General features: G+C 61.6%; 55 protein-coding genes (2 of these 55 cut by a window edge). 30 read left to right on the forward strand and 25 right to left on the reverse strand.

Going from position 1 to position 56233, the window contains the following annotated elements; genetic code table 11:
• Both VWY34_RS06155 and VWY34_RS06160 read right to left on the reverse strand, forming a co-directional pair.
• Positions 1-254 carry the 5' portion of a Dps family protein gene (locus VWY34_RS06155; RefSeq protein WP_340547377.1) on the reverse strand. 244 nt of this gene lie to the left of the window's left edge, so only the first 254 of its 498 coding nucleotides appear in the window; it begins with the start codon at positions 252-254; the stop codon falls past the left edge of the window.
• Between the two features lie 192 nt (positions 255-446).
• Complete coding sequence (locus VWY34_RS06160; protein ID WP_340547378.1) at positions 447-611, reverse strand: DUF1328 domain-containing protein; 165 nt, start codon at positions 609-611, stop codon at positions 447-449.
• A 119-nt stretch (positions 612-730) separates the two neighbouring features.
• On the opposite strand from VWY34_RS06160, the gene VWY34_RS06165 reads away from it, so the two are divergent.
• On the forward strand, positions 731-1045 hold the full coding sequence (locus VWY34_RS06165) for a hypothetical protein (protein ID WP_416536643.1): 315 nt from the start codon (positions 731-733) through the stop codon (positions 1043-1045).
• Between the two features lie 105 nt (positions 1046-1150).
• Here VWY34_RS06165 and VWY34_RS06170 read toward each other — a convergent pair whose 3' ends face one another.
• Positions 1151-2023, reverse strand: coding sequence for a MurR/RpiR family transcriptional regulator (locus VWY34_RS06170; protein ID WP_340547380.1), 873 nt, complete (start codon positions 2021-2023; stop codon positions 1151-1153).
• A 150-nt stretch (positions 2024-2173) separates the two neighbouring features.
• Here VWY34_RS06170 and VWY34_RS06175 point away from each other — a divergent pair, with 150 nt between their 5' ends.
• From VWY34_RS06175 to VWY34_RS06205, 7 genes are all read left to right on the forward strand, one after another.
• Positions 2174-2983: an N-formylglutamate amidohydrolase gene (locus VWY34_RS06175; protein ID WP_340547381.1), complete on the forward strand. Its 810-nt coding sequence runs from the start codon at positions 2174-2176 to the stop codon at positions 2981-2983.
• Positions 2976-3572: a TRAP transporter small permease subunit gene (locus VWY34_RS06180; protein WP_340547382.1), complete on the forward strand. Its 597-nt coding sequence runs from the start codon at positions 2976-2978 to the stop codon at positions 3570-3572. The genes VWY34_RS06175 and VWY34_RS06180 overlap by 8 nt, the downstream gene beginning before the upstream one ends.
• A complete protein-coding gene (locus VWY34_RS06185) occupies positions 3572-5074 on the forward strand; it encodes a TRAP transporter large permease (RefSeq protein ID WP_340547383.1) in 1503 nt (500 codons plus the stop codon). Before VWY34_RS06180 ends, VWY34_RS06185 begins: the two co-directional genes overlap by 1 nt.
• Before the next feature lie 51 nt (positions 5075-5125).
• The gene (locus tag VWY34_RS06190; RefSeq protein ID WP_340547384.1) at positions 5126-6160 is read left to right on the forward strand and encodes a TRAP transporter substrate-binding protein; all 1035 of its coding nucleotides are present in this window, start codon (positions 5126-5128) and stop codon (positions 6158-6160) included.
• A 117-nt stretch (positions 6161-6277) separates the two neighbouring features.
• A complete protein-coding gene (locus VWY34_RS06195) occupies positions 6278-7630 on the forward strand; it encodes a glutamine synthetase family protein (RefSeq protein ID WP_416544640.1) in 1353 nt (450 codons plus the stop codon).
• Positions 7631-7710: 80 nt separating this feature from the next.
• Positions 7711-9093 (forward strand): aldehyde dehydrogenase family protein, encoded by a 1383-nt coding sequence (locus VWY34_RS06200; protein ID WP_416544641.1) that lies wholly within the window; start codon positions 7711-7713, stop codon positions 9091-9093.
• Between the two features lie 93 nt (positions 9094-9186).
• Positions 9187-10332: an iron-containing alcohol dehydrogenase gene (locus VWY34_RS06205; protein WP_416544642.1), complete on the forward strand. Its 1146-nt coding sequence runs from the start codon at positions 9187-9189 to the stop codon at positions 10330-10332.
• Between the two features lie 131 nt (positions 10333-10463).
• Here VWY34_RS06205 and VWY34_RS06210 read toward each other — a convergent pair whose 3' ends face one another.
• Entirely contained in the window at positions 10464-11084 is a 621-nt protein-coding gene (locus tag VWY34_RS06210; RefSeq protein ID WP_416544643.1) for an HD domain-containing protein, read from the reverse strand.
• The gene (locus VWY34_RS06215) at positions 11081-12226 is read right to left on the reverse strand and encodes a TauD/TfdA family dioxygenase (RefSeq protein ID WP_416539984.1); all 1146 of its coding nucleotides are present in this window, start codon (positions 12224-12226) and stop codon (positions 11081-11083) included. The genes VWY34_RS06210 and VWY34_RS06215 overlap by 4 nt, the downstream gene beginning before the upstream one ends.
• A gap of 112 nt (positions 12227-12338) precedes the next feature.
• Here VWY34_RS06215 and VWY34_RS06220 point away from each other — a divergent pair, with 112 nt between their 5' ends.
• The 3 genes from VWY34_RS06220 (at position 12339) to VWY34_RS06230 (ending at position 14709) form a co-directional block, all read left to right on the forward strand.
• Positions 12339-13193 carry a LysR family transcriptional regulator gene (locus VWY34_RS06220; RefSeq protein ID WP_340547390.1) on the forward strand — a complete coding sequence of 285 codons (855 nt, stop codon included), beginning with the start codon at positions 12339-12341 and terminating at the stop codon, positions 13191-13193.
• 122 nt (positions 13194-13315) lie between these two features.
• Complete coding sequence (locus VWY34_RS06225; protein WP_416544644.1) at positions 13316-13687, forward strand: hypothetical protein; 372 nt, start codon at positions 13316-13318, stop codon at positions 13685-13687.
• A 329-nt stretch (positions 13688-14016) separates the two neighbouring features.
• On the forward strand, positions 14017-14709 hold the full coding sequence (locus tag VWY34_RS06230) for a response regulator (RefSeq protein ID WP_416536634.1): 693 nt from the start codon (positions 14017-14019) through the stop codon (positions 14707-14709).
• 20 nt (positions 14710-14729) lie between these two features.
• On the opposite strand, the gene VWY34_RS06235 is transcribed toward VWY34_RS06230, so the two are convergent.
• Positions 14730-15449 carry a sensor histidine kinase gene (locus VWY34_RS06235; protein WP_416544645.1) on the reverse strand — a complete coding sequence of 240 codons (720 nt, stop codon included), beginning with the start codon at positions 15447-15449 and terminating at the stop codon, positions 14730-14732.
• Positions 15439-16839 (reverse strand): sugar ABC transporter substrate-binding protein, encoded by a 1401-nt coding sequence (locus tag VWY34_RS06240; RefSeq protein WP_416544646.1) that lies wholly within the window; start codon positions 16837-16839, stop codon positions 15439-15441. Before VWY34_RS06240 ends, VWY34_RS06235 begins: the two co-directional genes overlap by 11 nt.
• 110 nt (positions 16840-16949) lie before the next feature.
• Here VWY34_RS06240 and VWY34_RS06245 point away from each other — a divergent pair, with 110 nt between their 5' ends.
• Together VWY34_RS06245 and VWY34_RS06250 are read left to right on the forward strand one after the other, a co-directional pair.
• The gene (locus VWY34_RS06245; protein WP_416548924.1) at positions 16950-18821 is read left to right on the forward strand and encodes a sensor histidine kinase; all 1872 of its coding nucleotides are present in this window, start codon (positions 16950-16952) and stop codon (positions 18819-18821) included.
• On the forward strand, positions 18818-19255 hold the full coding sequence (locus VWY34_RS06250; RefSeq protein ID WP_416536630.1) for a response regulator: 438 nt from the start codon (positions 18818-18820) through the stop codon (positions 19253-19255). Before VWY34_RS06245 ends, VWY34_RS06250 begins: the two co-directional genes overlap by 4 nt.
• A gap of 1044 nt (positions 19256-20299) precedes the next feature.
• Here the strand turns inward: VWY34_RS06250 and VWY34_RS06255 are convergent.
• On the reverse strand, positions 20300-21466 hold the full coding sequence (locus VWY34_RS06255; protein ID WP_416544649.1) for a nitrate- and nitrite sensing domain-containing protein: 1167 nt from the start codon (positions 21464-21466) through the stop codon (positions 20300-20302).
• Between the two features lie 223 nt (positions 21467-21689).
• Here VWY34_RS06255 and gap point away from each other — a divergent pair, with 223 nt between their 5' ends.
• Positions 21690-22697: a type I glyceraldehyde-3-phosphate dehydrogenase gene (gene gap / locus VWY34_RS06260; protein ID WP_416544650.1), complete on the forward strand. Its 1008-nt coding sequence runs from the start codon at positions 21690-21692 to the stop codon at positions 22695-22697.
• 107 nt (positions 22698-22804) lie between these two features.
• On the opposite strand, the gene VWY34_RS06265 is transcribed toward gap, so the two are convergent.
• Complete coding sequence (locus tag VWY34_RS06265; protein WP_340547399.1) at positions 22805-23440, reverse strand: ChrR family anti-sigma-E factor; 636 nt, start codon at positions 23438-23440, stop codon at positions 22805-22807.
• Complete coding sequence (locus tag VWY34_RS06270) at positions 23437-24087, reverse strand: sigma-70 family RNA polymerase sigma factor (RefSeq protein WP_416544709.1); 651 nt, start codon at positions 24085-24087, stop codon at positions 23437-23439. The genes VWY34_RS06265 and VWY34_RS06270 overlap by 4 nt, the downstream gene beginning before the upstream one ends.
• A gap of 159 nt (positions 24088-24246) precedes the next feature.
• Between VWY34_RS06270 and VWY34_RS06275 the strand changes: the two genes are divergently transcribed.
• From VWY34_RS06275 to VWY34_RS06315, 9 genes are all read left to right on the forward strand, one after another.
• The gene (locus tag VWY34_RS06275) at positions 24247-25536 is read left to right on the forward strand and encodes an NAD(P)/FAD-dependent oxidoreductase (RefSeq protein ID WP_416544651.1); all 1290 of its coding nucleotides are present in this window, start codon (positions 24247-24249) and stop codon (positions 25534-25536) included.
• Positions 25533-26285 (forward strand): DUF1365 domain-containing protein, encoded by a 753-nt coding sequence (locus VWY34_RS06280; RefSeq protein ID WP_416539994.1) that lies wholly within the window; start codon positions 25533-25535, stop codon positions 26283-26285. The genes VWY34_RS06275 and VWY34_RS06280 overlap by 4 nt, the downstream gene beginning before the upstream one ends.
• Positions 26285-27442: a class I SAM-dependent methyltransferase gene (locus VWY34_RS06285; RefSeq protein WP_416544652.1), complete on the forward strand. Its 1158-nt coding sequence runs from the start codon at positions 26285-26287 to the stop codon at positions 27440-27442. The genes VWY34_RS06280 and VWY34_RS06285 overlap by 1 nt, the downstream gene beginning before the upstream one ends.
• Complete coding sequence (locus VWY34_RS06290) at positions 27435-27965, forward strand: chalcone isomerase family protein (RefSeq protein ID WP_416544653.1); 531 nt, start codon at positions 27435-27437, stop codon at positions 27963-27965. Before VWY34_RS06285 ends, VWY34_RS06290 begins: the two co-directional genes overlap by 8 nt.
• Complete coding sequence (locus VWY34_RS06295; protein WP_416544654.1) at positions 27965-29188, forward strand: MFS transporter; 1224 nt, start codon at positions 27965-27967, stop codon at positions 29186-29188. Before VWY34_RS06290 ends, VWY34_RS06295 begins: the two co-directional genes overlap by 1 nt.
• Positions 29185-29733 (forward strand): DUF3833 domain-containing protein, encoded by a 549-nt coding sequence (locus tag VWY34_RS06300; RefSeq protein ID WP_416544655.1) that lies wholly within the window; start codon positions 29185-29187, stop codon positions 29731-29733. The genes VWY34_RS06295 and VWY34_RS06300 overlap by 4 nt, the downstream gene beginning before the upstream one ends.
• Before the next feature lies 1 nt (position 29734).
• Positions 29735-30466: an SDR family NAD(P)-dependent oxidoreductase gene (locus VWY34_RS06305; RefSeq protein ID WP_416544656.1), complete on the forward strand. Its 732-nt coding sequence runs from the start codon at positions 29735-29737 to the stop codon at positions 30464-30466.
• The gene (locus VWY34_RS06310) at positions 30463-31194 is read left to right on the forward strand and encodes an SDR family NAD(P)-dependent oxidoreductase (protein ID WP_416540000.1); all 732 of its coding nucleotides are present in this window, start codon (positions 30463-30465) and stop codon (positions 31192-31194) included. The genes VWY34_RS06305 and VWY34_RS06310 overlap by 4 nt, the downstream gene beginning before the upstream one ends.
• A gap of 161 nt (positions 31195-31355) precedes the next feature.
• Positions 31356-33326 (forward strand): cache domain-containing protein, encoded by a 1971-nt coding sequence (locus tag VWY34_RS06315; protein ID WP_416544710.1) that lies wholly within the window; start codon positions 31356-31358, stop codon positions 33324-33326.
• Positions 33327-33377: 51 nt separating this feature from the next.
• Here VWY34_RS06315 and VWY34_RS06320 read toward each other — a convergent pair whose 3' ends face one another.
• From VWY34_RS06320 to VWY34_RS06365, 10 genes are all read right to left on the reverse strand, one after another.
• Positions 33378-34739: a sigma-54 dependent transcriptional regulator gene (locus VWY34_RS06320; RefSeq protein ID WP_340547408.1), complete on the reverse strand. Its 1362-nt coding sequence runs from the start codon at positions 34737-34739 to the stop codon at positions 33378-33380.
• The gene (locus VWY34_RS06325) at positions 34736-34861 is read right to left on the reverse strand and encodes a hypothetical protein (protein WP_416540001.1); all 126 of its coding nucleotides are present in this window, start codon (positions 34859-34861) and stop codon (positions 34736-34738) included. The genes VWY34_RS06320 and VWY34_RS06325 overlap by 4 nt, the downstream gene beginning before the upstream one ends.
• Positions 34862-34865: 4 nt before the next feature.
• A complete protein-coding gene (locus tag VWY34_RS06330) occupies positions 34866-36200 on the reverse strand; it encodes a c-type cytochrome (RefSeq protein ID WP_416544657.1) in 1335 nt (444 codons plus the stop codon).
• Between the two features lie 6 nt (positions 36201-36206).
• Positions 36207-37448, reverse strand: a complete 1242-nt coding sequence (locus VWY34_RS06335) for a formate dehydrogenase subunit gamma (RefSeq protein ID WP_416540003.1) — start codon at positions 37446-37448, stop codon at positions 36207-36209.
• Positions 37449-37542: 94 nt separating this feature from the next.
• Positions 37543-38136 carry a formate dehydrogenase FDH3 subunit beta gene (gene fdh3B / locus VWY34_RS06340; RefSeq protein WP_014875661.1) on the reverse strand — a complete coding sequence of 198 codons (594 nt, stop codon included), beginning with the start codon at positions 38134-38136 and terminating at the stop codon, positions 37543-37545.
• Positions 38137-38148: 12 nt separating this feature from the next.
• Positions 38149-41124, reverse strand: coding sequence for a formate dehydrogenase subunit alpha (locus VWY34_RS06345; protein ID WP_340547412.1), 2976 nt, complete (start codon positions 41122-41124; stop codon positions 38149-38151).
• 107 nt (positions 41125-41231) lie between these two features.
• Positions 41232-41423, reverse strand: a complete 192-nt coding sequence (locus VWY34_RS06350; protein WP_340547413.1) for a twin-arginine translocation pathway signal protein — start codon at positions 41421-41423, stop codon at positions 41232-41234.
• Positions 41424-41482: 59 nt separating this feature from the next.
• Complete coding sequence (locus VWY34_RS06355; protein ID WP_416544658.1) at positions 41483-42130, reverse strand: TorD/DmsD family molecular chaperone; 648 nt, start codon at positions 42128-42130, stop codon at positions 41483-41485.
• A 42-nt stretch (positions 42131-42172) separates the two neighbouring features.
• Complete coding sequence (locus tag VWY34_RS06360) at positions 42173-42937, reverse strand: DUF3306 domain-containing protein (RefSeq protein WP_416544659.1); 765 nt, start codon at positions 42935-42937, stop codon at positions 42173-42175.
• Complete coding sequence (locus VWY34_RS06365; RefSeq protein WP_340547534.1) at positions 42934-43470, reverse strand: DUF3305 domain-containing protein; 537 nt, start codon at positions 43468-43470, stop codon at positions 42934-42936. The genes VWY34_RS06360 and VWY34_RS06365 overlap by 4 nt, the downstream gene beginning before the upstream one ends.
• Before the next feature lie 394 nt (positions 43471-43864).
• Between VWY34_RS06365 and VWY34_RS06370 the strand changes: the two genes are divergently transcribed.
• The gene (locus VWY34_RS06370) at positions 43865-45814 is read left to right on the forward strand and encodes a 4Fe-4S binding protein (RefSeq protein WP_416544660.1); all 1950 of its coding nucleotides are present in this window, start codon (positions 43865-43867) and stop codon (positions 45812-45814) included.
• A 29-nt stretch (positions 45815-45843) separates the two neighbouring features.
• Here the strand turns inward: VWY34_RS06370 and VWY34_RS06375 are convergent, their stop codons facing one another.
• Positions 45844-46626, reverse strand: coding sequence for a hypothetical protein (locus VWY34_RS06375; protein WP_416537512.1), 783 nt, complete (start codon positions 46624-46626; stop codon positions 45844-45846).
• Between the two features lie 129 nt (positions 46627-46755).
• Between VWY34_RS06375 and apbC the strand changes: the two genes are divergently transcribed.
• Genes apbC through VWY34_RS06390 form a run of 3 tightly spaced genes read left to right on the forward strand, consistent with a single transcriptional unit; the run spans position 46756 to position 49017 of the window.
• Positions 46756-47820 (forward strand): iron-sulfur cluster carrier protein ApbC, encoded by a 1065-nt coding sequence (gene apbC, locus VWY34_RS06380; RefSeq protein ID WP_340547418.1) that lies wholly within the window; start codon positions 46756-46758, stop codon positions 47818-47820.
• A gap of 13 nt (positions 47821-47833) precedes the next feature.
• On the forward strand, positions 47834-48541 hold the full coding sequence (locus VWY34_RS06385) for a DUF4444 domain-containing protein (RefSeq protein ID WP_340547535.1): 708 nt from the start codon (positions 47834-47836) through the stop codon (positions 48539-48541).
• Positions 48541-49017: a DUF6505 family protein gene (locus VWY34_RS06390; protein ID WP_340547419.1), complete on the forward strand. Its 477-nt coding sequence runs from the start codon at positions 48541-48543 to the stop codon at positions 49015-49017. Before VWY34_RS06385 ends, VWY34_RS06390 begins: the two co-directional genes overlap by 1 nt.
• 142 nt (positions 49018-49159) lie before the next feature.
• Here the strand turns inward: VWY34_RS06390 and VWY34_RS06395 are convergent, their stop codons facing one another.
• Genes VWY34_RS06395 through VWY34_RS06405 form a run of 3 tightly spaced genes read right to left on the reverse strand, consistent with a single transcriptional unit; the run spans position 49160 to position 51386 of the window.
• Positions 49160-49963 carry a substrate-binding domain-containing protein gene (locus VWY34_RS06395; protein WP_416544661.1) on the reverse strand — a complete coding sequence of 268 codons (804 nt, stop codon included), beginning with the start codon at positions 49961-49963 and terminating at the stop codon, positions 49160-49162.
• Positions 49960-50676: an ATP-binding cassette domain-containing protein gene (locus tag VWY34_RS06400; protein WP_416544662.1), complete on the reverse strand. Its 717-nt coding sequence runs from the start codon at positions 50674-50676 to the stop codon at positions 49960-49962. The genes VWY34_RS06395 and VWY34_RS06400 overlap by 4 nt, the downstream gene beginning before the upstream one ends.
• Before the next feature lie 5 nt (positions 50677-50681).
• Positions 50682-51386, reverse strand: a complete 705-nt coding sequence (locus VWY34_RS06405) for an ABC transporter permease (protein ID WP_340547422.1) — start codon at positions 51384-51386, stop codon at positions 50682-50684.
• 346 nt (positions 51387-51732) lie between these two features.
• On the opposite strand from VWY34_RS06405, the gene nadA reads away from it, so the two are divergent.
• Genes nadA through nadC form a run of 3 tightly spaced genes read left to right on the forward strand, consistent with a single transcriptional unit; the run spans position 51733 to position 55310 of the window.
• Complete coding sequence (gene nadA, locus VWY34_RS06410; RefSeq protein ID WP_416544663.1) at positions 51733-52785, forward strand: quinolinate synthase NadA; 1053 nt, start codon at positions 51733-51735, stop codon at positions 52783-52785.
• A 3-nt stretch (positions 52786-52788) separates the two neighbouring features.
• Positions 52789-54459, forward strand: a complete 1671-nt coding sequence (locus VWY34_RS06415; protein WP_416544664.1) for an L-aspartate oxidase — start codon at positions 52789-52791, stop codon at positions 54457-54459.
• Positions 54456-55310 (forward strand): carboxylating nicotinate-nucleotide diphosphorylase, encoded by an 855-nt coding sequence (gene nadC, locus VWY34_RS06420; RefSeq protein ID WP_416542968.1) that lies wholly within the window; start codon positions 54456-54458, stop codon positions 55308-55310. The genes VWY34_RS06415 and nadC overlap by 4 nt, the downstream gene beginning before the upstream one ends.
• A gap of 94 nt (positions 55311-55404) precedes the next feature.
• On the opposite strand, the gene VWY34_RS06425 is transcribed toward nadC, so the two are convergent.
• Positions 55405-56233 carry the 3' portion of a hypothetical protein gene (locus VWY34_RS06425; RefSeq protein ID WP_416544665.1) on the reverse strand. 632 nt of this gene lie beyond the right edge of the window, so only the last 829 of its 1461 coding nucleotides appear in the window; its start codon lies beyond the right edge, outside the window; the stop codon is at positions 55405-55407.

The following is a 56233-nucleotide window of genomic DNA, read 5'->3' on the forward strand; positions in this document are numbered from 1 at the left end:
AGATGCCCCAGCGCGCGGATCCGTTCCGCCAGCTCGTCGGTCGCTGCAAACATATTCTCATACTGCTCTTCGGTCAGCTTATGGACCGAGTAAAAGGCCGGCCCTTCGACGTTCCAGTGATAGGCATGGGTCTTGAACACGAGGCGATAGGTATCGGCCAGCACATCGGCCAGCCCGCTGGCGATCACCGAGGTGTCACGGACACCGGTGCTAACGTCATCACGGCTGGGCACAACTGAAAGCGCTTCGCTCATCTCATCATCTCCTTTGTCTGTGTCGGTCTCGCCACCCCAACGTGTGCTCCTGACAGAGGTTCCCATATTTCTCGCCGGTGTCAGACCTTCTCACCGATGTCAGACGCGCAGGCGCCGGGGACAGATGAACAACGAAAATGGGCGGACGCCACAGCATCCGCCCCTTATCGCTTTCGCATTGTCGTCTCCACGCTATCTGCCCTTTACCACCCGAACCACCATGGCGATGGCAAAGAGTACAAGGAACACGAAGAACAAAATCTGCGCGATCCCGGCAGAGGCAGACGCCACACCGCCAAAGCCGAAGAGGCCAGCGATGACTGCGACAACAAAGAATAGCAAAGCCCAGTAGAGCATGGTCCTCTCCTTCATATCATGTCGTGCTGTGATACCGTCCCAACTCAGACCGCGCGGCGATGGTTCCATGGAACTTTCGCGGCTCGGCGCACGTTGAGTGGTGGAAAGGAGACTTCATCATGGCTGCAACTCAGACACAGACTGAACCGAAGAAATCGACCGCTGCGCGACGCAAGCAGGACACCCTCACAGAGGCTTCCCAGCCGATTGCGGCAAAAGCCAAAGAAGTTGGCGAACAGCTGGAGGATATGGCGGTACGCAATGCTCAGGCGGTCCGTGAGATGGCGGCCGAGGGTGCAAAAACCGCGTCCCAGACCGTCAATGAGCTTGCCTCCCAGAGTGAGGAATTCGTGAAGAAGAATCCGGCGCTTGCCGTAGCTGGCGCGCTGGGGCTGGGCGTGCTGATCGGCCTTGCGGTCCGCAACCGCTACTGAAACACTTAAATTCCGAGATACAAAAAAGGGAGGCCAGCGGCCTCCCTTTTTTGTATCTGTTGGACACGTTTCTCTGACTATGAACAACCACGGCTGCGAGGGGATTCAGGTGAATTTGCGAAACAGCCGCGTGGTGTCGAAGATTGTATCGAGTTTCTCGTATCGCGCGCGCGTCTCGTCCCAGCGCTCCTCCTGTGCGGCCGAGATCATCGCCTCCAGCAGCATCATGGTTGAGATGTTTGAGTCCCAGGCCGAGGGGATTTCCACCCAGCAATTGAAGGTATGCGCCGCCACAGATCCGATGGGGCTGGACCATTGGTCGGTGATCAAGATCACCCGCACCCCCCGTTCCGAGGCCAGTTCGGCCAGCCGTTGCAGGTTGGTCTCATAGCGGCGTACGTCGAACATCAGCAGAGTGTCGCCTTCCACCATATCCAGCACGTAATGCGGCCAGGTCGCCGAGGAGGAGGTCATATGTGTGACCCGCTGGCGAATGGCCTGAAAATGCGTGAAGGCATAATCCGCAAGCGCACGGGTGATGCGCCCGCCAACCACATAGAGCCGACCCTCAGTATCGGCCAGCTGCCGGACCGCCGCATCGAACTGCTCTGAATCGACGTTGGAAAAGGTCTGACTGAGGTTGTCGGTCACCGCCTGTGCAAATCTGTTCAGAAGATGCCCCTCCGGCGCCTCCGACGCCCAGTTGGCCCGGCGCTGGGTCGGGCCGGATCCCTTTGCCTCCAGCTCTTTCAGCAGGGCCTGATGGAACTGCGGATATCCTTTGAAACCAAGCTTCTGCACCATTCGCGCCACGGTGGGTGTCGACACATCGGCATTGGCGGCAACAATGGTGATAGAGGCCAGACCAGCCGCCGGATAATTGGCCAGCAGGGCATTTGCGAATTTGCGCTCTGCTTGGGTCAGGGTTGCATATTGCTCCCGGATGAGTTCGCGCACGGTGGCGGGCGGTTTTGTCACTGTCCGGCTATCCCTCTGGTTTGCCTACAATTTATGCACTACCCCAAAGACAGGGCCATCCCCGACACGAGGGGATCAAACTGATGCTGAAAATATATTGACACAAAAAGTCGTACGTGAAAACATTTTTCCAAAATCAGGGAGTGCCCAATGTCACTGAGCGATTCCAACGCTCCATCTGCCGCCGCACCGGAACTGCCCAATGAGGCAGTAGAGATCTGGAATGCAGCGGGCACCGGCGATGTGCTGGTGCTGTGCGAACATGCCAGCAACCACATTCCGGCGCGGTATGAGGGGCTTGGCCTGTCGGAGGATGACCGCGCCAGCCATGCCGCCTGGGATCCCGGCGCATTGGCGGTGGCCAAGGGTCTATCGGTGGCTCTGGACGCGCCGCTGGTCGCAAGCCGGGTGTCGCGGCTGGTCTATGACTGCAACCGCCCGCCCGAAGCTGCCAGTGCCATGCCCGCGAAATCGGAACTGATCGAAGTCCCCGGCAACCGTGATCTGGATGCGGCGGCGCGGGCCGAACGGGTCGACAGCGTCTACACCCCCTTCTGCGCGGCCGTGGCGCAGGTGATCGCTGATCGCAGGGCCGCAGGCCGCGAGACGATGCTGGTGACGGTCCATAGCTTTACCCCGATCTTTTACGGCACCCCGCGCAGCGTCGAAATCGGCATCCTGCACGATGCGGACAGCCGCTTGGCCGATGCGATGCTGGAGGCCGCCCCGGCCCTGCCCGACCGCCAGATCGAGCGCAACGCGCCTTATGGCCCGCAGGACGGTGTCACACATTCGCTGGTGCTGCATGGTCAGAACAATGGTTTGGCCAATGTGATGATCGAAGTGCGTAACGATCTGTTGCAGACCCCGGAACAGGAAGCCGCCATGACAGACGAATTGCTGTGTCTGCTGCGCCCGGCCCTGAGCGCGCTGACCAGTAAGGAGGCAGCCAATGCCTAGTGCCATCAAGAGCTATGTACGCGCCATCGACGCGATGAACCGCGTGATTGGCCGTTTCGCCATGTATCTGATCTTTGTGCTGGTTGGGGTGCTTCTGTGGTCCTCGGTGTCAAAGACCTTTTTCAACCCGTCACTCTGGACGCTGGAGACCGCGCAGTTTGTCATGGTCGCCTACTATATTCTGGGTGGTCCCTACTCGATCCAGATGGGCAGCAATGTACGGATGGATCTGTTCTATGGCGCATGGTCGCTCAAGACCAAGGCCATGGTCGATGCCGTCACCGTGCTGTTCCTGATGTTCTACCTGGGGATCCTGTTTTATGGCGCCGTCAGCTCCACCGCCTATTCGCTGGGGTATTTCGGGCTGGAGCCGTTTCAGTTCTTCGGAGAGCTGCTGACAATCCTTGTGAGCGAAGGCGTCGATGCCGCCAGCGCCAAACTCGGCTATCTGGAACGCAGTTCCACCGCGTGGCGCCCCTTCATGTGGCCGATCAAAACCATCCTCTGTTTCGGCGTCTTTCTGATGCTGCTGCAATGCCTTGCTGAATTGTTCCGTGATCTCGGACGCCTTCGCGGAGACGACTTCTAATGTCCTATGAACTCATCGCCATTATGATGTTTGCCGGCATGATGCTGATGCTGATGACCGGTCAGCGTGTGTTTGGCGCAATCGGTTTCGTCGGCGCTGTGGCCGGTCTGCTGCTCTGGGGCACTGGCGGCAGTGAAATCCCCTTCTCCGCGGCCATGAAGCTGATGAAATGGTATCCTCTGCTCACGCTGCCAATGTTCATCTTCATGGGGTACGTGCTGTCGGAATCGAAGATCGCAGATGATCTCTACCGGATGTTTCACGTGTGGATGGGACCGGTCAAAGGCGGACTGGCGATTGGTACCATTGGTCTGATGGTCCTGATCTCGGCGATGAACGGTCTGTCCGTGGCTGGTATGGCCATCGGCGCCACCATCGCCCTGCCCGAGCTTTTGCGCCGTGGCTATGACAAGACGCTGGTCACCGGCACCATTCAGGCCGGTTCCTCCCTGGGCATTCTGGTGCCGCCCTCCGTCGTGCTGGTGCTCTATGCGATGATCGCGCGCCAGCCGGTTGGTCAGCTCTGGCTCGCCGGTGTTGTTCCGGGTCTGTTGATGGCGGCCATGTTCATCATCTACATCTATCTGCGCGCCCGGATGCAGCCCGAACTCGGCCCCGCCATGAGCCCCGAGGATCTCGCCGAATATGAGCGAATCAGCGATCATCCGCTGCGCCTGAACTACATCGTTCTGGCCCTTCTGGTGCTGGTGCCGCTGGTGGTCAAGATGGGCATCATCGAGGCAAAACCCGCAATGGGCGTGGCTCTTGCCGGTGCTGTTCTGGCCTTTGTCACCAGAGGCGTTCCGATCTTCTATCATGATGTCTTCATGAAGGAAAAATACCGCCTGCTGTTCTCCGGCGTGCTGCCCTTGGCGATCTTTGCCGCGATGATGGTTCCCTTTGTGAATGGCTGGACCTCGCTGGTGGAAAGCTCCGCCATTGGTGCGATGACCGCCTTTGTCGCGGCCATTCTCAAAGGTCGGATGAACAAGGAGGTGTTTGAAACGTCGGTGCGCTCCACCCTGGGGATTTCCTGCATGTTCATGTGGATCATCCTCGCCGCGCTTGGCTTTGGCGCAATTTTTGATGGTCTGGGCGCGGTGAAGGCGATCGAGGATCTGTTCACCACGCAGCTGGGTCTCAGCCCCTGGATGATCCTGATCCTGATGCAGCTGAGCTTTATCGTGATGGGCACCTTCCTTGATGACACCGCGATGCTGGTGATCGTGGCGCCGCTTTATGTGCCGCTTGTGGGGGCGCTGGGGTTTGATCTGATCTGGTACGGTGTGCTTTATACCATCACCACCCAGATCGCCTATATGACGCCGCCCTTTGGCTACAACCTGTTCCTGATGCGGGCGATGGCGCCACCGGAAATCGGGCTGAAAGACATCTACGTCTCAATCATCCCCTTTGCCGCTGTCATGGTGGTCGCACTCGCCCTGGTGATGATGTTCCCGCAGATTGCCCTGTGGCTGCCGGACTATGTTTACGGAAAATAACCCTCAGAAGAGCTCCGCAAGGGGGCCGGACATTCAACATGGAGAAGAGACATGACGACAAGACGTAAGTTTATACAGACCGCCGGTGTCGGCGCCCTGGCCGCACCGCTGGCCACACCTGCGCTGGCTCAGTCGAAAATCACCTGGCGTATGCAGACCTATGCCGGTGCGGCACTGGCCGAGCATGTGGTGAAACCCGCCATCGACATGTTCAACAAGATCGCAGGCGACCGCATGCAGATCGAGCTCTACTATGCCGACCAGCTGGTCCCCACCGGCGAGCTGTTCCGCGCCATGCAGCGCGGCACGATCGACGCGGTGCAGTCGGATGACGACTCGATGGCCTCGCCCACCGAAGTCACCGTCTTTGGCGGCTATTTCCCCTTCGCCTCGCGCTACTCGCTCGATGTGCCTGTGCTGTTCAACCAATATGGTCTGAACGAGATCTGGGACGAGGAATACTCCAAGGTCGGCGTCAAGCATATCTCGGCAGGCGCATGGGACCCCTGCCATTTCGCCACCAAGGATCCGATCAACTCGCTGGCCGACCTCAATGGGAAACGCGTCTTCACCTTCCCGACCGCCGGCCGTTTCCTGAGCCAGTTCGGCGTGGTGCCGGTCACCCTGCCGTGGGAAGACATCGAAGTTGCCATGCAGACTGGCGAGCTGGACGGCATCGCCTGGTCCGGCATCACCGAGGATTACACCGTCGGCTGGGCGGATGTGACCAACTACTTCCTGACCAACAACATCTCCGGCGCCTGGGCTGGCTCTTTCTTTGCCAACCAGGGCCGCTGGAACGAGCTGCCCGAAGACCTGCAGACCCTGTTCCGTGTCTGCTGTGATCAGTCGCATTATTATCGCCAGTGGTGGTACTGGGGTGGCGAAGCCTCCTTGCGCGTGAACGGCGACAAGATGAAACTGACCACGATTCCGGACAACGAATGGCAGCAGGTCGAAGACGCCGCCGTCAAATTCTGGGACGAGATCGCCGCCGAAAGCCCGACCAAAGCGCGCGTTGTCGAGATCATCAAGAAGTACAACGCCGACATGCAGAAGGCCGGCCGCCCCTATCGCTACGGCTAAAAGGCTGCCACAGAAAACCGAATTTGGCCCGCGTGCGGTGGGCCAAATTCCTTCCCAAGGAATTTGCTCAACTTTTTTAGTCAGAAAGTTGTGGCCTCAGAACACAAAGGGCTGCTCATGCTCTCCTTCGATACGCTCAAAGACCAGATTGCCGACGGCACCGTTGATACAGTTCTTGTGTGCCTTGTGGACATGCAGGGTCGGCTGATGGGCAAACGCTTTCACGCCAAGCATTTTGTGAACGGCGCCTGGGAAGAGACCCATTGCTGCAACTATCTCCTCGCCACCGATCTGGCGATGGCGACGCCGGAAGGCTATGCCTCGACCAGCTGGGAAAACGGCTATGGCGATTATGTCATGAAGCCGGATCTGGCCACGCTGCGCCCGGTGCCCTGGCTGGCTGGCACGGTGATGGTGCTCTGTGATGTGCTGGATCACCACAGCCATGAGGAAGTCCCCCATTCTCCCCGCGCCATCCTGAAACGTCAGGTGAACCGTCTCAAAGAGATGGGTTTTGACGCGATGTGCGCCACCGAGCTGGAATTCTTCCTGTTCGAGAAGAGCTTTGACGAAATCCGCAAATCCGGTTTCCGCGATCTGCAGCCGATCTCGGGCTACAATGAGGACTACAGCATCCTGCAGACCTCGCGTGAGGAACATATCCTGCGCCCGATCCGCAACCACCTGTGGGATGCAGGGCTGCCGATCGAGAATTCCAAGGGCGAGGCCGAGACCGGTCAGGAAGAGCTGAACATCAAATATGCCGCCGCGATGGATACGGCGGAATATCACACCATTGCCAAACATGCGGTGAAAGAGATCGCCCAGCAGCAGGGCCATGCCGTCACCTTCCTGCCGAAATGGCATCACGAGAAGGTCGGCTCCTCCTCCCATGTCCACCAGTCGCTGTGGCAGGACGGCAAACCTGCCTTCTATGACGAGAGCGACGCGCTGGGCATGTCATCGCTGATGAAGGCCTACATGGCGGGTCTGCTGAAATACGCGCCGGATTACACCGCCTTCATGGCGCCCTATATCAACAGCTACAAACGCTTCGTGAAGGGCACCTTTGCCCCGACCCGTATCATCTGGTCGGTGGACAACCGCACCGCAGGCTATCGCCTCTGCGGTGTCGGCAGCAAGGCAATCCGCGTGGAATGCCGGATACCCGGCTCGGACATGAACCCCTATCTCGCCATCGCCGGCATGCTGGCGGCGGGTATTGCAGGCATCGAGGAAGGGCTTGAGCTGCAGGCCCCCACCAAGGGCGATGTCTATCAGGGCGACACCGGCATGATCCCCGGCACGCTGCGTGAGGCGGCGGCGGCACTCAAAAGCTCGGCCATGTTGCGGGCCACCATGGGCGATGCGGTGGTTGACCACTATGTCCGTGCGGCGGAAGTTGAGATCGAGGATTTCGAGCGGATCGTGACCGACTACGAGATTGCCCGCGGGTTTGAGCGCGTCTGAGACGCGCAGCCTTCGGCGAGAGTATTTTTGGAAAGATGACGATGGGGGCGTGGCCCCCGTCAAACCACATGAGGAAGACCATGGGCCAGACCCTGAAATGTATCTCACCGATCGACGGATCGGTCTATGCCGAGCGCGAGACGCTGTCGCCGGAGGCCGCAGCAGAGCGTGCCAAGGCAGCACGTGTGGCCCAGGCGGCCTGGGCCGCCCGCCCCCTGCAGGAGCGGATTGACCTGGTGATGGCCGGCGTCGCCGCCGTGGGGGCCATGAATGACGAGATCGTGCCGGAGCTGGCCCACATGATGGGGCGCCCGGTGCGTTATGGCGGCGAGTTTGGCGGCTTCAACGAACGTGCCAGCCACATGGCCGCGATTGCGGCAGAGTCGCTTGCGGATATCGAGGTTGGAGAGGACGCCACCTTCAAACGCTACATCAAGCGCGTGCCCCATGGGGTTGTGTTGGTGGTCGCGCCCTGGAACTACCCCTATATGACCGCAATCAACACCGTGGCGCCAGCGCTGATTGCGGGCAATACCGTGGTGCTGAAACATGCCACCCAGACGCTTCTGGTGGGCGAGCGCATGGCGCAGGCCTTCCAGTCGGCGGGCGTTCCGGCAGATGTGTTCCAGAATGTATTCCTCGACCATGACACCACATCCTCGCTAATTGCCTCAAAGGCCTTTGACTTCGTGAACTTCACAGGCTCCGTCGGTGGCGGCCAGGCGATGGAGCGCGCAGCGGCCGGCACCTTTACCGGCGTCGGAACCGAGCTGGGCGGCAAGGATCCGGGTTATGTGATGGAAGACGCCGATCTTGATGCGGCGGTGGACACGCTGATTGACGGCGCCATGTTCAACGCAGGCCAGTGCTGCTGCGGCATCGAGCGGATCTATGTCCATGAGAGCCTTTACGACGCCTTTGTCGAGAAGGCAGTGGCCATCGTGAAAGGCTACAAGCTGGGCAATCCGCTGGAGGCAGAAACCACCATTGGCCCGATGGCCAATGTGCGCTTTGCACAGGAGGTGCGCGACCAGATCGCCGAGGCGGTAGCGGCGGGTGCTGTCGCCCATATCGCGCCCTTCGCCGAGGATGACGGCGGTGCCTATCTCACACCGCAGATCCTGACCGATGTGACTCATGACATGCGGGTGATGCGCGACGAGAGCTTTGGCCCTGTCGTGGGCATCATGAAAGTCACCTCTGACGAGGAGGCGATTGCGCTGATGAATGACAGCGAATTTGGCCTCACCGCGTCGCTATGGACCCGTGATGTCGAGCGCGCCGCGCGTGTTGGCGATCAGATCGAAACCGGCACCGTGTTTATGAACCGCGCCGATTATCTGGATCCGGGCCTGTGCTGGACCGGCTGCAAGAACACCGGCCGCGGTGGGGGTCTGTCGATCATCGGCTTCCATAACCTCACCCGCCCGAAATCCTATCACCTGAAAAAAGTCACGGGCTGAGCCCCGTCATCTTTCCAAAAATACTCCGGGGGGCTTGCCGCAGGGCAAGCGGGGGCAGCGCCCCCTCCCCGGCTTCATCACAGGAACACACCTATGACTCTTGTTGGAAACTGGTCCTACCCGACCGCAATCAAATTCGGCGCAGGCCGGATCAAGGAACTGGCGGACGCCTGCGCTGCTGTCGGCATGAAGAAACCTCTGCTGGTCACCGACAAAGGCCTGGCCGAACTGCCCGTCACCCAAGCCACCCTCGACATCCTGGAGGCCGCGGGCCTTGGCCGGGCGATGTTCTGCGAGGTTGACCCGAACCCGAACGAGAAGAACCTCGAAGCCGGTGTTGCCGCCTACAAGGCGGGCGGCCATGACGGGGTTATCGCTTTTGGCGGCGGCTCTGGCCTCGATCTGGGCAAGATGGTCGCCTTCATGTGCGGCCAGACCCGACCGGTTTGGGATTTTGAAGACATCGGCGACTGGTGGACCCGCGCCGATGCCAATGCAATCGCGCCAATCATCGCCGTGCCGACCACCGCAGGCACCGGCTCCGAGGTCGGCCGCGCCTCTGTGATCACCGACAGTGTGACCCATCAGAAAAAGATCATCTTCCACCCAAAGGTGCTGCCAACCGTGGTGATCTGTGATCCCGAGCTGACCGTGGGCATGCCGAAGTTCATCACCGCAGGCACCGGGCTGGATGCCTTTGCCCATTGCGTCGAGGCGTTCTCCAGCCCGCATTACCACCCGATGTCGCAGGGTATCGCGCTGGAAGGCATGCGCCTGGTAAAGGATTACCTGCCGCGCGCCTATGCCGATGGCACCGACATTGAGGCGCGCGCGCAGATGATGTCGGCTGCGGCCATGGGTGCCACCGCCTTCCAGAAAGGCCTCGGCGCGGTCCACGCCATGAGCCATCCGATCGGCGCAGTGTTCAACACCCACCACGGCACCACCAATGCGGTCTGCATGCCTGCAGTTCTGGCCTTCAACGCGCCGGAAATCCGCGAGCGGTTCAACACCGCAGCTGCCTATCTGGGCATCGACTGCGGCTTTGACGGTTTCTGCGCCTATGTGCAGGAGCTGAACGACAGTCTCGGTATCCCACGTGGCCTCGCGGACCTCGGCGTCACCGAAGACGCCATCCCCGAGCTGGTCCGAGGCGCCCTGATCGACCCCTCCTGCGGCGGCAACCCTGTCGTTCTGGATGAAGCCAATCTGACGCAGCTGTTCAAGGACGCGATGTGATCTCCGGTTGAGGGCCACAGAATACTGAGCCCGGACCGAGCTGTCTGACGTCTGGCTCAGGTGTCGTGATTGCGGCCCCTCTCTGGCTTGAGAGGGGCCGCATTTTTATTCGCAATGATCCGGGTCGGTCCCTATTTCGCCGCGCCGCAGTGCCGATCGACCATGCGCTGCACCATCGGGGCAAAGTGCCAGAAATCGGGCGTCTTCATCCCCTCACGCTTACCCGCTTCGTCCAGATAGCGCACCGCGATGATCTCCTTGAGGTTCGGATTGGCCTCGAACTCCACCACTTCCTGCGCGGTCATCGGTCCCCCCTGCAGCTCCAGCGTATGGACCGAGGCAGGCGAAAGGCGTATAAAATACTCGGGCTTCGTCGCACAGAGATAGCGTTTCGCAGCAACGTGGTAGCGACAGCAATCGGTGATCACGCTGGGAAAGAAGCGCTCCAGCACCTCGGCCCCGGCGTCCTCATGGTGGCGGTCTTCGGTATCATCGGGGTGATAGGTGCCAAACTCCGATGTGAAATGACCGATATCATGCAGGAGGGCGCCGACGATGATTTCCTCCGGCTGGCCATTCTCTTCGGCGATTGTGGCACCCTGCAGCATATGCTCTCCCATGGTCACCGGCTCGCCCAGATATTCCTCACCGCCGCGGCGATCGAAGATGGAGCCGAGGAACGCAACGATTGTGTCGCGGTCGAGTGTCTCAGGCGGGCGATGCGGCGCTGGCTGCGGTTTGCGGCTGGTCATTCCGCCGCCTCCCCCAGGGCCTGACGCCGCCGGGCCTCATAGGCAGAGCGTAGCCCGTCCTTGTCGGCATAGCAGCCCTGTAACCACCGCGTTCCTTCGCCGGAATAGCCCTTGCGCGCATGAAGGACACGGGTGTTGTCGACCACAAATGCCTCACCGGGGTTCAGGCGAAAGGTCACCTCCATTGCCGTGTCGTCGATAATCTCGCCGAACCGGCGATAGGCCGCATAATAGAGCGCCATTTTGTCGAAGGGGACATCCTGAACCGCCGCAAGGGAGCGATTGTTGAAACGCACAGCAATCAGCTCGCCATCCGGCGCCAGCTCGATCATCGGACGGCGCGAGGTCAGGCAGACCGCGGCTTCGCCAGCATATTCAAAGCGCGCGCAATGCTCGGCCAGAACGTTGAAATAGGCTTCGTTTTCCGCCTTGAGCCGCAGCGCCGCGGCAAAGCCGTCAACCACCATGTTCTCGCCGCCGGCAGCCGAGCTTTCGAGACAGTAGAGCACCTGGATCGTCGGCACGGGATCGCGATAGGGGTTGTCGGTATGGGCCTGCAAGCCAAGCCCGGTAAAGGCCAGATTGGTCGGATTCACCTCGGTACGGACCTCAAAGTGACGCCCATAGTTGGTCTCCCGGACATGACCAAAAAGATCCACAACCCGGAACAGTGCACCGTCCTCAACCGGACCGTTGACGATTTTGCCAAACCCGTAGCGTGTCACCGCGCCAAGCCAGTCGCCCAACGCCGCACCACCGGCTTGCAGCGCGGCAAAATCCCCGGTGGGCACGGCCGCCATCAACCCCGCGTCCCAGGGCTCGACCCCCTCCGCGAGCCAGCCGCGCGCGTCCTGACGCGCCCGGTCATAGGCATGATCCCCAAGCCAGGACAGATCGTAATCCACGGTCTTCTCTTCCGGGACGAACCGCACCCGGAGGTGGCCGCCATCAAGCGTCGCCTCCGCAATTGCCGTGTCGGCCGGGATATCGCGCAGGGCGATCAGACGCTGGCCATTGGCCGTCGCACGGGTCTCGGGATCGCCCGCATTGTCGCGCAGCCAGATCGCGTGGAACCGCAGTTCAGACGTCCCGAGAGACAGGGTGAGATAATCGCCCGCTGGGGCAACGGTAACTGACGGCATGATGTCCTCAAGAAAGGGTCCGCAATGCGGAAGATGACTTTTGCCTGTATGTTGCCACCGGTCCTGGATAACCTCAAATTAGGAATTTCTGCACTTAGGCCAAGGTCAGCTAATGCAAAAACAGCGCTCAACCCTGCCCCCGCTGGAATGGATCCGCGCCTTTGAAGCGGCGGCGCGCTGCGGCAGCTTTACCGCAGCCGCAGACGAAACTGGGATCACCCAATCCGCCATCTCGCAGCGCATCGCCCAGCTGGAGAAACGGCTGGGGGTGGCGCTGTTCCACCGTCACCCTCGTGCCATTTCCCTGACTGTGGAGGGCGAGGCCTGGTTGCCCCATATCCAGTCGGCGCTGGACACGATGCGCGACAGCTCAGAGGCGCTGTTCGGCACCGGGCGGCGCCAGCTGACGATCTCCGCCAGCCAGTCGGTCATTGATCTGTGGCTCACGCCAAGGCTGGCAGCCCTGAGCGAGATTTCGGGTGGTCAGCTTGCGATCCAGACCATGGTGCTGGGCGCCCATGACGCGCCCGAGGATGATGTGCTGCGCATTCGCTACGGCGCCGGGGACTGGCCCCACCCCTATAAGCTGCCGCTCTATTCCGAGGAAATCGCGCCGATGGCGGCGCCCGCTCTGATCAAGGCTGCGCAGGACTGGACCGACTGGCCCCGCATTGCCTGTTCCGGTCCACGCCCGGGCTGGCCCGATTGGGTTGCCCGCCACGGCGGCGGGACAACGCCAGTACCGCATCTGCGTTTTGACACATTCCTGTCGGCACTTGGCGCGGCACAGGCCGGGGCCGGCGTTCTGCTAGGTTCGCTTCCTCTGTGCCGCGTGCCCCTGGCCGAGGGGCGGCTGGTTCGCCTTGATCGGAACCGGCTGAAACACCATGCCACCTATTGGATGATCGCCGGAAAAGACGCGGTAACCCACACGCAATGGAGCGAGCTGACACGCATCATGCAGTGAGCCGCGGCAAACGATTGGACCACGCGAATTGTCGCAATGGCAATCTGTCTTATGGGCCATTCATGGGGGCCGGTGCATAGCTGTATCCATTCATGCAAACTCAATTAGGAGCATTGACGCCCATGAACATGTGGTTACTGGCAGCCGGAGGCCTGATGGTCGCGAACACGCTGTTGCACATCTTCGCCGGTGGTAAGAGCGTTGCACGCCCCCTGCTGAACGCGCGCGAGCTGCCTGCCGAGGTACGATATGTAAACTACTACTGTTGGCACCTGGTGAGCATTAACCTCGCTGCGGTGGCTGCGCTCTTTTTATGGCCTGCGCTGCTGAACGGGCCAGTCGTCGCCGCGATCATCGCCACCGCTCTGGCCGCCTCATATGCCCTCTGGGGGCTGGCCTTGCCGGTTCTGAACGGCCAGCGCTACAAGGATATTCCCCAGGGGTTCCTGTTTGTCCCCGCCACGCTGTCCGGTCTCGTCGGCCTGATGATCTGACACCTGTCAGGCACGATAAGCACGCAAGTATCGGTATGGGCCGCGAGATGGCGGCCCAACCTGAGACGAGGTCAGACAGTTGGCCAATAGTATTTCATAGATAAAATATCTTCTGTTGATTACCCGACACCTTGTGGGCATTGAGCCTGTTCCTCATAGAAAACCACCAAAAACACCCTTAACAGCTCATGAATCGGCCGCATTCAGGGCAGGCGCGCGCTCAACTCATAGCTGTCTGGTTAAAGTCTTAACGACACTAGGCGGGCATATTAATCATTTGTTAGCGGCAAAATGACAGTCTCAGGCCAGTCTTTGGAAAGGGCGTTATCATGAATGGTACCGAGGTTACGACACAAACCAACCACGCGACACTGCCCTCCGGCAACCTATGTGTCCTGGTGCTGGATGACAGTGAATTTGACAGAACACGGATGCGAAGGCTGATTGCCCAAGCGGACAGATCTGTGAATGTGATCACCTGTTCGGATATCAAGGACTTTGAAAGAGCACTGGACGAGAATATCGTCGACCTCTGTCTGATTGACCATCAGCTGCGCGACGCCTCGGGGCTGGATGCCGTCGCCGTGGTCAAACAGCAACTGGAGACTGCGGAGGTCCCGGTGGTCATGATTTCCGGTCGTGAAGATACAGAAGCGGTTGTCAGTTCGATCCGCGCCGGCTGTGTCGACTACATCGGCAAGGGCAATCTGACGGCTGAAAAACTCCATGGTGTGATCTACAATTCCATCGCTGAAACCTTCTCCAACCCGGCCATGAAAGCCGAGGTGCAGGAAGCAACCCGTAATGTGATCCGTGGCATGGCTGAAGGCTGCATCAGCGAGCTGCAACCCAAACTGCGGCGCATGTACCGTCAGATCTCCTTTATTCGCGGCTGCCACAATCAGGGCCTGACCCCCTCCCCTGAGGCGCTGGATGAGATCGAAACCCATTGCCTGAACATCTGGCGGTTCTTCGACGAGATCGAACACTACAGCAATAGTTTCAACGAAGTTCGCCACTAGGTGGATCACCTCACCGCGGCTCAGCCACGGTGAGGTTGCTTCAGACGCACCCGAATAGTCGCCCCGTGCCGATTGGTCCGGGGCGGCAACGCGTCTACAAGACCGCCATAGCTATCGGCAAGGCGCCGCAGGATCGCCAACCCCATGCCTGCCCCTCCGGTGTCGGCGATCGAGAATTTGCTCATCGGATCAAAAATCCGTTCCAGCTTGCCTGCTGGAATTCCGATACCATCGTCTCGCACCAGCATCTCCCACATGCCGTCGTGGCAGCGGCCAACCACGGCAATGCGCACCGGCTCCGGGTTATGACCGGCCGCATTTCCCAGCAGGATCAGGAACATCGACATCAGGGCATCGGGGTTCATGTCAATCTCAGGCGGATCGAACCGCGCCCGCACCCGCAGGCCATCTGGCAGATTCAGCGCCGCAATCGCACGATCAAGGCAAGCTTGAACCGACACGTTCTCCGTCTCCCGGTATCCGGTCTTGGAATATCGCGACAGCTGGTCAAGCATCATGTTGAGCTTCTCGGCGTGCTGCCGCATCAGATCAAGGGATTGCGCCGGGGCTTCCGGCAGGGTCAGGCCTGCGTCCTCCAGATCCTCCCCAATCCAGTTCGGCAGTTCGGCAAGCGCCCTCACCGATCCCCGCAGATCATGCACGATTTTGTAGACCACTTCCATCATCGCCTGATCGCGCGTGGTCTGGCCAGCCGCCTGGTCGGGGGTATCATGTTTCATCGCGGAGCGCCTTTCGAAGTTCGGCAGGATAGGTGTCACGCAGGGCCATCCAGCGGCGCGCCTGCAACCTGGCACCCGCACGATCCGTTGTCGCACGCCAGGACTGAGCCACATTGTTGAGCGCGACCTCCGGCGTGGCGTCACCCGCCAGCGCAAGCTGAAGCCAATAGGACAAAGCGTCGAAATACTCCCCCCGCCGCGCCAGATAGAGATCGGGCATAGACGAGCGCATTGCCTGTTCATGCACCCTCAGGAACTGTGCGCCATAGGCATCGACGATTGCGGGATCCTGATATTGATCGGTCCGGAAAGGGTCAAAAAAACCACCCGTCTGCGCGATCGCCTCGGCGCCGACTTTCTGCGAAACGGCATTCACGCAAAACTGATATGCGAGCTCGGGCTGCCTTGAATTTTTGGCGACGACGTAACTCCACCCCCAGTTGAAATACGACATGGGCACCAACGCCCCATTGATGCGCCCACCGGGCAGCGAGGCGTTGACCAGATTATCGCGCATCGCCGAGTCCGGCGCATAGAGGCTTTTCTGTGTCCCCCCCCAACCGATATTGGCGTAGATGTCACCCTCGCGGTACCGTGCCCAATTGGCAAAGAGGCCCAGGTCGGCCCCAACCAGATGGGCGCTCGAGGCGATCATCTCTTCCAATGCGGCGACGCCTTGGGCACCGGCAATCTGCGGCTCCATCGTGGGTGAAAACGGCCAGGCCCCCTTGGCGTGGAACCGGGCCCACCATTCCCAGGCCACCTTGTCGGCAGCGCGGAACAGGCAGCCGCCATAGCGTCCCGCATCCGGGTCGTGAAAGAACGCCATCTGGCGGTCCAGCTCTTCCCAAGTCGCCGGTGTTGTCAGGTCTGTCCCGGTCTGATCCGCATATTTCTGTCTTAACTCAGGGTTCTCCATAAACCTTTTGTTATAAAACATTAAGAACACGTCACCGTCGGTTTGATATCCCCAGAGCCGGTCATCGAAAACATCACCGCTGGTATACATCATCGCGTCGGTCAAATCCTGCGGCGCGTATTGCTGCGCCAGCCCGTCCAGGGGCAGGATCGCCTCCGCCTCGACAAGATCGGGGATTCCAAACGTTGCAGGCAGCGCCACATCGACACCGACGTCATTGAGCATTGCCTCCAGCGTCAACACCGCATTAATCTCTCCCACACCGACAACGACCAATTCCGCCCGGCAGCCACATAACGCTTCGAAACTCTTGGCAACCGGGGCCAGATTCGCCTCTGCCCCATGAGGGGTCAGAATACGCAACAGGTTGGGAGACTGGGGATCAGTTGCAGCACGTCCGGCTGCAGGCAGCAGGCCACCGCCCACCCCCAACGCCAGCGCATGCGTGGTAAAGGCGCGTCTTGTGAACATGGGGATCCTCGCGGTTGGCTATATGTCGTCAAACCTATCGTCGCCCAGTTAACGGCTGGTAAACCTCTCAACCTTATGTTGAGTCTCGCAAACAGCAAAAGGGACCCGCAGTGTCGCTAACCGCACGCCTAAGATCCTGTGTCGTCATCTGCCTCGCGTCGATCTGTGTCGCGATGTATGCGGAGTGGAACGACCTTAGCCGTATTGAGCGCAAGACGGAAAACCTGTCGGACCGCACCATCCCCCTGCTGGACAGGATCGCCGATCTTGGCGACCTGCAACATGGGCTGGAGGTGACATTGGCGAGGATCCGGCTCGTCGACGAACCGGATGGGCTAAAGGCGCTCGGACAGCGGCTCGACACGCTTGCACAGCTCTTTCGCGACAATTTCAGCGATCAGACAGATACAGTCACCAACGGTCCGTCCCCTGCAGATGCCGATGTCTTCCAAAAGGTTGTCAAAGGTCGGCAAGACCTCGTCGCCCAGTATGACCGGCTGGAGGCGCTTATCTCACAGGCGGCCTCCAAGATCCTGGCCCTGGAGAAATCCATCATTGTCGCGCAGATCGAGTTCGGCAATCAACAGCGTGACACCGGGAGTTCGAGCCAGTCGTATTCCTGGGCAATCGACACCGCCAAAACCCTTGGGGAGATCTCCGGCAGCGTTGCATCGCTTGCCATCCTGACCAAGGATTTCTCCATTGATACGGGCGAAAAACACAGCGCGGAAAGTCAGCGCCTCGTCGCCCAGATCAATACTCTTGCCTCCCGCCTTGCCCGGCTCAAAAACATCGATGCGCGTCACGAGATTGCCGGTGTGCTGGTCGACTATCGCAAGATAATGCTTGGCCCGGATGGCGTCGTCGAAGGATTGTCGCAGTTACAGATCAGCGAAGCGCAACAGGATCGTCTTTACAAAGAGGCTGAAGCCGTCCTGAACCGCATTGGCACCTGGAGCAGGTCGAACACGCAGCGTGCGGCGATGGAGTTTCGACAAAGCGCGGCAGAAACCACGCGAATCGTGGAACGCATTCGCTTTGTCGATGTCGCTTTCAACATGTGTATGCTGTTGATTTCTCTGGCGCTCTTGTGGTTCATGATCGAGGTTCGCATGATCTCGCGCATCCACCGCCTGACCCGCCATATCCAGCGCATGTCCCGCGGCGAGCTCGACGACCCGATCAACACCAGCGGCTCGGACGAAATCTCGGAGATCGCAAAGGCTGTCGAGAAATCACGCCTCACCGCCGCTGCGCTGAAGCGCTCGAACGAGGAGCTGGAGAGATTTGCCTATGTGGCCGCACATGACCCGCGTGCGCCATTGCGGGCGATTTCAAATCTGATCGAATGGACCGAAGAAGACTTTGCCGATGAGATGCCGGCCGATGCGCAAAAGAATATCGGATTGATCCGCAATCGCACGGACAGACTATCCAGCCATCTGTCGGCGCTGCTGGATTATGCACGTGCAGGACAGATCGAGGGCGAACACGGCGCATTCAGCCTGACGCATTTTGCAGATGAGCTGCGGCTCTACTTCAATTCCAACCCGGAATTCGAAATCAAGGTCGAGCAGGATTGCGGTCCCTTCGGTGCATATCTGACACCGTTGAAAACCATCCTGATCAATCTTGTCAGCAATGCCAGCAAGCATCACGACAGATCATCGGGCACCATCCGCATCAGCAGCGAACTCTACCCGAACTACGTGGAAATAACCGTTGCCGACGATGGTCCGGGCATCCCGAAACAATACCAGGAGCAGATTTTCGTGCTGTTTCAAACGCTGAAATCCCGTGATGAAGTCGAAGGGTCCGGCCTGGGTCTGGCTCTTGTGCAAAAACTTGCCAGATCACTGGGTGGCAGCGTTTCTGTAGTTTCCAATCCGGAGGTGGCGCGCGGCACCGTGTTCACGGTCCGGATCCCGCTCAACTCCAAATCAAAGAAACCGCTGAATGACACCCAAGGATTGGCCGCATGACCAATAAAGAATCCGTTACATTCCTGATTGTCGATGACGATGAAGTGGCTGTCATGGCCATCAAACGCGCCTTGAAAAAGCTGCGTCTCGTGAACCCGGTAGAGGTCGTGGGCGACGGGCAGGAAGCGCTGGACCTGTTGCGCGGCGTGAACGCTGCCGCGCTGGAGCGCCCCTATATCATCCTGCTTGATCTGAATATGCCGCGCATGGGTGGTCTGGAATTCCTGTCAGAGGTCCGGGAAGACAAGGAACTGGCAAATTCCGTGATCTTTGTTCTGACAACCTCCGATGCGCCCTCCGATATCGCGGTCGCTTATGAGCACAAAATCGCAGGCTATATCGTGAAAGAAAACGCCTATGACGCCGTCAAATCGGCCGTTGAAATGCTGGGCGCCTATGTCGAGATTGTGTCGCTTGAAAACAAGCTGAGATGACGCCGGTCAGCGGATCAATGCTGTTGGCGCCAGCTTGCTGAAAAGGCGGGCCCTTACAATCTGTGCGGTCCATGAACGCAACGGCGGGAGAAGACTGATATTCCCGGCGCCATCGATGGCAGCATTCGTATGGTCGATGCCCCGGCGCGACTGAACGCTAATGGCGTAGCTACTCTGGCGGTGGCGCTGTTTCTTCATGGCGATATCTAGCCCCGATGCCCCCGGTGGTGGCCCCCGCCCCTCAAAGCATATGGCAATACCAAGCTGTCGCTGGACCAGATGCACCTGAATGGTCTTCGGGATGCGGGCTCCGTCCATTCGGAGGCCGCGCATTCCAGTCCGAATTCTGACCACGGATCGACAGCTTGCGGCCTGACATCGGTGATCGGGAAGATTTTCCGATCCAGAGACGCTCAAATCTGCGCGACACATCCCATGTTGGAACGCGCACATTCGAAAGACGCGCAAGATTGGAAAACGGGTCGGGCCCTGTGCTCAAACCTGCAATCGTTCTAGATTGCGACCATACAGATTGGCCGCATGGCAGAGCGGGATCGCCCGCTGCACCCTCAGCCCCAACGCCTGCGTGGTCTTCTGGTCAACTCTGAACCAACCTGCGCGCCGGTCAACAGCGCTGCTCTGCGCGTGCAGCCGGTTGCCCGCCCCACGGTTGTCGCACAAGTCTGCGGATCGCAGCACCTACATCACTGTCAGCCACTCAACCAATCACTCAACCTATTCCAATGCAATCATACCGGTGAAACCGACCCGCGCCAGCTGGCGCGGGATATCAGTCTTCGACGGTTTGCCCCAGTTCGCACCAACCATCAGATCCCGCGCAGCAAGTTCAGCGCAGAACCAGTCTGGTCAGCCCTCTTTTCCAGCAGGATCAACCTCTTAACTGGGGTGACGTGACCCAGCCTAACCCTACATTTGCCTCCCCGCCATGGGCCAGCAAAACCCCGCGTGCGCGCCATGGACGGCGCCAAGGGCATGACCGGCCATCCGGGACGCCCCAGAACCACGCCTGCCCAGACGCGGGCATCATTTCAGCGTCAGCACAACAAACAGCGTCCCCGCAATCCCTGCAAAGATGGTGAGCCAAATGAGCCCCACCAGCTCGGTCGTGCTTTCCGCTTCAAGCTGGTTGGCCAGCGAGATGATTTCAGCGGTGACATTCCTCTCTTCCCTGCGCAGAAAGTCGATCCATTCCGTCGACGCCGCGACCCAGCGCTCGCTGTTGAGAGCCGCCGGCCCGGAGGCCGCTTTTGCTGACCTGATGGTATCACGCAGGTCGCTTAAGGTGAGATATTGGTCCGTCCTTTGCAGCGATGGCAGCCAGCTTCCACTTCCCTTGACGACCGCTGCTTCGGTCAACAGGATGATCTGCGCGCCGCCGAGGGCGGCGAAATGCTCCCGCAGCGCAGAAGAATTTCCCGTTTCGATGACCGCCGCGCCAGTTGCCCGCTCAAGTCCGGCCTTTTCCTTGGCTTCGCCGATCAGGAAACGCGCCTGTCGCAGCGCTTGGTATTCGGTGGAACTGTCCAGCCCGACGCTTTGTCGGGTAAGAGCCATGATGGTGCTGATGAGTTCCGTGTAGGGCCCAGCGACATCCGAAACCATGACCGGCCTATCAAAGCCGAAGCCATCGACATGCTGGCGCAGTTCCGCCAGCCGTTCCACCCCGTGAACAACGCGATCAAAGGCCAGGCTATGATCGTCGGCCATCAGGGTGATGCGCGAAAGTGCCGAGGCGACCACCGCATCAGTCTGGCCGCGCTGACGTATCAACGCATCTGGAAAAACCCGCCCATCTGAGGAGACATATCCGACGGAATACCCGCGCTCGCGCTGCAGCTCATGGATCATATCGCTGATCGCGCTTTCCTCCTGCGCGGTCTGCGCGGCGTATTCCGCAAGGAGGTAGCGAGCGCGCTGCGCCACAAGCGCGCTCGCAGCGAGATACCCTGCCAGCAGGAAAAGCGGCGCAACAACCAGCAATATGGCAAGCCTGAGCGGCATGATTTCCCCAATCCGATGAGACACTGTTGGAACAATTATAGGAGTACTTTGTTTAACATATACTACCAAAACGTGTATTGCTTCAGTTTCCTCAGCGCAGGGTCTAGAGCCGCGGCTGCCAGCCCCGCCGGATCGGCTGTCGTTCAGGACCGGCAGCAGCGGCGTGAGAGGCGCAGACAGATCGCGCACAGCGGCACCTGCGCAGACCCCCTTTCTGGCTTGCCGTGTAAACGCATCCCCTCCTGCTGTGATGTGCTACACTGATGCTTCGGGCAGCGGCATTACGCGCCAATCCGCTGACCGGCGAACGGGCTTGATTTTTGCAACTGTTAGCGATAACGATGCGGCAATTGTCAGGCCACCGGGCGCGCCCGTCGAAGGCTGAACCCCTATCACCATCGGAGTTGCACAGATGACCTTGAAAATTGCGATCAATGGATTTGGACGAATTGGCCGTGGCGTTTTGCGCGCCTTGCTGGAGAGCAACGCCGACGATATCTCGGTTGTGGCGATCAACGATCTGTCGCCTGCGGAAACCCTGGCGCATCTGTTGAAATACGACAGTGTCCATGGCCGCCTGCGGAACGAGGTGACCGTCGACGGCGATACGATGACTGTCGGCAATCACAGCATCCGCCTGACGGCGATCCGTAATCCCGAGGATCTGCCCTGGCAGGACGTCGATATCGCCTATGAATGCACCGGCCTGTTCACCGGCCGCGAGACTGCTGCCAAGCATCTGCAAAACGGCTCCAAACGTGTCCTGATCTCCGCCCCCGGCAAGGAGGTCGATCGCACCGTGGTGTTCGGGGTCAATCACAAGGATCTGACCAAGGACGACGTCATTGTCTCCAACGCCTCCTGCACCACCAATTGTCTGGCCCCGGTGGCAAAGGTTCTGGACGATACATTCGGCATTAAGACCGGGTATATGACTACGATCCATGCCTATACCGGTGATCAGCCGACCCATGACACCAGCCACAAGGATCTTTACCGCGCCCGTGCCGCGGCGCTGTCGATGATCCCGACCTCAACAGGCGCAGCCCGCGCGATTTCGGAGGTCCTGCCGCATCTGAAAGGCCGCCTGGAGGGTTCGGCAATCCGCGTGCCGACCCCCAATGTTTCGGTGGTTGATCTCAGCTTCATTCCTGAAAAACCTGCCACTGTTGAGACAATCAACGAGGCGATGAAGGCTGCGGCGGCGGGCGATCTGGCAGGGATCCTGTCCTATGAGACGGACCCGCTGGTCTCCATCGACTTCAACCACGACCCGCATTCCTCCTGTTTTGCGGCACCACAGACCGCGGTTACCGCCGAGGGGCTGGTCCGCGTTGTCAGCTGGTATGACAACGAATGGGGCTTCTCCAACCGGATGGTCGACACCGGCCGCCACATGGGCAAGGTGATGAACGGCTAATCACGCGGAAGATGCGCTGACAGAACAGGAAAGGGCTGCCACTGGCAGCCCTTTTTGCGTTGTACTCTTAGGCCTTGCCCACCCCTTGCGGGCAGGCCCTTATGCCGCTAGATGCGGAAAATCGGTTGCAGCAGGCGCGGGACAAAGGACCGGAACCGCAGTGCAGCGTCAGTCGCGGCAAGGCAGATGCAGGTCTCACCGTCCTCGGCAATCGGCGTATGTTCCAGGTGATCGTCCGCAACTTCCAGATCCCCGACGCCAAAGCGCCCGGTTTCATCGCGAAACGCGCCCTGTAATACCAGCGTCAGCTCCAGCCCGTTGTGGCCATGGTCGGGGACCGCCTGTCCCGCAGGAATATAGAGCAGCCGCACGCTGCCCTCCTCGTCATGGCTGAGGATTGACTGACGCACACCCATGCCGAGCGACTTCCACTTTGGCGGCAGCCCACCCAGCGCCTGCATCACCGGCGCCGGAAAGATGCCCGAGCGGTTGAACTTCGGTGCGTCCTCGAAGGGTGAATCCAACTCGGCAAACACGCGCTCCCGCAGATCATCCGAGACATCCCGGGTTCCACAGGTTTCCAGTACCGACCCGCCGACCGCCTGATGCGCATTCAACCGGGCGCGGCAGTCGTCACACATCGACAGATGGGTCGCCACAACCAGAGAGTAGGCATAGGGCAAATTGCCAGAGGCATAGGCCACCAGCAACGGGTCAGGGATATGATGGCGTACGCCGGTCATGATAGTCCTTGTTCCTTCAACTCATGACGCAACCGCTCAAGTCCGAGGCGGATGCGGGATTTGATTGTCCCCAGGGGCAATCCGGTCTGTTCCCGGATGTCCGCATGGGTCAGCTCGCCCAGATAGGCCTTTTCAACCATCTCTCGCTGTGCCGGTTTCAACCGGGCCAGGGCTGCGCGCAGCTTTGTTGTTTCCTGATCCAACGCCAGAATCTGGGCTGCATCTTCTTGTGTTTCCTCGGGAAGCTTCAGCTCCTCCGGTATTGGCCGCCGTTCCTTGCGGATCACGTCGATCTGCCTGTTGCGGGCGATCTGGTAGATCCACGCCGAGACCTGAGCACGTTCAGGATCGAACATGGCCGCCTTTCGCCATACGGTCAGCATCACCTCCTGAACGACCTCTTCGGCCTGGCTGGGTGGCATACCGGATCGGCAGATCACCCCCTTCAGACGCGGCGCGAAATAGTCGAACAGACGACCAAACGCCACCTTGCAGCGGTTGTCGCGCACGGCCAGCATCCAGACTGTCTGATCCGACAGGCTTTCCCGTTCCACTTTTTTCCTTTCGCGCATTACACTAGTGTCACGGCCTACCGTAACGGGCGGCGCAGGCGCTGCAAGAGTTGGATGGCTCAGCATGGTCAACATGTACGGATTACGCATCTTTCACGGTGCTGGATCACTCTGAGCGCAATTAATTTCAGTTTTTTCCATTCGCCCGGAGAGGCCCGTCATCTTAATCACCATCTTTTTTGATCCGCCCGGGCGAGCGGCCCGTAACAAGTTGAAATCACAGATGGAGACAGCATGTCCTTCGACGCATTATCATCCGCTCGCCAGCGTATCGCCGTTGTCGGTGGTGGCATCTCCGGGCTTGCCACCGCCTGGCTGCTCGCAAAAAGCCACAACGTCACGCTTTATGAAGCCGCGCCGCGACTGGGTGGGCACGCGCGGACCGTCGTTGCCGGTCGTAATGGCGACCAGCCCGTGGATACCGGCTTCATCGTCTTCAACTATGTGAACTATCCGCATCTGACGTCGATGTTCCGCGATCTGGATGTGCCCGTGGTCAAAAGCGACATGAGTTTCGGTGCCAGCATCGGGGATGGCCGCGTCGAATACGGTCTGCGAGATCTTGGGGCGCTGCTCGGGCAGCGTCGCAACATCGCGCGGCCCGCCTTTTTCCGCATGGTACGTGATATCCTGCGCTTCAACGCCAACGCCGAAGAGGTCGCCAAGAGTGACAGCGTCACCATCGGCGAACTGGTCAATGATCTGAAGCTCGGCGACTGGTTCCAGCGCTATTACCTGATGCCCATCTGTGGCGCGATCTGGTCGACGCCGCCGGATGAAATCCGCGGTTTTCCGGCGCAGTCGCTGGTCCGCTTCTTTCGCAATCACGCATTGCTCAGCGCTTCTGGACAGCATCAATGGTGGACGGTCAAAGGCGGCAGCATCGAATATGTCCGGCGTCTGACCGCCCGATTGGACCAGATGGGCTGCCAATTGCGTCCGGGCACCCCGGTGCGCAGCGTCGAACGGACATCCGAGGGGGTACGCATCCACCTCCCCGATGGCACCTCCGAAAACTTTGATCAGGTGGTGATGGCCTGCCATTCCGATGACAGCCTGCGATTGCTGGCGCAGCCGACAGCGGCAGAGCAGGCAACGCTGGGGGTCATGCGCTATCAGGATAACGAGATGATCCTGCACCGCGACACCGACCAGATGCCGCGCCGCCGTGCCTGCTGGTCGTCCTGGGTCTACAAGGCTGACACCCGCGACAACCGGGCCGCCATCGGCGTCACCTACTGGATGAACCGGCTCCAGAATATCGACGAAAACGATCCTCTGTTCGTTTCGCTGAACCCGGTAAAGGATGTGCGGTCGGATCTGATCTACGATCAAAAAACTTTCCGCCATCCGGTGTTTGACACCGCCGCGCTGCGTGCACAAAGCCGGATTGCCGATATCCAGGGGCAGAACAACACCTGGTTTGCCGGTGCCTATCTGCGGCATGGGTTTCACGAAGACGGCTTTGCCAGCGCGGTGCGCGTCGCACGTGGCATCAGCGCGCGGGAACGGGTGATCGGATGACCCTGTGGCCCGAGCATATCGCCGGACAGACCACCCATGCCCGCCATGGCGCCATCTCCAACAGCTTTCGCTACGGCGTGGACTATGTGCTGATTGACCCACGCTCCGAGAGCGGCCCGCTGCTGTTTTCGCGCAATCGCTTCAATCTGGCTGCGGTCCATGATCGCAACCATGGTGGCGCACCAAAACAGGGGATCGGCCTGCCATGGGCGCAGGACGTGTTCGCCCACGCCGGGCTGGATCTGGAGGGGATCACCATTCGGCTGCTCACTCAACCGAGCTATCTGGGCCATATTTTCAACCCGGTCAGCTTCTGGCTGGCCTTTCGCGGCAAGGCGCTACATGCGGTCATCGCCGAGGTCAGCAATACCTTTGGCGACCGGCACAGCTATGTCTGTCACAAACCCGGCTTCACCGCGATCGCCCCCTCCGACAAGCTTCAGGCCAAGAAGATCTTTCACGTCTCCCCATTTCAGGACATTGCCGGGGACTACTGGTTCAACTTCGACATCGGCCCCCGGCGGATCGCCATCCGGATCGACCACAAGAACGATGGCGAAGGGGTGGTCGCCACGCTGACCGGCCCGCGCCAGCCGCTGAGCAACGCCGCACTCATACGCTCCAGCCTGCGCCGCCCGGCCGGCACGCTGCGCACGGTTGCGCTGATTTACTGGCAGGCGCTGAAATTGAAACTCAAGGGCGCCAGCTATCGCCCCCGCCCTACCCCACCGGAACATGAGGTCAGCTGATGATTTTCCTTACCAAACGCGTAAAACACGACTTTCGCGACAGCTGCGCGCGCATCCGCAAGGGCAGTCTGCGCCTGCTGACCCCAGAGGGCGACACCCATGATTTCGGCACCGGTGAACCACGCGCCGAAATCCAGCTGCGTGACTGGAGCGCCATAACCGCCATGGCCGCCCGCGGCGATATCGGCCTCGGCGAGGCCTATGTCGCCGGACTTTGGGAGACGCCCAGCATCGAAGACGTCATCAAGGTGGCGCTGCTCAACCTCGATCATCTCACCGATTACGCCTACCCGAGTTTCTGGGCCAGTCTGAAGTTCCGGGTCGTGGACCGGATGCTGCGCGCCAATTCGATCAAGGGCGCGGCGCGGAACATCAAGGCCCATTACGACGTCGGCAATGAATTCTACCAGCTGTGGCTGGACGAAAGCATGACCTATTCCTCGGCCCTCTTTGCGCCGGGTGACAATGACCTCGCGCGTGCGCAGACCCGCAAATACGACCGGGTGCTGAGCCGCCTCACCGCCGGTGATCGCGTCCTGGAGGTTGGCTGCGGCTGGGGCGGATTTGCCGACCGCGCCGCCGAACAGGGGCGCCATGTTACCGGGCTGACCATCTCCCCCAGTCAGTTTGGTTATGCCGACGCGAGGCTCGATGGGCGCGCCGATATCCGCCTTTGCGATTATCGCAAATCGGAGGGAAAATTCGACAATATCGTTTCCATCGAAATGGTTGAGGCCGTGGGCGAACGCTATTGGCCCAGCTATTTCGCCACGCTGAAAGACCGTCTGGCCGATGACGGCCGTGCCGTGGTGCAGGCGATCACCGTTCAGGACAGCTATTTCGACATCTATCGGCAGTCCTCGGACTATATCCGCCAGTATACTTTTCCGGGCGGCATGTTGCTCTCTGATGCGGTGATCTCACATCAGGCGCGCACCGCAGGTCTGAAGGTTACGGATAATTTCGCCTTTGGCCAGGATTACGCGCGCACCTGCCGGGAATGGGCGGCGCGCCTTGTCGCGATGACCCCCAAAATCCACTCTCTGGGCTATGGCGAGGCCTTCCTGCGCAACTGGCGCTACTATCTGGAAACCTGCGCCGCCTCCTTCGAGGTCGGCCAGACGGACGTGGTTCAGGTGGAGCTGGCCCATGCCTGAGATCCGCCAAAACCACCTGCGCTCCGCAATCGCCGCATTTGCCGTCAGTCTCGGCGTGGGTCTCGCCAGCGCTGCAACCGCAAATACCGGCCTCAGCTCGCCGACCAAACTGGGAGAGGTCACCTTCCGCTGGTTTGGCCTGCCGCTCTATGATGCCAGCCTTTACACCGAAGGGCAGACCCGCTTTGACTGGCAGAACCCGATGGCGCTCAAGCTCAGCTATCGGCGCGGGTTCAGCAGATCCCAGCTGATGCAGGCCACGGTCGCGGAACTGCTGCGGCTGGAAGGCAGGCGCGCCGATCACGATCAGCTGGTCGGCAAGCTGGATCGCTGTTTTCGCGATGTGAGACCGGGCGACAGCTTCGTGGCAACAACCCGCGCGCCTGATCAGGTGGCGCTCTATCTGAACGGAAAACAGACCTGCGATCTGCGCCATGCAGACGCCCGCAAGCGGTTTCTGAATATCTGGCTGTCGCCCAACAGCCGCGCTGCGCGTTTGTCCCGCGAGCTGCGGGGCAACTGATGCAAGCCACCCGTATCTCCCTATTTGCGCTGATGCTGGCCGCCGCCGGTCTGCCGCTCTATATCCATCTGCCGCGCTTTGCGACGGCGGAACTGGGACTGAGCCTGGCAACCCTCGCAGCGGTGCTGGCGGCGATACGGGTGCTGGATTTCGTGCAGGACCCCCTGCTGGGCTGGGTCACCGACCGCTGGCCGCAGGAACGCGCGACCTTTGCAGCTTTGGCGGCCTTTGGCATGGCGGTGGGGTTCATCCTGCTCTACACCTACCGCCCGGCCGCGGGGGGCGTGCTGCCATGGTTCGTCATCGCCCTGGTGCTTCTGTTCACGGCCTATAGTCTCGGAAGTGTTTTGTTCTACGGGCAAAGCACCGCGCTTGCAGGCAGCCCGGAGGCGCTGATCCGTCTGGCCGGGTTTCGCGAGGGCGGCACATTGGCCGGTATCATCCTGGCAGCCCTGGCGCCGGGCGCGCTGGTTGCCGTCGGCGCAGGCCACGGCGGCTACCCCGCTTTTGGCTGGATGCTGGCCGCACTCTGCGGTGTGGTCTGGTGGCTGACCCGCGGCCTCTGGACAGCGGCACCGCGCCCCGAACACCCGCTGTCCATCACCGCGCTGCGTGCAGCGGGTGGCCTTCGCCTGCTGGCGCTGGCCCTCGTGAACAGCCTGCCGGTCGCCATGACATCGACACTGTTTCTGTTCTTCGTCGAGGACAAGCTGGCGCTTGCCGATCTGGCCGGCCCCTTTCTGGTTCTGTTCTTTCTCGCAGCGGGACTATCGGTTCCGCTATGGACCCGCGCGGCAGAGAAGTTCGGCGCGCGCGAGGTGTTGTTTCCGGCGATGGCACTGGCGATCCTTGCCTTTGTCTCCGCAGCCTTTCTTCCGCCCGGCGCCAGCCTTGGCTTTGCCGCCATCTGCATTGGTTCGGGGGCCGCGCTCGGCGCGGATATGGTGATCCTGCCGGTGCTGTTTTCACGCGCATTGGCGCGCGCCGGGTTGCAGGCGGGGCAGGCCTTCGGGCTGTGGTCCTTTGCTGCCAAACTCGCGCTTGCCGTCGCTGCTGTGCTCCTGCTGCCACTTCTGCAGATGAGCGGCTTCACCCCCGGTGGCGAAAACAGCGCCGCCGCCCTGCAGACGCTGACATGGGCCTACGCAATCATTCCCTGCTGCATCAAACTTATCGCCATCGCGATGGTGATCCGCCTCCCTGGAAAGGTAACCGCGTCATGAAACTCCTGCTTGTTGCCATCATTCTGCTGCTGCTGCTTGCGCTCCTTCGCCCTGGGCTGGGATTTCGCAGCCAGCACCCCGAACACTATGCCAATACCAGTCCCGCCTTCGACATTCGCACACATCTGAGCGGCGAGATGATCTCCGAAGGTATGATTTACGGCCCGTTGGGGCGCGTCTCCTCGCGGTTTGTCGCCACGATGACGGGCGAATGGGAGGGCGACACTGGCACGTTGAGCGAGAATTTCTCCTACGCCAGCGGCGGCGCGCAGATGCGGAAATGGTTCCTCACCATGGGCGAAAACGGCAGCTTCACCGCCACCGCAGATGACATCATCGGCACCGGACAGGGTCAGCAGATGGGAGCCGCCGTGCACCTGACCTATCGCATCCGCCTGCCAGAAAGCGCCGGTGGCCATGTGCTGGATGTCACCGACTGGATGTATCTGATGGAGAACGGCACGATCATGAACCGCTCCGAAATGCGCAAATTCGGCATCAAGGTGGCCGAGCTGATCGCCACCATGCGACCGAAGGGAGAGTGAGATGTTTGCAGGACAGACCTGGTGGATCGTCGGCGCGAGCGAGGGGCTGGGGCGTGCGATCGCCGAGAAGCTGGATGCCGCAGGCGCGCGGCTGGTGCTGTCAGCGCGCAGCGAAGAGCGCCTGCAGGAGCTGGCGGGCACGCTGAGCAATGCCACTGCCCTGCCACTGGATGTGACCGATCCCGACGCCATCAGCCGGGCCGTGGAGCAGATCGGCAAGGTGGATGGCGTCCTTTACTGTGCCGGGGCCTATGACCCGATGCCTGCGCAGGACTGGGACGCCGAGAAGGTCGAGCTGATCTGCGACGTGAACTTCATGGGCGCAATTCGTGTGGTTGGCCGCGTCATACCGCAGATGGTCGCTGCCAACGAAGGGCATATCGTGCTGATCGGCTCACTCGCCGGTCACACGGGCCTGCCCGGAGCGACCGGCTATGGCGCGTCGAAATCGGCCGTTATACACATGGCCGAGAACCTCCAGGCCGATCTGATCCAGACCCCCATAAAGGTTCAGGTGATCAATCCGGGTTTCATCAAAACCCGTCTGACCGACAAGAACGATTTCAAGATGCCGATGATCCAGACCCCGGATGAGGCGGCAGATGCCTGCCTGAAAGCAATGCGAAGCGGGCGCTTCAGCACCAGTTTCCCCGCCCCCTTCGCCTGGGTCTTCACCATCGGCAAACATCTTCCCCGCAAACTGTTCCTGCGCCTGATGGGGGCGGGAAAATGAGCCCCCATTCGCCGCGCCATATCGTCATCATCGGTGCCTCCGGTGGCATCGGGTCGGCGCTGGTTGACCATTTTGCGGCGCGAAACCCCGCCAGCCTGACGGCGGTCGCGCGCGGCGTATTGCCACCGAAGGCCGGCGTCGACAGCTACCGCGCCGATATCACGGATGAGGACCAGCTGGCCGGGTTCGCCGATGATCTGCGCCGCAGGGGTATCGCCCCGGATCTGGTCGTCGTTGCAACCGGGGTCCTCTCCGACGAGGCCGGGCTTAAGCCTGAGAAATCCTATCGTCAGCAGGACCCGGTCGCGTTCCGCAAGGTATTTGAAATAAACACCTTTGCCCCCGCCATCATTGCCAAACATCTGCTGCCGATCATGCCTCGCAAGGGGCGCGCAGTCTTTGCCGCCCTGTCCGCGCGGGTCGGCTCGATCAGCGACAATGGCCTCGGCGGCTGGCATGCCTATCGCGCCTCCAAAGCGGCACTGAACATGCTGATCCGCAACTACGCCATCGAAACCGCGCGCAGCAACGAGGAGATGATTTGTGTCGGCCTGCATCCCGGCACCGTAAAAACACCGCTGTCAGAACCTTTTTCAAAGAACGTCCCCGACGACGCCCTGTTCGAGCCGCAACAGGCCGCGGCCTACCTCGCCCAGGTGATCGACCGGCTATCCGCCAAGGACAGCGGGCGGGTGTTCGACTGGGCAGGCAAGGAAATCCCAGCCTGATGATGGGCTGATCGCCACCAGATCGTGGCGACCGTGTTATCAAACACAGCGCCGGACTTGCTCATCCAGCAGGCCCCATGCGACAGTGGGTGAACACCGCACGCAGCCATGCGCTCTGCGGACTCACCCGATGTGCCAGCTGCCTACAGGACCTTGCCGCCTTGAAATCCGTCCGGCTCCGCCTCCTATTGCTCGCACTTCTGCCGCTCAGCGTGGTGATGCCGCTGCTGCTGGTCGTGGCCATGGCGCGCTGGAACGCGGATTACGACAATGTTCTGATCGTCAATGTGGAAAGCGATCTGAAAATCGCCGACCAGTATTTGCGCCAGTTGCAGGCCAATACCGGCGATGATCTGGCAGCAATCGCCAGCTCGGCCCGGTTTGCCGAGGTCCTGCGCGCATCGTTGCAGGATCAGTTGCGGTTTCTTGACCAGCAGCGGCAATCCCTCCAGCTTGATTTCCTCTATTATCTGCCATTGCGCAATATTGACCGCGAGGCGCGCCGCTGGCCGGTGATCGACCGCGCCGCGCAGGGCAGGCTGGCCTCGGAAATCGACATTTTCTCCGCTGCGGACCTGGATGAGATCTCTGCTGACCTGCGTGACCGGGCCCGTATTTCCCTGATCGAGACCGAGGCCGCCGCGCCGACAACCCGACCGGCGGAAGATCGCGGCATGGTGATCCATTCCGCCGCGCCGGTGACCAATAACGGCAGTGAAGGCGTGCTGGTGGCGGGCCGGCTTCTGAACCGGGATCTTGATTTCATCGATACGATCAATGCGCTGGTCTATCTGGGCGACAGTCATCGCATCAGCCGCAAGGGCACCGCGACACTGTTTTTGGAAGATACCCGTATCTCCACAAACGTTCGCCTGTTTGAAGACGTCCGCGCGCTTGGCACCAGGGTTTCGCAGGCGGTGCGCGATGCGGTGCTGGGTGAGGGGCAGACCTGGCTCGACCGTGCCTTTGTGGTGAACGACTGGTATATCTCCGGCTATCTGCCGCTCACCGACAGCTTCGGGCGTCGCGTTGGGATGCTCTATGTCGGCTTCCTTGAGGCGCCCTTTGCGGCGGCCAAACTCTCCGCTTATTGGACTGTGGTGCTGTCATTCCTGTCCGTTCTGCTGTTGTCCGCGCCCCTGTTCCTGTGGCTGGCCAAAGGGATCTTTGCGCCTCTGGAGCAGATGAGCTACACCATGGCCCGTGTCGAACGTGGCGATCTGACCGCGCGCAACGGCAATGTCGGGCGCCGTGACGAGATCGGTCAGGTTGCGGCCCATCTCGACAGCCTGCTTGATCAGGTTCAGGATCGTGACCAGAAACTGCGCGACTGGGCAGAGGAGCTGAACGCGCGTGTCGACCAGCGCACCGCCGAACTGCGCGCCGCCAACGAAAAACTGGAGGCAACCTATAAGCAGCTGGTGATGAGTGAGAAACTCGCCTCCATCGGCGAGATTACAGCCGGTGTGGCGCATGAGATCAACAACCCTGTCGCCGTGATCCAGGGCAACGTCGATGTGATGCGGATGACCCTGGGCGCCGCCGCCGAGGAAGTGGACACCGAGCTGGCGCTGATTGACGATCAGATCCTGCGGATCAGCGCCATCGTTGGCAAGCTGCTGCAATTTGCGCGCCCCACCGAATTTGGCACCTTCGAGGAAAGCCTGGATCTGGCCCCGGTTGTCTCCGACTGTCTGGTGCTGGTCGATCACGTGATCACCAAACAGGCCATTACCGTTGAAAAACAGTTCGCCGCAACGCCACCGGTTCGCATAGACCCGGGCGAATTGCAGCAGGTGGTGATCAACCTGATCCTCAACGCGGCGCAGGCCATGGAGGGCTGCGGCAGGCTCCTGCTGGCCCTGAGGCCGATGGAGCGCGACGGTGTCAGCGGCGCCTGTCTTGAGGTTTCGGACACCGGGCCGGGCATCGCTGCCGAAGATCTGCCGTCGGTGTTCAACCCGTTCTACACCACCAAACTGGGCGAAGGCACCGGGCTGGGGCTGTCGATCAGCCAGACCCTGATTCAGCGCGCCGGCGGGGTGATTTCGGCCGACACCCGGATTGAGAACGGGGAGATCAAAGGCGCCGTCTTTTCGATCTGGCTGCCTGCGGTCAAGGCCGGGGACTGAGCCACAGCCCGCGACACGCTGGCCGTCCATCCACCTATCGCTCGGATGATATCACAGCCCCCAACTGGCGCATTTTCGATCAATCGTTTTCCGCGAAACCCCCAACCGTCGGGCGGCCTCGGCGCGATTGCCGTCACAGGCATCCAGCACATGCACGATATGACGCTGCATCACCAGATCGAGCGTATCCATCGCAGCACTGCCCGTGATCCCGCCGGTGCCTGCGAACTCCTCAGGAAAGGCGCCGAGAATGACCGACCGTTCAATCAGGTTGCGCAGCTCACGCACATTGCCTGGCCAGTCGTAGCGGCTGAATTTCAGCAGGGTCTCAGCGTCGAGCTCCAGCGCAGGCATGGCCAGCGTGGTAGAGAACTGCTCCATAAACAGCGCCGCCAGCTCCACGATATCCTCAACCCGTTCACGCAGCGGTGGCATCTGGATGTTGACGATATTGATCCGGTGATAGAGATCGGCACGGAAACGGCCCTCGGCCACGGCCTGTTCCAGATCGGCATTGGTGGCAAACAGGAACCGCAGGTTCAGCGGGATATCGCGCTCTGCGCCGACCGGCCGGATGCGCTGGTCCTCCAGCACGCGGAGCAGCGCGGCCTGCACCTGTTCGGGCATCTGGGCCACCTCGTCCAGAAACAGCGTGCCGCCATCAGCATAAAGAAACAGCCCGTCCTGTCGGCGGTCCTGCGAATCCACCATACCGAACAGCTCATGCGCGATGCGATCAGGCGCGATGGCCGCGCAGTTCACCGCCACAAACGGCTTCTCCGCGCGGTCCGACAGCGAATGCAGCGTCCGCGCCGCGATTTCCTTGCCGGTGCCACTGGCGCCGGTGAACAACACAGGCGTCGGCAGCGGCGCCAGCCGGGTAATCATGTCACGCGCGGTCTGAATCGCAGGAGATTTCCCCAGCAAACGCCCCCGCGCAGCGGTGCCCTCCGCCGATAGCGCATGTTTCAGCAGGTAGTTTTCCCGCCGCAGATGCTTGCGGTCCAGGGCCCGTGCCACGGAATTGAGGATCTGATTGGCGCGAAACGGTTTCAGCACGAAATCCGCCACCCCGACCCGCAGCGCCTGAATGGCAGTTTCCAGATCCGCATAGGCGGTGACCAGCACCGTATCGGCAAACAGGCCGACCTTATGCTGTTCCTGTACCCATTCCAGCCCGGTTTTGCCGGGCATGATATTGTCGAGGATGATCAGGTCGAAATGCGCCTGATCCAGAATATTGGACGCCTCCGCGGCAGACGCCGCCTGCTCCACCCGCTTGCAGCGGGGGGTCAGGATCTTGGTCATGAAATTGCGCATACCTGGTTCATCATCGATCACCAGGATCGACGCACCGGCAAGGTTTTCCCCATATTCATCGCGGGGCGGCGGCGCGGTTGTCAGCACGGTCAATCCAGTCGGACGGCCGACCCGGAATGCACCTCATAAGAGGCGAACCCCGCCTGATCCAGTGCCAGATTGGCGCCGGCGGCGATCACGATGATGGCGGCAAACCCCGTCAACATGGCTTTCATTGTGTTACTTCTCCACCTTGGTTGCGCGTTTCAGAAACGCAATCAGATCGCGCCGGTCCTGCGGATCGGTAATCCGCTGCATCGGCATCTTGGAGCCGGGGATATAGTGATCCGGCCCCAGATCGAAGAGGGCATCAATTGTCGCCTCTCCCCAGATTATATCAGATCCATCAAGGACCTGCGAATAGCGATAACCCGCCAGCGTGCCCGCCGGGCGACCAAAAACATCATATAGGCTCGGTCCCGCCTTGCGGCTCTCACCGGGGCCGAGCGCGTGGCAGATCGAGCATTTCCGCATGAACTGCCGTTCGCCGTTGGGCATCGTTTCTGGGTCCTTCAGGAACCCGCGGTTGCCTGCCATCTGCGCCTCAGCCTCTCCCATCAGGGCAACCGGCCAGCCATAGGCCAGATCATCCAGCCCGGCGGCCCAGATGGTCTGCCCGTCCGGCGCAAACTCCAGCGCCCAGACCGGCCCGTCGCGGGTGGCGCGAAAATCGGCACTGATGCGCCAGGTCTCGGTGTCCACCATCATGATATAGCCCTGCCCGTCCCCGACGGCGAGCCGCGCGGTGCCCTCATGATGGGCCATTGCAAGGATAGGCCGTCGCTCCAGCGTGAAATCGGCTAAAGGCTCGCCCGTCTGTGTGTCGACAACGCGCGTCGCGCCATCCACAGCCCCATAGGCCAGCCAGTCGCCACCGGGGCCAAGCGCCAGCTGGTTGATGCCAAAGCCCTGATCGACCAGGCGCCGGGGCGGTTGGCCTGCGTCCTCGTAGACCAGTATCTGCCCCTCCATCGTGGCGGCATAAATCGCCCCCCCTGGTCCGATTGCCACGTCATTGATGCCACTGCCAACCGCTATGCGCTGTTCCGCTCCTCCGTCAAATGGCCAGAGGCCGATATTGCCGTCCCAGCTCGCCGACACCAGCATTTCGCGGTCAGGGGCAATGGCCAGCGCCCGGATCTTGCCCAGATGGCGGCCGATCAACTCGGCCTGCTGGCCGCCCTTCGGCCACAGGTAGAGCGCGAAATCATCCCCCGCGGTGACCAGACGACCGGCATCGACAAAGGCCAGAGCGGTGACCGCTGCATCATGCGCCTCAAGCCAGCGTGGCGTGCGATCTCTCCACAGGCCCACGGCATTGTCGAAACTGCCGGTGGCCACCTGACCCTCGGGCGACACCGCCAAGGCCATCACCGGGCCGCCGTGGCCTTTCAACGTGGTGAACTCATCCCCGTCGGCCGGATCGGCACCTGCGGGCAGCGCCAGAACAGTCGCAGCGCAGGCGGCCCACAGATAGCCCGTCCGCAGGACCAGCGCTGACAGGCGGCACCACACCGCCGGTCACTCCGCCGGTGTTGCGCCCTTGGCGCTGCCACTGCTGCCCTCTGGCGTGACTTCGCCCTTTTCGCGCATTTCCTCCAACCAGATGGAGTGGTGCTGATGCGCCCAAGCCTCATCCACGTCGCCGGTTCCCATCGCGTCAAAGGCACCTTCCATGCCCAGCGAGCCGATGTAGATATGCGCCAGAATAATCGCCATCAGCACAAAGCTGATAATGGCGTGCCAGCTCTGGGCCAGCTGCATTTCTTCCTGCGGTGCAAGGTCAACCGGCAGGGTGCCATAACCCACCAACTGCGGCAGGCCTAGATCATTCAAGATGGCAAAGGTCTTGGCAAAGAGCGGCATCTCAAACGGGAACAGGAGCGACAGGCCCGAAACCGAAATGGAGGTTCCAAGAACAATCACCGACCAGAAAATCAGCTTCTGGCCAAAGTTGAACTTCTTAGCGGGCGGATGGGCCTTGCCGACAATGCCGCCCATCTGGCGGATCCACACCAGATCCGTACGGTTGGGGATATTGTGGGCCACCCACATGACAAACACCATGATCAGCGCCAGCATGAACGCCCAGGAAACATTGTTGTGGACCCATTTGCTCCAGATCAGCAGGCCCGCGTTGATCTCCTTGCCCAGATAGGGGGCGATCACCATCCGGCCAAACAGGCTGGCCAATCCGGTAACGCCCAGCAGAATGAAGGATCCCGCCAGCATCCAATGGGCAAAGCGTTCGATGAACTGAAAGCGGGTGACCGTGCGTCCGGTAGAGGGCTCGTCTATGCGAATACGGCCGCGCAGCAGATAGAACAGCGCCAGAAAGCCTATCGTGCCCAGCAATAGCCAGCCACCATAGGTGCGAAGCGGCCCATCGCGGAAAGTCAGCCAGCGCATACCGCCATCCTGCACCAGAACAGTGGCAACATCGCCCCCCGCCGAGACCCGCAGATCTGCCGCGTTGTAGCGGATTGCGCGCCAGAGTTCGGGATCGGAGGCCCCACCGAGCGTGCCCAGCTGTTGCGTGATCCCGGCGCCAATCGCGCCCGCACCGGTATCGTCGCTGCGGAAACTGTCGTCGATTTTTTCGCCGCGCTGACGGGCCAGGATATCCTCCAGCGTCTGCGCCCCACCCGTGGCACTGCGATCCGGCACCGCCTCCGCCGCAGGGGCACCCTGGGTGTCCTGCGCCGCAGCGATCCCCGCCATCAGCGTCAGTTGCATCAGAATTGCAAAGGCGATGCGCAGCATGGGCCACACTCCTTCATGGGTTGTCTTGGAAACTGAACAGGAAAACAGGACGGCCCGCGCGGGCGGGCCATCCCTTCATGTCAAAGAGGGCTGATCAGCCGCCCTTCTGGTCATAGGCTGTCCCCCAGCCCCAGGCACCCGAGCCAAAGCCACGGGCGACAACGCGTTCGCGGTAGACCGCAGACACGACATCGCCGTCACCGGCCAAAAGCGCCTTGGTTGAGCACATCTCGGCGCAGATGGGCAGCTTACCCTCTGCAATCCGGTTGCGCCCGTATTTGGAGAATTCCGCATTGGAATGCGTCTCCTCGGGACCACCGGCGCAGAAGGTGCATTTGTCCATCTTGCCGCGGCTGCCAAAGTTGCCCGCCTGCGGATACTGCGGCGCACCAAAGGGGCACGCGTAGAAGCAATAGCCACAGCCAATGCAGAGATCCTTGGAGTGCAGGACCACGCCTTCTTCGTTCTGGTAGAAGCAATCGACCGGGCACACCGCCATACAGGGTGCGTCCGAGCAATGCATACAGGCGACCGAGATCGACCGCTCGCCGGGTTTGCCATCATTGATGGTCACCACCCGACGCCGGTTGATGCCCCAGGGCACCTCATGCTCGTTCTTACAGGCCGTCACGCAGGCGTTGCATTCAATGCAGCGTTCGGCGTCACAGAGAAACTTCGCTCTTGCCATATCTCTTTCTCCTTATGCTGCGCTGATTTTGCAGAGAGTACATTTGGTCTCCTGCATCTGGGTCACGCTGTCGTAGCCATAGGTCTGTGCGACGTTGCAGCTTTCGCCCAGAACATAGGGGTCAGCCCCATCCGGGTATTTGTCGCGCAGATCCGTGCCCTGGTAGTGACCACCAAAGTGGAACGGCATGAAGGCAACGCCCTCTCCGACCCGCTCTGTGACCATTGCCATGACTTTGACCTTGCCGCCTTCCGGGCCTTCGACCCAGACCTGAGAGCCATCGCGAATGCCGATATTGTTGGCATCGCGCGGGTGGATCTCGACGAACATGTCCTGCTGCAATTCCGCAAGCCACGGGTTGGACCGGGTTTCTTCGCCGCCGCCTTCATATTCGACCAGACGACCTGAGGTCAGGATGATCGGATATTCCTTGGAGACGTCGTTCTTCTGGATCGACGCATAGAGGGTCGGCAGCCGGTAGGCGTGACGGTCCTCATATGTCGGGTAGTCTTCGACCAGATCCCGGCGGTTGGTATAGAGCGGCTCGCGATGGATTGGCACCGGATCCGGGAAGGTCCAGACCACGGCACGCGCCTTGGCGTTGCCAAAGGGCGCACATTCATGCGCGATGGCAACCCGCTGGATGCCGCCCGACAGGTCGGTTTTCCAGTTCACCTTGGCCACCTTGTCGTCATAGTCCGACGGGAAGGGCGACATGCTCTGCTCGCCAACTTCGTGGGTGTAATCGGCAAACCCATCCACCCCGGCAGCCTTGGCGATAAAGGCCCGCTCGGACGCGGTCAGCTCGGTGTGCCAGCCCAGATCCTTCAGCATCTGATAGGTGAACTCAGGATAACCATCCTGAATGTCGGAGCCTGCGGAATAGACACCTTCTGCCAGCAGGTTGTCGCCATCCCGTTCCACACCAAAGCGCGCGCGGAAGGTCAGGCCGCCCTCGGAGACAGGTTTTGACATGTCATAGAGGTTTGGCGTGCCCGGGTGACCCATTTCAGCGGTTCCCCAGCAGGGCCAGGGCATCCCGTAGTAATCGCCGTCAGCAGGACCACCCACCGCCCGCAGCGTGGTGCGGTCAAAGGTGTGCTGATTGGCCATATGCGTTTTCATCCGCTCCGGCGACTGGCCGGTATAGCCGATCGTCCACATACCACGGTTGAATTCGCGGGTGACGCTTTCGACATTCGGGGTCTCGGCATCTTCCATCTCGATATTGCGGAAGAACCGGTCGCCCCAGCCGAATTTATTGGCGAATTTGGCGATGATCACATGGTCCGGCAGGCTTTCGAACAGCGGATCGACGATCTTGTCGCGCCACTGCAAGGACCGGTTGGACGCGGTGACCGAACCCCGGGTCTCGAACTGGGTACAGGCGGGCAGCAGATAGACACCATCGGTGCGATCATGCAGCACCGCAGAGACGGTGGGATACGGGTCGACAACGACCAGCATGTCCAGCTTCTCCATCGCCGTCTTCATCTCCGTCATACGGGTCTGAGAGTTCGGCGCATGGCCCCACAGGACCATGGCCCGCACGTTATTGGGCTGGTCTATGTTCGCCTTGTCTTCCAGAATGCCGTCGATCCAGCGGCTGACCGGAATACCCGTCAGGTTCTGCATCGACTTGTCCTTGCCATCGGCCCCTTTGGTGGTGTCGAACTGACCGGCAAGCCATTCGCTATCCTCACCCCAGACACGGCCCCAATGCGCCCATGCGCCCGCCGACAGGCCATAGTAACCCGGCAATGTATGGCTCAGAACGCCAAGGTCGGTTGCGCCCTGCACGTTGTCGTGGCCACGGAAGATATTGGTGCCGCCGCCCGATGTGCCCATGTTGCCCAGCGCAAGCTGCAGAATGCAGTAGGCGCGGGTGTTGTTGTTGCCGGTGGTGTGCTGGGTGCCACCCATACACCAGATCACGGTGCCGGGGCGGTTGTTGGCCATTGTCCGCGCCACGCGCTTCAGCTGGCTGCCGGGAGTGCCGGTCACACGCTCGACTTCCTCGGGCGTCCACTTGGCCACTTCTTCGCGGATCTGATCCATGCCCCAGACACGGGTGCGGATGAATTCTTTATCTTCCCAGCTGTTCTCGAAGATATGCCACAGGATCCCCCAGACCAGCGCCACATCGGTGCCGGGGCGGAAACGCACATATTCATCGGCATGGGCTGCCGTGCGGGTGAAACGCGGATCGCAGACGATCAACGGCGCGTTGTTCTGCTCCTTGGCCTTCAGAACATGCAGCAGCGAGACAGGATGCGCCTCTGCCGGGTTACCGCCGATGATGAAGATCGCCTTGGAGTTATGGATATCGTTGTAGCTGTTGGTCATGGCGCCGTAGCCCCATGTATTCGCAACACCCGCAACCGTGGTCGAGTGACAGATCCGCGCCTGGTGGTCGACGTTATTGGTGCCCCAATAGGCGGCGAACTTGCGGAACAGATAGGCCTGTTCGTTGTTATGCTTGGCCGAGCCAAGCCAATAGACGCTGTCGGGTCCGCTCTCTTCGCGGATCTGCATCATGCCGTCGCCGATCTCGTTGATCGCCTGTTCCCAGCTGATGCGCTTCCATTCCCCGCCTTCTTTCTTCATCGGGTACTTCAGACGGCGTTCTCCATGGGCGTGTTCGCGCACGGAGGCCCCCTTGGCACAATGGGCGCCGAGGTTGAACGGGCTGTCCCAACCGGGTTCCTGACCGGTCCAGACGCCATTCTGCACCTCTGCTACGACGGTACAGCCGACCGAGCAGTGGGTGCAGACGGATTTGACGGTTTCCACCGCGCCAGCCGCAGCCGTGGCGGCATTGGCCTTGGTGACGGATCCACCGGTGGCGCTGATGGCGGCAAGCCCACCAATCGCGAGGCCGGATCCGCGCAGAAACGCGCGGCGGTCAACGGAGCTTTCTGCAACCTTGGACAGGATACTGGTCCGCTGGGGGCGTCGCGCAACCCCGTTGGTCTTTTTCCTAAGCATGTGTTCCTCCCTTGCTTCCCTTACGGGTTCGCTGGGTTATCGGGGGCCTTTGGCAGTCGGGCGTCACGCAACCAGTCGCCGTGGGCGTTCGAAACATCACCGGTCGGTCAGAACCGGAGACTGTCGTAATAGGCGCGGGTGTGCGCGGTATCCTGCATCACTTCCGATGTCAGGTCAGGCTCGGCCGCCTCGGCCGTGCCGCCGGTCGTCGCCACCGCAATCGCCGCAATCGGCGTTGTGGTCGCTGCCAGCTTGAGAAAGTCGCGGCGGCTCTGGGCCTCCTCGGTCTTTCTGGTCATGTGATCCTCCTCCTCAGTTGGTTGGCTCACGTGGGTTAAGGACGGCACGCCGTCCCGGCTCAGGCGGATTGCTCCGCACTCATTCGAAATCCTTCGGCCTCGATCTCCATGAAGACCCGGCCCACGGCACCGACGGCGGCATAAAGAACCGAGTTCTTCGCCGCCTCCAGATCGGAATAGAAATGCCCGGCCCAGGGGCCTATGTGTTTGTTGAAGAACTGTTTCTGGTCGCCCAGCGGTGCTGCCGTGCCGAAACGTCCGGCAATCAGCGCCCCCATCATCTCCATAAGGGAGGCGATATTATCCTCCGGCTCATAGACATTCTGGGCCCGTGTCATGCCCCGCGCGGCCATGTCCTGCCGCAGGGCTGCCAGCGGTTTCTCGTTCAGAAATCCGGTCAGATAGTAGCTGGCATAGGGCAGCAGCTCGCCACGGCCCAGACCGATGAACAGCTTGTTGAACTCCCGCTCAGGAGCGGCAGGTTTGGTCAGCCGCGCGATTTTCGCCAGCGCGTTGATCGCCGTGCCCAAGTCGGTGTCATCCCCGGATAAACCGGCCACCTGCGCCAACAGCATCTCATCCGGCGGCCCCGACAGCATCAGGCCCAGAAAATTGTAGAGATCCGCACGCAGCCGGTCTTCATCCTGCGGAATGGCAGGACCGGCCGTCTGTTCGGCTGTCTCTGTCTGGGCGTGCTCGGCGGTCATATGTGTCTCCTCGCAGGGGTCTTGGTCTGGGTTTCGGGTGGGTCAGGTGACGGGTGCGTTGGTGTCAGCGGCAAAGGTGAAGCGCATACGCCTCGGCGCCGACGCCACCGGATCGGGAACGGGATCAGCAACAGCGGCAAAGACGGGATCAGCCGCTGTCGGCATTGACGGCATCCGGGCTGCCGCCTCCTGTGCATGGTCTGGACCGGCACCATCTGACGGCGACTGCAAGCCCATGGCCGGGCGGCGCACGGATTCGAGCGGCGCTGTCTCGGCCTGCCCAGCACCGGCCTGCAAACAGTCGCATGAGGCAGCCTCATGCGGCGCGGCCGCCGCGACCGTCTCCTCAGCGGCCAGCGCTTCGGCCTCCTGCTCGGTGTCAGCGGTCGTGGCTGCGGCCTCTTCTGCCTGCCGCGCCAGCTCCTCTACATGCGCGGTCATGCCCTTGCCGACCTGATATGCGGTCTGAAGATTCTCGATCACCATGGCGCTGTCGGTGAAATCCTCGCCGTAATCCAACAGCCCGTCGACATTGGCCAGAACCGGATTGCTGGTCCACAAACGGCGAAGGGCGCGGGTACGGATCCGCGCCGGAATGGTCTCTTTCAGGAACACGCTGAAGTCATCGCCCTGTTGCATCTCATCGGGGTCCGGCAGGTTCAGCTCTTGCAGGATCTCGGCGTCACTTTTCTCCTCCAGCGCCTCTTCGGCGGCCTGACGTGCGGCAGCAGCGACCTCGGCGGCCTCAGCCTCCTGTTCGGCCGCAACACGGGCGCGGCGGCGGGACCAGAAATCATCCCGGCTCATGACAGGCGCGCCTTCTTCAGGGCGGGCGAGCGATAGACATCGGTCATCTGCGAGATGCGCGGATCGCCGATTCCGTCCTCGCTGGCGTCGGTCTTGACCCGGTCCCGGCGCCGTTTCTTGAACGGCTCGTCGTGAAAATGCAGCTGCGCAAAATCGCGGACCCAGGCAATCAGCCCGTCCGGCATCGGTACTTTTTCCACCAGATCCTCGCCGTTGTCGGCGTAATCCTGCGCCTCATAGGGCGAGGCCGTCACCAAGAGCACCTCAAGCGGCCGGTCGTCCGACACGCCGTCGCGCAGGACCACATAGATGCAGGGTGGTTCCGCGGTCAGCCCGTGCAGATAGGCCTCGGCCTCGCTCCGGTGCAGCTCCAGCGGCAGGGTGGCGGCGTGGTACTCCCGCACCTCGCCCGCTTCGCGTAACAGCTGCCAGTCCGCCTGCGCCGCGCCCGGCAGCACCGAGGTTGCCTTCCACGACCAGCGCGCCCAACGGGTCACCCCCGGCTGACGCCGCAGGACGACACCCAGCGGCATCACATCCGTCTTTGCACTGCGATCCCCGGTCTCAGACACGTCAACGCCCTATTTGGTCAGTTCGGTTGACAAAACAGTGCCGCATTCTGCGACCACACGGGAAGATAACTTTTGCTGATGGCGCGTTAAATCAACATCAAAGGTCAATTTGACCAGCCCGATATGCCCCCTTTGGACAGTGCGGACGAAAAGTCTAATTCGACTAATTCACTCAGGCTTAACGCAGGGGAAGCGCGATGCCCCGCCACGGCGAATCACTTGCCTCATCTGAGCCACCCGGCGGCACGGCTGACCGGCAAATTGCGGTTTACCTGCTTGCGCAAACATGCCTAGTCTAAGCCCGGAGTGGCGGATTTCTGCTGCTTTCACCAAGCGAGAAACACGCGGAGAAAACATGTCTAAGCAATTGATTCTATGTGATTGTGCCGGAACGCAATCAATCGATTCCGAGGCATTGTCCCGTAGCACAGGCCTGCCCTGTTCAAAGGTGCATTCAGCGCTTTGCACCGATCAGATCGAACAGGCGGCACAGGCCATCTCGCAGGGGGACGCAATTATTTGCTGCGCCCAGGAGCACCGGATTTTCGAGGCGCTGGCACAGGAAATCGACCAGCCGGCCCCGGCCTTTGTCGACCTGCGCGACCGGGCCGGATGGACCGCTGATACCGCCTCGACGCTGCCCAAAATGACCGCGCTGATTGCTGAGGCAACGCTGACACCGCCCCTGTCAAAGACCATAGACCTGCATTCGGAGGGGCTCTGCCTGATCCTTGGCGCGCCGGAGGTGGCCTATGCCGCAGCCGAGCGGCTCCAGGAGAGCCTCGCGGTGACCGTGCTTCTCGAGACGCCGAGCGACCCCCCTCATAGCCGCGCCTACGATGTGATTTCCGGCCAGCTGCGCCACGCGCGGGGCGCCTTGGGACAGTTTTCCGTCACCATCGACCGGCTGCAACAGCTGGACGTCACCGGGCGCAGCTGGACCTGGGACGAGGCCCGCGACGGCGGGCAGTCGGTCTGCGATATCATTCTCGACCTGCGCGGCGGCCAGCCGCTGTTTCCCGCGCCCGAAAAACGTGACGGCTACCTGCGCGCCGATCCAAAGTCCGCCCCGGCCGTCGCCGAGGCCACGCTGAGCGCCAGCCAGCTGGTCGGCACTTTCGAAAAACCCCTCTACGTGCGCAGCGAGCCGTTGCTTTGCGCCCATTCGCGCGCCGAGCAGACCGGTTGCACCCGCTGCCTCGATGTCTGCCCGACCGGTGCCATCAGCCCGGCCGGCGATCATGTCAGCATTGACCCGATGATCTGCGCCGGATGTGGCTCCTGCGCCGTGCTCTGCCCCTCCGGCGCAATCACCTATGACGCGCCGCCAACCGATGCGCTGATGCGCCGGATCCAGACCCTGGCCAAGGCATATGCAGAGGCTGGCGGCAGCGCCCCCCGCCTGCTGGTGGTTGATCAGCACGGCGATCAGATGGTCGAGCTGGCCGCCCGCCACGGTCGCGGCCTGCCGGCGGATGTGATCCCCCTGTCGGTCGAGGCGCTCAACAGTTTTGGTCACGCCGAAGCCCTCGCCGCCCTCGCTGCCGGTTTCGCCGAGGTTTCGGTGCTGCTCTCGCCCAGGGCTGAGCGCGACGTGCAGGACCAAGAGCTGGCTCTGGCCACGGCGATTGCCGGGCCCTACCTGCATCTGCTGGAGCTGAACGACCCGGATCAGCTAAGCGACCGCCTCTTTGACCGCAGCGGCGCTCAGGCCCGGGTGGAAACCCCGCAGCGCCCGATGGGCACCCGGCGCCAGATCACCCGTCAGGCCGCCAAGGCTCTGCTGCCCGAAGCCGAAACGCTGCCCCTGCCCGAAGGCGCCCCCTATGGCGCTGTTCTGGTCGCCGCCGACAAATGCACGCTCTGCCTCTCCTGTGTCTCGCTCTGCCCCTCCGGCGCGCTGGGGGACAACCCGGACCTGCCGCAGCTGCGCTTTCAGGAGGATGCCTGTCTGCAATGCGGTCTCTGCGCCAATGTCTGCCCGGAGGACGCGATCCGCTACGAGCCACGCCTGAACCTGACATCCGACGCGCTGTCACAGGTGGTCCTGCACGAGGAAGAACCCTTTGCCTGCGTCGAATGCGGTTCGCTCTTCGGCGTCAAATCCACCATCGACAAGATCACCGAGAAACTGGCCGGGAAACATTCGATGTTCGCCAACCCGGATGCCGCCCGGATGATCCAGATGTGTGACAATTGCCGGGTCAACGCGCAGTTCCATCAAAAGAACTCGCCCTTTGCAGGCGCGGAGCGCCCCCGTGTCCGCACCACCGAGGACTACCTCAGCAAACGCAAGGATCACTGATCCCGAAATGCCGCGATAAGATGATGACGCTACTTATGCTCCAACGGCGCCCCCAGATCCGCAGGGCTGAGCACGGCCACATAGGCGAGGATATTCTCCAGCTCGTCCAGCGTGAGTTCGACCGGAACAATCGGCGAGGGGCGTGCCTCGTCGAAGGGCGGCGTGATCTCGGCAATCTGGGTAAAGGCGGGATGCGGGTTCAGCGCGTAGAAGGCCTGAAACCGCTCCTCCCAATTGGCGAGGCTGCGCAACACATAGAACGACGGGGTCGAGCCGATACTGTTGATCCGTCCGGCCTCCTCCACCGCGTGACAGCGCCCGCAGTGGGATTTGGACAGATCGTATCCGCGTCCGGCGTCGCCGTCCCATGTGGTCACAGCCACCGCGGCCTTTGCCTGCTTCGGCACCCGGAACATCTGGCGCCCCTCGGGGGCAAAGGCGGCAATCGTGCGCGCGCCCACATCAGAGGTCAGCCAGTCTGCAAAGCGCCGCGCCCCGGCGTGATCCGGCGCGATCAGCTCCAGATGCCAGACGGTCCCGTCCCCCTCCATCACGGGCTGGCCGGTCGTGCCCAGCATCATCTCGGCGACATCATTGCTGTCGACCAGTTCGATCCGCACCTGCGTCTTCAGCGAAAACCGCGGCAACAGAAACCCCAGCACCCCGGTCTCCACCAGTGGCGCAGGCGCGGCCAGTCGCAGCTTTGCCGGATCGCTCTCGGCCTGTCCGCTGGCCGGTCGCAGGATCAGCGCAAGCAGAATTATCGCCAGTATTCCCGCGTAACCGCGCAAAAGAGTACATACCCAGACCATATGAAATGCTAGGAAACCACCTACATCCCCGTCAAGAGCCGTTACAGCCGGGGCCAAAAGCCCCGCAGGCCATCAAAAACAATCAAGCCAGCTTAGACCAAGCTCGCCCCAATAAGGAGCAACCCCGGCGTGTCCCTCACTCGTGAAACTGTCCTAGAGGCGCTCAAGACCATCAAAGACCCGGTGTCCGGCAGCGATATTGTCGCCGCTGGCATCGTCCGCGCGCTCAATATCGAAGAGGGCACAGTCCGCTTTGTGCTGGAAATCGACCCGGCCAAATCCGATATCTACGCGCCCGTGCGCGATGAAGCCGACGCCAAGGTGACGGCGCTGCCCGGCGCGGGCAAGGTTTCGGCCATGCTGACGGCCCATTCCGAAAAGGCGCCGCCCGACCTGAAGCCCAAACCGGCCGCCCAGCCGCAGGGGCCGCAGAAAATTCCCGGCGTCGACCGGATCATCGCGGTTGCCTCCGGCAAGGGCGGCGTCGGCAAGTCCACGGTTTCGGCGAATATCGCCTGTGCCCTGGCCGCTCAGGGCCGCCGTGTCGGCCTGCTTGATGCTGATGTCTACGGCCCTTCGCAGCCCAGGATGCTGGGGGTCTCCGGTCGGCCCGCCAGCCCGGATGGTAAAACCATCCTGCCGATGCGCAACCACGGGGTCACCATGATGTCGATCGGCCTGATGACCAACGAGGATCAGGCGGTTGTCTGGCGCGGCCCGATGCTGATGGGGGCCCTCCAGCAGATGATGATGCAGGTGCAATGGGGCGCGCTGGACGTGCTGATCGTGGACCTGCCGCCGGGCACCGGTGATGTGCAGATGACGCTGGCGCAAAAGGCGCATGTGGACGGCGCCATCGTGGTGTCCACCCCGCAGGACGTGGCGTTGATCGACGCCCGCAAGGGCATCGACATGTTCCAGAAACTCAACGTGCCGATCATCGGCATGGTGGAAAACATGTCCACGCATATCTGCTCCAACTGCGGGCATGAGGAACATGTCTTTGGCCATGGCGGCGTTGCTGCCGAGGCTGAGAAACTGAATGTGCCGCTGCTGGCGGAGATCCCGCTGCATCTGGATGTGCGCGTTGCCGCCGACGGTGGCGCGCCGATTGCGGTCAGCAAACCCGACAGCGCGCAGGCCAAGGCGTTCCATGATCTGGCGGCAGATCTGATCGCCAAGGGTCAGGCCTGATCCGATGGCCGAAATGAGCGACCTCAGCTTCCCCCCCCTGATGGAGGGGCTTGCGCTCAGCGGGGCCGACGATCCCTTTGCCATCGCCTGTCAGAAGGCGGTTCTGGGCTGCGACGCAGGTCTGGTGGTGCATAACCTGCTGCATGACCGGCTTCAGGCGGCCTTTGTCTTTGCGCCCGAGGTTGCCCTGCGGCAGGCCATGACCATGCTTCCGGTCTGCGGTATTGCACTGCAAAACGCCCTTGGCGCGCTGGCCCCGCCCGAGGTGGCGGTGCATCTGCAATGGGACGGCGGTCTGCGCATCAACGGCGGGCGCTGCGGCCGGCTGCGTGCCGCCGCCAGTACAACCGCGCCATCAGAGGTGCCAGACTGGCTGGTCATCGGCCTCGACCTGCCGCTCTGGCCGCCGAGCGACGGGGAAACCGGCGATCGTCCCGAGGATACCGCGCTTTATGCCGAGGGCTGCGCCGATGTGGATGCAGGCCAGTTGCTGGAAAGCTGGGCCCGCCACGCGCTGCACTGGATCAACCGCTGGGAAGAGGACGGCACGGAGCCGGTGCACACGACCTGGCGCGGCCTTGCCCAGGATATTGGCGAAACCGTCACCCATGCGGGCCTGAATGGCACCTTCCTTGGCGTGGACGAAGATTTCGGCCTGTTGTTGCGGGACGAGGCGACAACCCATCTGATCCCCCTGACCACCCTACTGGAGACACCGTGATGCAGCTTGCCCGCGCCATTCATTTCGACGAGAGCGATCAGAACGTCTTTGCCAGCCCGGCCCGCACCGGCGAATGGTGTATTTCGGGCGGGTTTGAGTTTTCCAACTGGGAAGAGGCCGACCTGATCGGCAAGCAGCGCCAGGCCTTTGCCAATGGCTGGATGGGGCTGGAAACCGGCGGGCGTGTCACCTTTGTTGCGGTGACGCGGATCGAGGAGAGCGAGCTGGCAGGCCTCACCGATCTGCTGGCCGCGCATTTCGTCAGCTACTACGGCGCCCCGGATCTGGCCGCCGCCCACCCGGTGGCTGCGGAAGAGCTGGCACATATGGCGGAACTCTGCGCCGATCACGCGCCCAATACGCTGCTGACGGTGATGCGCGAGCTGACAGAGGCGGGCGTCAAGGAAAGCTATCGCAGCATCGAGCCGCAGGAGGCGGGCCTGGAACAATTCGCCATCCATGTGACCGACGACTGATTGACCACGCACGGCGCGAAGCCCGCAACCGGCCCCTCCCGCCCGGAGTGCGGCGGGTCAAAGCCCCCCGCTCCCGTTGGGCCAGGCGCCGCGCTCAGGCGCGGCGTCTGCACATTGCAACCGCTGTGGATGCCGCTATCGCCTATGGCGCCGCGTTGAACACAAACAGCGCCTCGCCATTGATCTGGTAGCCGTTGATCAGCTCCTTGGCGGTATCCGACACCAGCCACCCTTCCAGCCGGGCTGCGGATTCTGCCTTCACATGGGGGTGTTTCTGCGGGTTGACCGGCAGATAGGCATATTGGTTGAACAGCACCGGATCCCCCGCATAGAGCAGCGCCAGATCGCCCTTGTTGGCGAAATTGAGCCAGCTTGCGCGGTCCGACATGATGTAGCCCCCCATGCCAGAGGCTGTATTCAGCGCTGCCCCCATGCCTGCGCCAACAGCGTTGTACCAGCCGCCAAATCCGTCAGGTGACAGATCCGCCGCGGCCCACAGGCTCAGCTCTTTCTTGTGGGTGCCGCTGTCATCGCCGCGACTGACAAAAGCCACCTCGGATGCGGCCACTTTTTGCAGTGCCTCCGCTGCCGACTGCGCGCGGCCAATGCCCGCCGGGTCCGCCTTGGGGCCTACAAAGACGAAATCATTATACATGATCTCGCGGCGATGGGTGCCGTTGCCGCCTGCCAAAAACGCCTCCTCGGCCTTCTTCGAATGCACCAGAATCGCATCCACATCGCCCGCCTCGCCCAGACGGATCGCCTGACCGGTGCCCACCACCAACAGCTGCACCTCCAGACCCAGATCCGACTTGATCTGCGGCAGCAGAACCTCTGCCAGACCGGAGTTGTGGAAGGATGTGGTCACCGCCAGCTTCATCTCCTCCGCCAGCGTCGCCGTCCCCATTGTCAGCGCAGCCAGTGCCCCCAGCACAATCCGTTTCATTCGACAATATCTCCTCTTAGAAATGCGCGGCCCTGTTCGGTATGGGGCCGAGTAAAAAATGCCTCCGCCGCTGAAAACTCGGCAATCTGACCGTGCAGAACAAACAGCACCTCATCCGCCAGACGCTGCGCCTGACCCATATTGTGGGTCGACATGATCAGCCGGGTGCCTGCCGCTGCCGCTTCGGTCAGGATCTCCTCGATTTCGCGAGTGGCGCGCCCGTCGAGCGAGGCGCAAGGCTCATCCAGGAACAGCAGCTGCGGCTTGCGGATCAGGGCCCGTGCCAGCGCCAGTTTCTGCCGCTCACCGCCCGACAGCAGCACCGCAGGCCGGTGCAGCGCATCGCCGCCCAGACCGATCCGCTCAGCCCAGATCTCGGCCTCGGCCAGCGCCACCTTGCGGGGCACCCGGTTCAGCCGCAGCGGATAGGCGATATTTTCCACCACAGAGCGGCGCATCATCACCGGCGTCTGAAACACAAAGGCCTGGCGCCGCTGGGCTTCGGCCATGGCGCAGCCCCAGCTGATCCGCCCCTGCCCCAGTCGCAGGATGCCATGCAGCATCTTCAGCAGGGAGGTCTTGCCCGAACCATTCGGTCCGATCACGATGGTCGTCCCCTGTCCGTCCAGCCGCAGATCCACCGGACCGATCAGTGTCTTGCCACGACGGCGCACCTGCGCCGCATCGACAACCAGCGGAAAAAGACTGCTCACCTTGCTCACCAGCGGCCCTCGCTCTCGGTCTGACCCAGCCAGTGGATGGTCAGATTCACCGCCACCGCCAATGCGATCAGCACAAAGCCAAGCCCCAGCGCCATGGCAAAATCCCCTTTGCCGGTCTCCAGCGCAATCGCCGTCGTCAGCACCCGGGTGGCATGGTCGATATTGCCGCCAACGATCATGATCGCCCCAACCTCACCGATCGCGCGACCAAACCCGGCCAGCGCCGCCGTGAGCAGCGCCCGCCGCCCGTCCCACAGCAGCGTGGCAATGCGCTGGCTCTGGCTGGCATTCAGCGAAATCAGCAGATCGTGGTAATCGCTCCACAGATCGCGCAGCGACTGATGCGCGATCGAGGCGATGAGCGGCACGATGATGATCACCTGCGCAATGATCATCGCGGTCGGGGTGAACAGCAGCCCCAGTACCCCGAACGGACCGGCCCGCGACAGCAGCACATAGACCACCAGCCCCACGACCACCGGCGGCAGCCCCATCAGGGCGTTGAGCACCGCAATAGTGACCCGACGCAGGCGAAACCGGCGCACCGACAGCAGCGCCGCCAGCGGCAGCGCAATCACCGAGGCAACCAGCAACGCGGTCAAAGTGACCCGCAACGAACGCAGCGTGATCTCGACCAGATCGCCATCCAGCGTGACCACCAGCCAAAAGGCCTGGACCAATCCTTCCCAGAGATCAGACATGGAGGCGGATTTTCTCCCTTGTGGGACCGGTCTTACCGCTTCCCGATACTATGTGAACGCTATCTGCAAACCACAATATCAGCCCGCCCAATAGACAAAAACGACACCGGGTGTGAAAATTGGACAAATTGACCGCGCACTGTTTGCGCTGACATCGCCCGATGGTCAGATGGTCTTGGCGCCGCCCCCAGCGTCAGGTTGCCGATGCGCCCCGATTGCCACCGATTTGCACCAGGATTTCCGGTTTTTACGCAACAAAGCGGCTGCACTCGCTTGCGTGCTAAATGTGAACATGAAACAAGAATTCCCCAAAGTGCCACGTCAGGCGCAGCTTTGAGGAAATGCCATGTTCGATCTGCAAACCATGCGCGATCAGCTCGCCAATCACTATGACCTTGCGCCAAATCCTGCTCTGGCCGCAGAGATGTCAGAGATCTACGCCAAGATGGACCGGGTGGTGAACCCCGTCGACTGGGCCACCTACGCGCCCTATGTCGCCGCCATCCTCGCCTTGAAAAAAGAACGCAACGCTGTGATTCTGGCACATAACTACATGACGCCTGAAATCTACCACGGGGTCGCCGACGTGGTGGGCGACAGCCTCCAGCTCGCCATGGAGGCCACCAAGGTGGAGGCCGACGTCATCGTGCAATGCGGTGTGCATTTCATGGCTGAAACCTCCAAGATCCTCAGCCCCGACAAGATCGTGCTGATCCCCGATATGGAGGCCGGCTGTTCGCTGGCGGAATCGATCACCGCAGAGGGCATTGCCCAGATGCGGGCTATATATCCCGGCGCGCCGGTTGTCACCTATGTGAACACCACGGCCGAGGTCAAAGCCGCCTCCGATATCTGCTGCACCTCCTCCAACGCGGCCCAGATCGTGGCCGCACAGGACGCCGACACGGTGATCATGACCCCGGACCAGTATCTGGCGCAGAACATCGCTCAGCAGGTGCCGGAAAAGAACGTGGTCTGGTGGGAAGGCTCCTGCATCGTGCACGAGCAATACACCGCCAAGGACCTGCGCGATTTCCGCGAATGGAACCCCGGCACCCGGCTGATTGCGCATCCCGAATGCCCGCCGGATGTGGTGAATGAGGCCGATTTCTCCGGCTCCACCAGTGGCATCATCAAATATGTGACCGACGAAAAGCCCGAAAAGGCGATGTTGATCACCGAGTGTTCGATGGCCTCGAACATTGCCGACCAATTGCCGGAGGTTGAATTCGTCGGCCCCTGCAACATGTGCCCCTACATGAAGAAAATCACGCTGGAGAAAATCCTCTGGTCGCTGCACACGATGTCCGAACCGGTCGAAGTCGATCCCGAGGTCGCCGAAAAGGCCCGTGTGGCGGTGCAGCGGATGATTGATCTCAGCCAGAAACTGGGAATCTGATCATTGGACACCCCCGGCGCCAAGGTCGTCTCTGACCATCAGGCCGACAACACGGCAGAGGCCCAGCTGGATGTGCAGGCTCTGACCGAAGCCACCGCCGCCTGTGACACTGATCGCGTGGTGATCGTTGGCGCGGGGATGGCCGCGCTCTATGCCGCCCTCGAACTGGCCCCGCGGCCGGTGCTGATGATCTCACCCGAAACACTTGGCGAGGGCGCCAGCTCGGCTTGGGCGCAGGGCGGCGTTGCCGCCGCGATGGATCAGGCCGACAGCCCTGCCGCCCACGCCACCGATACGGTGCGCGCCGGTGCTGGCACTGTCGACGCCGAGGTCGCCGCCATGGTCACACAGGTTGCCCAGGATCATATTCTCGATCTGACCGACCTTGGCACACCCTTTGATCGCACCGCTGACGGCGGCTTTGTCATGAGCCGCGAGGCCGCCCATTCCATGGCTCGTGTTGTCCGGGTGAAAGGCGATCAGGCCGGTCGGCAGATCATGGAAACGCTTATCGCCGCAGTGCGCGCCACAGCCTCGGTTCAGGTCCACGAAGGCACCCAGGCCGTGCGGCTGGAGGTGGCAGACGACCGCGTCACCGGCGTCTGGGTCAGCGATGCTGGCGGCACCTCGGTGCCCGTGCTGATCCGCGCCCCTGCGATCCTTCTGGCGGGGGGCGGTTCCGGGGGGCTGTTTGCGCATACCACCAACCCGCCCCGCATCCGGGGCCAGGTGATCGGATTTGCCGCCCGCGCCGGTGCCCGCATTGCTGATCCTGAATTTGTCCAGTTTCACCCCACCGCCTTTGACATCGGCGAAGACCCCGCGCCTCTCGCCACCGAGGCGCTGCGCGGCGATGGCGCCACGCTGATCAACAAGGACGGCATCCGCTTCATGCTGGCCGCGCACCCGGACGCCGAACTGGCCCCCCGTGACATCGTCGCCCGCGCAATCTTTGCCGAAACCCAGGCCGGCCGTCGCCCGATGCTGGACACCCGCGAAGCTCTTGGCGCCGAGGTGCTGACCCGCTTTCCAACCGTGGCTGAGACCTGCGCCCGCGCCGGTATTGATCCCGTTGCGGACCCGATCCCGGTGGCGGTTGCCGCCCATTATCACATGGGCGGGATCGACACCGACATGCAGGGGCGGGCCAGCCTCGGCCGTCTCTGGGTCTGTGGCGAAGCCTCCTCGACCGGGCTGCATGGCGCCAATCGGCTTGCCTCCAACGGGCTTCTGGAGGCTCTGGTCTATGCCCGCACCGCTGCCCGGGACATTGCCGCAACACTTGGCCCGCAACCGGACCAGATGCGCACGTCGCCTGCACTGTCCCTCAGTTTCGCCCCTGCCACAACGCCCGCCGCCCCGGCCAGCGCCATCGCCCGCCTGCGCGAAACCATGACTGCCCATGTCGGCGTTCGCCGCGACGAAGCCGGGCTGAAAACCGCCCTCAGAACGATCGAGGAGCTGCTGGCAGAGTTCGGCGACGACGAGAGCTTTGCCAATATGTGCGCCACCGCCACCCTGATTGCTGCCGCCGCGCTGGACCGCCGCGAAAGCCGGGGCGGCCATTTCCGCGACGATTATCCTGAGGCCGACCCGGCGCAGGCCCATCGCACTCGTATTACCCTCACCGAGGCGCGTGCGATCCGCGCCGCCGCCGTCAAGGATCCGCTATGACCCCGTCCTTTGCCACTCTGCCCGACCTGATCCTGGAACCGCTGGTCCGCGCTGCCTTGCTGGAAGACCTCGGCCAGAGCGGGGATATCACCACCCGCGCGGTGATCCCGGCAGGCACCACCTATGAGGCCCGGCTCAATGCGCGCGATACCGGCGTTATCTCCGGTATGCAGATTGCCCGCATCGCTTTTCATCTGGTTGATCCCTCGCTGAAGATCGAAACGCGCGTGGCTGACGGCAGCCCCTGCACTCCCGGTCAGACCCTGATGACCATCGCAGGATCAGCCGCGTCGATCCTCTCGGGCGAACGTGTGGCGCTGAATTTTGCAGGCCGCCTCTCTGGCATCGCCAGCCTGACGGCCTCCTTCGTGGCAGAGACCAAGGGGACCGCCACCCGCATCACCTGCACCCGCAAGACCACACCCGGTCTGCGCATGGTCGAAAAGCAGGCCGTGCTACATGGGGGCGGATACAACCACCGCTACGGTCTCTCCGATGCGATCCTGATCAAGGACAATCACATCGCCGCCGCAGGCGGTGTCGCCGCCGTCCTGCGCGCAGCCACGGCCAACGTCAGCCACATGATGAAGGTCGAGATCGAGGTGGACACCCTCGAACAGTTGCAGGAGGTGCTGGAGACGGGCGGCGCCGATGTGGTGCTGCTCGACAATATGGACACGCCAACCCTGACGAAGGCCGTGGCGATGGCCAAAGGTCATCTGGTCACCGAAGCCTCCGGCAATATGCGCCGCGACCGCATTGCCGAGGTGTCAGCCACGGGGGTTGATTATATCTCCTCCGGCGCGCTGACCCATTCGGCGCAGACGCTGGATCTCGGTCTCGACTTCTGAGGTCTTCGCACCTTCTGGTTTCTTGACCGGACCTGTTCAGAAAAACGGGGGCCTGCACGCCCCCGTTTCTCGTTTGATGTTCTTTGCGCCGTCCTCAGCCGCCCGCAGGCACGTTATGCGCCGCCGCACGGATCGGCGTTGCCGACAACATCACCACGCTGCCCACGTCCAGATTGCGCACCTCATAGTCGGGCCCCTTGGCACCGGCCTGAACCTCCACCGGCAGATGGGCGCAGGCCGTCGGTGTCATCGCGCAGATCACCACATCACGCCCGGTCAGTTGCGTCAGGCGAAAGGCCACCGACAGATCGTGCTGCAAGCCGGATTTCTTGCCCGATGGCAGCGACAGATAGGTGCCGGTGACATAGATCGGACCTTCCACCGCGAGGATCTGATCGGCCATCCTGCGGCTGTCGGCTTGCCAGGCGGTCACATCGCGATGCTGGAGCAGGTTGAACGCCAGATAGATCAGCGCCACAAAAGCCAGGAGATTGCGTCCGATGCGGTCCCAGACGCCGCCCCGCGCCGCCAATTCCTGCGAAAGCAGCCCCAGCAGCACCGCGTAATACAGCCATACAAAGCCGGAGACACGCGGCGGCAGGGTGATGCCGGTCTTGATCGTCTGCACAAAGATCAGCCCCATCCCGAGGCAGATCCCCGCCAGCGGATAGATCGCGCGCCAGGGGTCGGATCTGCCGACCAGCCAGACGGCCCAGCCAAACAGCGCCACCTGAAATACGGTCAGCGGCAGGAAGTGGAACGAGACCAGCGAGGCCGAGCTGCCGAGGAAATCACCAATCAGCCCGATATTTGCCAGCAGCGATGCCAGATCATGCGCCGGCTTCGGCATCCGCCACTCCGCCATCGGGATCCCGAAGACACCGTGAAACAGGTAGTTCAGCGTATAGATCGACGCCATCGCC

The sequence above is a fragment of the Phaeobacter sp. JH20_02 genome, from assembly GCF_048056915.1.
Classification (GTDB): domain Bacteria; phylum Pseudomonadota; class Alphaproteobacteria; order Rhodobacterales; family Rhodobacteraceae; genus Phaeobacter; species Phaeobacter bryozoorum.

Bases quoted from the DNA above. Each gene is read 5' to 3' on its own strand.
- VWY34_RS06160 (WP_340547378.1), bottom strand. From the start codon at position 611: ATGCTCTACTGGGCTTTGCTATTCTTTGTTGTCGCAGTCATCGCTGGC.
- VWY34_RS06165 (WP_416536643.1), top strand. From the start codon at position 731: ATGGCTGCAACTCAGACACAGACTGAACCGAAGAAATCGACCGCTGCG.
- VWY34_RS06175 (WP_340547381.1), top strand. From the start codon at position 2,174: ATGTCACTGAGCGATTCCAACGCTCCATCTGCCGCCGCACCGGAACTG.
- VWY34_RS06180 (WP_340547382.1), top strand. From the start codon at position 2,976: ATGCCTAGTGCCATCAAGAGCTATGTACGCGCCATCGACGCGATGAAC.
- VWY34_RS06185 (WP_340547383.1), top strand. From the start codon at position 3,572: ATGTCCTATGAACTCATCGCCATTATGATGTTTGCCGGCATGATGCTG.
- VWY34_RS06190 (WP_340547384.1), top strand. From the start codon at position 5,126: ATGACGACAAGACGTAAGTTTATACAGACCGCCGGTGTCGGCGCCCTG.
- VWY34_RS06195 (WP_416544640.1), top strand. From the start codon at position 6,278: ATGCTCTCCTTCGATACGCTCAAAGACCAGATTGCCGACGGCACCGTT.
- VWY34_RS06200 (WP_416544641.1), top strand. From the start codon at position 7,711: ATGGGCCAGACCCTGAAATGTATCTCACCGATCGACGGATCGGTCTAT.
- VWY34_RS06205 (WP_416544642.1), top strand. From the start codon at position 9,187: ATGACTCTTGTTGGAAACTGGTCCTACCCGACCGCAATCAAATTCGGC.
- VWY34_RS06210 (WP_416544643.1), bottom strand. From the start codon at position 11,084: ATGACCAGCCGCAAACCGCAGCCAGCGCCGCATCGCCCGCCTGAGACA.
- VWY34_RS06215 (WP_416539984.1), bottom strand. From the start codon at position 12,226: ATGCCGTCAGTTACCGTTGCCCCAGCGGGCGATTATCTCACCCTGTCT.
- VWY34_RS06220 (WP_340547390.1), top strand. From the start codon at position 12,339: ATGCAAAAACAGCGCTCAACCCTGCCCCCGCTGGAATGGATCCGCGCC.
- VWY34_RS06225 (WP_416544644.1), top strand. From the start codon at position 13,316: ATGAACATGTGGTTACTGGCAGCCGGAGGCCTGATGGTCGCGAACACG.
- VWY34_RS06230 (WP_416536634.1), top strand. From the start codon at position 14,017: ATGAATGGTACCGAGGTTACGACACAAACCAACCACGCGACACTGCCC.
- VWY34_RS06235 (WP_416544645.1), bottom strand. From the start codon at position 15,449: ATGAAACATGATACCCCCGACCAGGCGGCTGGCCAGACCACGCGCGAT.
- VWY34_RS06240 (WP_416544646.1), bottom strand. From the start codon at position 16,839: ATGTTCACAAGACGCGCCTTTACCACGCATGCGCTGGCGTTGGGGGTG.
- VWY34_RS06250 (WP_416536630.1), top strand. From the start codon at position 18,818: ATGACCAATAAAGAATCCGTTACATTCCTGATTGTCGATGACGATGAA.
- gap (WP_416544650.1), top strand. From the start codon at position 21,690: ATGACCTTGAAAATTGCGATCAATGGATTTGGACGAATTGGCCGTGGC.
- VWY34_RS06265 (WP_340547399.1), bottom strand. From the start codon at position 23,440: ATGACCGGCGTACGCCATCATATCCCTGACCCGTTGCTGGTGGCCTAT.
- VWY34_RS06270 (WP_416544709.1), bottom strand. From the start codon at position 24,087: ATGTTGACCATGCTGAGCCATCCAACTCTTGCAGCGCCTGCGCCGCCC.
- VWY34_RS06275 (WP_416544651.1), top strand. From the start codon at position 24,247: ATGTCCTTCGACGCATTATCATCCGCTCGCCAGCGTATCGCCGTTGTC.
- VWY34_RS06280 (WP_416539994.1), top strand. From the start codon at position 25,533: ATGACCCTGTGGCCCGAGCATATCGCCGGACAGACCACCCATGCCCGC.
- VWY34_RS06285 (WP_416544652.1), top strand. From the start codon at position 26,285: ATGATTTTCCTTACCAAACGCGTAAAACACGACTTTCGCGACAGCTGC.
- VWY34_RS06290 (WP_416544653.1), top strand. From the start codon at position 27,435: ATGCCTGAGATCCGCCAAAACCACCTGCGCTCCGCAATCGCCGCATTT.
- VWY34_RS06295 (WP_416544654.1), top strand. From the start codon at position 27,965: ATGCAAGCCACCCGTATCTCCCTATTTGCGCTGATGCTGGCCGCCGCC.
- VWY34_RS06300 (WP_416544655.1), top strand. From the start codon at position 29,185: ATGAAACTCCTGCTTGTTGCCATCATTCTGCTGCTGCTGCTTGCGCTC.
- VWY34_RS06305 (WP_416544656.1), top strand. From the start codon at position 29,735: ATGTTTGCAGGACAGACCTGGTGGATCGTCGGCGCGAGCGAGGGGCTG.
- VWY34_RS06310 (WP_416540000.1), top strand. From the start codon at position 30,463: ATGAGCCCCCATTCGCCGCGCCATATCGTCATCATCGGTGCCTCCGGT.
- VWY34_RS06325 (WP_416540001.1), bottom strand. From the start codon at position 34,861: ATGAAAGCCATGTTGACGGGGTTTGCCGCCATCATCGTGATCGCCGCC.
- VWY34_RS06335 (WP_416540003.1), bottom strand. From the start codon at position 37,448: ATGCTGCGCATCGCCTTTGCAATTCTGATGCAACTGACGCTGATGGCG.
- fdh3B (WP_014875661.1), bottom strand. From the start codon at position 38,136: ATGGCAAGAGCGAAGTTTCTCTGTGACGCCGAACGCTGCATTGAATGC.
- VWY34_RS06345 (WP_340547412.1), bottom strand. From the start codon at position 41,124: ATGCTTAGGAAAAAGACCAACGGGGTTGCGCGACGCCCCCAGCGGACC.
- VWY34_RS06350 (WP_340547413.1), bottom strand. From the start codon at position 41,423: ATGACCAGAAAGACCGAGGAGGCCCAGAGCCGCCGCGACTTTCTCAAG.
- VWY34_RS06355 (WP_416544658.1), bottom strand. From the start codon at position 42,130: ATGACCGCCGAGCACGCCCAGACAGAGACAGCCGAACAGACGGCCGGT.
- VWY34_RS06360 (WP_416544659.1), bottom strand. From the start codon at position 42,937: ATGAGCCGGGATGATTTCTGGTCCCGCCGCCGCGCCCGTGTTGCGGCC.
- VWY34_RS06365 (WP_340547534.1), bottom strand. From the start codon at position 43,470: ATGCCGCTGGGTGTCGTCCTGCGGCGTCAGCCGGGGGTGACCCGTTGG.
- VWY34_RS06370 (WP_416544660.1), top strand. From the start codon at position 43,865: ATGTCTAAGCAATTGATTCTATGTGATTGTGCCGGAACGCAATCAATC.
- VWY34_RS06375 (WP_416537512.1), bottom strand. From the start codon at position 46,626: ATGGTCTGGGTATGTACTCTTTTGCGCGGTTACGCGGGAATACTGGCG.
- VWY34_RS06385 (WP_340547535.1), top strand. From the start codon at position 47,834: ATGAGCGACCTCAGCTTCCCCCCCCTGATGGAGGGGCTTGCGCTCAGC.
- VWY34_RS06390 (WP_340547419.1), top strand. From the start codon at position 48,541: ATGCAGCTTGCCCGCGCCATTCATTTCGACGAGAGCGATCAGAACGTC.
- VWY34_RS06395 (WP_416544661.1), bottom strand. From the start codon at position 49,963: ATGAAACGGATTGTGCTGGGGGCACTGGCTGCGCTGACAATGGGGACG.
- VWY34_RS06405 (WP_340547422.1), bottom strand. From the start codon at position 51,386: ATGTCTGATCTCTGGGAAGGATTGGTCCAGGCCTTTTGGCTGGTGGTC.
- nadA (WP_416544663.1), top strand. From the start codon at position 51,733: ATGTTCGATCTGCAAACCATGCGCGATCAGCTCGCCAATCACTATGAC.
- nadC (WP_416542968.1), top strand. From the start codon at position 54,456: ATGACCCCGTCCTTTGCCACTCTGCCCGACCTGATCCTGGAACCGCTG.